49 protein-coding genes and 1 pseudogene (1 of these 50 only partly in view) are annotated in these 51,734 nt (G+C 59.6%); 19 read left to right on the forward strand and 31 right to left on the reverse strand.

What is annotated here, in order from left to right; translation table 11 throughout:
- The 4 genes in view from NK667_RS32275 to NK667_RS32290 are tightly spaced (at most 60 nt apart) and all read right to left on the reverse strand, a layout consistent with a single transcriptional unit that may run on beyond the window.
- Positions 1 to 1,035, reverse strand: partial view of an NAD(P)/FAD-dependent oxidoreductase gene (locus NK667_RS32275; protein ID WP_054051324.1) — the 5' portion only. The gene continues 264 nt to the left of window position 1, outside the view; 1,035 of the gene's 1,299 nt are visible here — the first part of the coding sequence; its start codon is at positions 1,033 to 1,035; its stop codon lies beyond the left edge, outside the window.
- 60 nt (positions 1,036 to 1,095) lie between these two features.
- The gene (locus tag NK667_RS32280; protein ID WP_054051322.1) at positions 1,096 to 1,269 is read right to left on the reverse strand and encodes a DUF3094 family protein; all 174 of its coding nucleotides are present in this window, start codon (positions 1,267 to 1,269) and stop codon (positions 1,096 to 1,098) included.
- Between the two features lie 54 nt (positions 1,270 to 1,323).
- The gene (locus NK667_RS32285; RefSeq protein ID WP_054616654.1) at positions 1,324 to 1,851 is read right to left on the reverse strand and encodes an MOSC domain-containing protein; all 528 of its coding nucleotides are present in this window, start codon (positions 1,849 to 1,851) and stop codon (positions 1,324 to 1,326) included.
- Positions 1,848 to 2,474, reverse strand: coding sequence for a DUF1780 domain-containing protein (locus NK667_RS32290; RefSeq protein ID WP_008154887.1), 627 nt, complete (start codon positions 2,472 to 2,474; stop codon positions 1,848 to 1,850). Before NK667_RS32290 ends, NK667_RS32285 begins: the two co-directional genes overlap by 4 nt.
- A 134-nt stretch (positions 2,475 to 2,608) precedes the next feature.
- On the opposite strand from NK667_RS32290, the gene NK667_RS32295 reads away from it, so the two are divergent.
- Together NK667_RS32295 and NK667_RS32300 are read left to right on the forward strand one after the other, a co-directional pair.
- Complete coding sequence (locus NK667_RS32295; protein ID WP_054051318.1) at positions 2,609 to 3,298, forward strand: energy-coupling factor ABC transporter permease; 690 nt, start codon at positions 2,609 to 2,611, stop codon at positions 3,296 to 3,298.
- 63 nt (positions 3,299 to 3,361) lie between these two features.
- Positions 3,362 to 3,577 (forward strand): hypothetical protein, encoded by a 216-nt coding sequence (locus NK667_RS32300; protein ID WP_008033212.1) that lies wholly within the window; start codon positions 3,362 to 3,364, stop codon positions 3,575 to 3,577.
- Positions 3,578 to 3,599: 22 nt separating this feature from the next.
- Here NK667_RS32300 and yacG read toward each other — a convergent pair whose 3' ends face one another.
- The 5 genes from yacG to pilB are packed head-to-tail and all read right to left on the reverse strand — an operon-like array spanning position 3,600 to position 8,211.
- Entirely contained in the window at positions 3,600 to 3,800 is a 201-nt protein-coding gene (gene yacG, locus NK667_RS32305) for a DNA gyrase inhibitor YacG (RefSeq protein WP_054051315.1), read from the reverse strand.
- On the reverse strand, positions 3,797 to 4,420 hold the full coding sequence (gene coaE, locus NK667_RS32310) for a dephospho-CoA kinase (RefSeq protein ID WP_054616653.1): 624 nt from the start codon (positions 4,418 to 4,420) through the stop codon (positions 3,797 to 3,799). Before coaE ends, yacG begins: the two co-directional genes overlap by 4 nt.
- Entirely contained in the window at positions 4,417 to 5,289 is an 873-nt protein-coding gene (locus NK667_RS32315; protein ID WP_054616652.1) for a prepilin peptidase, read from the reverse strand. Before NK667_RS32315 ends, coaE begins: the two co-directional genes overlap by 4 nt.
- A 1-nt stretch (position 5,290) precedes the next feature.
- Positions 5,291 to 6,508: a type II secretion system F family protein gene (locus NK667_RS32320; protein WP_054616651.1), complete on the reverse strand. Its 1,218-nt coding sequence runs from the start codon at positions 6,506 to 6,508 to the stop codon at positions 5,291 to 5,293.
- Positions 6,509 to 6,510: 2 nt separating this feature from the next.
- A complete protein-coding gene (gene pilB / locus NK667_RS32325) occupies positions 6,511 to 8,211 on the reverse strand; it encodes a type IV-A pilus assembly ATPase PilB (RefSeq protein ID WP_054616650.1) in 1,701 nt (566 codons plus the stop codon).
- A gap of 225 nt (positions 8,212 to 8,436) precedes the next feature.
- On the opposite strand from pilB, the gene NK667_RS32330 reads away from it, so the two are divergent.
- Positions 8,437 to 8,859, forward strand: coding sequence for a pilin (locus tag NK667_RS32330; RefSeq protein WP_054051305.1), 423 nt, complete (start codon positions 8,437 to 8,439; stop codon positions 8,857 to 8,859).
- A gap of 356 nt (positions 8,860 to 9,215) precedes the next feature.
- A complete protein-coding gene (locus NK667_RS32335; protein WP_054616649.1) occupies positions 9,216 to 9,566 on the forward strand; it encodes a BON domain-containing protein in 351 nt (116 codons plus the stop codon).
- 314 nt (positions 9,567 to 9,880) lie between these two features.
- Here the strand turns inward: NK667_RS32335 and NK667_RS32345 are convergent, their stop codons facing one another.
- The 16 genes from NK667_RS32345 to dksA all read right to left on the reverse strand — a co-directional run bounded on the left by NK667_RS32345 (position 9,881) and on the right by dksA (position 31,454).
- Positions 9,881 to 10,177, reverse strand: a complete 297-nt coding sequence (locus NK667_RS32345) for a DUF2845 domain-containing protein (RefSeq protein ID WP_054051301.1) — start codon at positions 10,175 to 10,177, stop codon at positions 9,881 to 9,883.
- Positions 10,177 to 13,119, reverse strand: a complete 2,943-nt coding sequence (locus NK667_RS32350) for a DUF748 domain-containing protein (protein ID WP_054616648.1) — start codon at positions 13,117 to 13,119, stop codon at positions 10,177 to 10,179. Before NK667_RS32350 ends, NK667_RS32345 begins: the two co-directional genes overlap by 1 nt.
- Before the next feature lie 116 nt (positions 13,120 to 13,235).
- Complete coding sequence (locus NK667_RS32355; protein ID WP_054616647.1) at positions 13,236 to 14,252, reverse strand: class I SAM-dependent rRNA methyltransferase; 1,017 nt, start codon at positions 14,250 to 14,252, stop codon at positions 13,236 to 13,238.
- Positions 14,253 to 14,481: 229 nt separating this feature from the next.
- Positions 14,482 to 15,354 (reverse strand): oxygenase MpaB family protein, encoded by an 873-nt coding sequence (locus NK667_RS32360; RefSeq protein ID WP_054616646.1) that lies wholly within the window; start codon positions 15,352 to 15,354, stop codon positions 14,482 to 14,484.
- Positions 15,355 to 15,420: 66 nt separating this feature from the next.
- On the reverse strand, positions 15,421 to 17,358 hold the full coding sequence (gene acs, locus NK667_RS32365; protein ID WP_054616645.1) for an acetate--CoA ligase: 1,938 nt from the start codon (positions 17,356 to 17,358) through the stop codon (positions 15,421 to 15,423).
- A gap of 210 nt (positions 17,359 to 17,568) precedes the next feature.
- Positions 17,569 to 19,233, reverse strand: a complete 1,665-nt coding sequence (gene pgi / locus NK667_RS32370) for a glucose-6-phosphate isomerase (protein WP_054051291.1) — start codon at positions 19,231 to 19,233, stop codon at positions 17,569 to 17,571.
- Between the two features lie 239 nt (positions 19,234 to 19,472).
- Positions 19,473 to 19,853, reverse strand: a complete 381-nt coding sequence (gene panD / locus NK667_RS32375) for an aspartate 1-decarboxylase (protein WP_054616644.1) — start codon at positions 19,851 to 19,853, stop codon at positions 19,473 to 19,475.
- Positions 19,854 to 20,040: 187 nt separating this feature from the next.
- On the reverse strand, positions 20,041 to 20,901 hold the full coding sequence (gene panC, locus NK667_RS32380; protein ID WP_054616643.1) for a pantoate--beta-alanine ligase: 861 nt from the start codon (positions 20,899 to 20,901) through the stop codon (positions 20,041 to 20,043).
- Positions 20,898 to 21,698 (reverse strand): 3-methyl-2-oxobutanoate hydroxymethyltransferase, encoded by an 801-nt coding sequence (gene panB / locus NK667_RS32385; protein WP_054051288.1) that lies wholly within the window; start codon positions 21,696 to 21,698, stop codon positions 20,898 to 20,900. Before panB ends, panC begins: the two co-directional genes overlap by 4 nt.
- Positions 21,699 to 22,053: 355 nt before the next feature.
- A complete protein-coding gene (gene folK / locus NK667_RS32390) occupies positions 22,054 to 22,545 on the reverse strand; it encodes a 2-amino-4-hydroxy-6-hydroxymethyldihydropteridine diphosphokinase (protein WP_054616642.1) in 492 nt (163 codons plus the stop codon).
- Positions 22,546 to 22,548: 3 nt separating this feature from the next.
- Positions 22,549 to 23,949 (reverse strand): polynucleotide adenylyltransferase PcnB, encoded by a 1,401-nt coding sequence (locus tag NK667_RS32395; protein WP_054616641.1) that lies wholly within the window; start codon positions 23,947 to 23,949, stop codon positions 22,549 to 22,551.
- Between the two features lie 1,311 nt (positions 23,950 to 25,260).
- Positions 25,261 to 26,697, reverse strand: coding sequence for a sigma-54-dependent transcriptional regulator (locus NK667_RS32400; protein WP_054616640.1), 1,437 nt, complete (start codon positions 26,695 to 26,697; stop codon positions 25,261 to 25,263).
- A 22-nt stretch (positions 26,698 to 26,719) separates the two neighbouring features.
- Positions 26,720 to 29,674, reverse strand: coding sequence for a sensor histidine kinase (locus tag NK667_RS32405; protein ID WP_161807681.1), 2,955 nt, complete (start codon positions 29,672 to 29,674; stop codon positions 26,720 to 26,722).
- Positions 29,658 to 29,834, reverse strand: coding sequence for a hypothetical protein (locus NK667_RS32410; RefSeq protein WP_003176118.1), 177 nt, complete (start codon positions 29,832 to 29,834; stop codon positions 29,658 to 29,660). Before NK667_RS32410 ends, NK667_RS32405 begins: the two co-directional genes overlap by 17 nt.
- 75 nt (positions 29,835 to 29,909) lie before the next feature.
- Positions 29,910 to 30,800 carry a tRNA glutamyl-Q(34) synthetase GluQRS gene (gene gluQRS, locus NK667_RS32415; RefSeq protein WP_054616639.1) on the reverse strand — a complete coding sequence of 297 codons (891 nt, stop codon included), beginning with the start codon at positions 30,798 to 30,800 and terminating at the stop codon, positions 29,910 to 29,912.
- Positions 30,801 to 31,013: 213 nt separating this feature from the next.
- Complete coding sequence (gene dksA, locus NK667_RS32420) at positions 31,014 to 31,454, reverse strand: RNA polymerase-binding protein DksA (protein WP_007902025.1); 441 nt, start codon at positions 31,452 to 31,454, stop codon at positions 31,014 to 31,016.
- 332 nt (positions 31,455 to 31,786) lie between these two features.
- Here dksA and NK667_RS32425 point away from each other — a divergent pair, with 332 nt between their 5' ends.
- Together NK667_RS32425 and sfsA are read left to right on the forward strand one after the other, a co-directional pair.
- Positions 31,787 to 32,959 carry a pyridoxal phosphate-dependent aminotransferase gene (locus NK667_RS32425; RefSeq protein ID WP_054616638.1) on the forward strand — a complete coding sequence of 391 codons (1,173 nt, stop codon included), beginning with the start codon at positions 31,787 to 31,789 and terminating at the stop codon, positions 32,957 to 32,959.
- The gene (gene sfsA / locus NK667_RS32430; RefSeq protein ID WP_054616637.1) at positions 32,959 to 33,672 is read left to right on the forward strand and encodes a DNA/RNA nuclease SfsA; all 714 of its coding nucleotides are present in this window, start codon (positions 32,959 to 32,961) and stop codon (positions 33,670 to 33,672) included. Before NK667_RS32425 ends, sfsA begins: the two co-directional genes overlap by 1 nt.
- On the opposite strand, the gene NK667_RS32435 is transcribed toward sfsA, so the two are convergent.
- Positions 33,669 to 33,986, reverse strand: a complete 318-nt coding sequence (locus NK667_RS32435) for a Rieske (2Fe-2S) protein (protein WP_054616636.1) — start codon at positions 33,984 to 33,986, stop codon at positions 33,669 to 33,671. The two genes, sfsA and NK667_RS32435, sit on opposite strands and share 4 nt — an antisense overlap.
- 162 nt (positions 33,987 to 34,148) lie before the next feature.
- Here NK667_RS32435 and NK667_RS32440 point away from each other — a divergent pair, with 162 nt between their 5' ends.
- Genes NK667_RS32440 through NK667_RS32455 form a run of 4 tightly spaced genes read left to right on the forward strand, consistent with a single transcriptional unit; the run spans position 34,149 to position 37,695 of the window.
- Positions 34,149 to 35,021 carry a heme/hemin ABC transporter substrate-binding protein gene (locus tag NK667_RS32440; RefSeq protein ID WP_054616635.1) on the forward strand — a complete coding sequence of 291 codons (873 nt, stop codon included), beginning with the start codon at positions 34,149 to 34,151 and terminating at the stop codon, positions 35,019 to 35,021.
- A 50-nt stretch (positions 35,022 to 35,071) separates the two neighbouring features.
- Positions 35,072 to 36,055: a FecCD family ABC transporter permease gene (locus NK667_RS32445; RefSeq protein ID WP_177331482.1), complete on the forward strand. Its 984-nt coding sequence runs from the start codon at positions 35,072 to 35,074 to the stop codon at positions 36,053 to 36,055.
- Positions 36,055 to 36,822 (forward strand): heme ABC transporter ATP-binding protein, encoded by a 768-nt coding sequence (locus NK667_RS32450; RefSeq protein WP_054051265.1) that lies wholly within the window; start codon positions 36,055 to 36,057, stop codon positions 36,820 to 36,822. Before NK667_RS32445 ends, NK667_RS32450 begins: the two co-directional genes overlap by 1 nt.
- Before the next feature lie 21 nt (positions 36,823 to 36,843).
- Entirely contained in the window at positions 36,844 to 37,695 is an 852-nt protein-coding gene (locus NK667_RS32455; RefSeq protein ID WP_054616634.1) for a ChaN family lipoprotein, read from the forward strand.
- A gap of 226 nt (positions 37,696 to 37,921) precedes the next feature.
- Here NK667_RS32455 and NK667_RS32460 read toward each other — a convergent pair whose 3' ends face one another.
- The 4 genes from NK667_RS32460 to NK667_RS32475 all read right to left on the reverse strand — a co-directional run bounded on the left by NK667_RS32460 (position 37,922) and on the right by NK667_RS32475 (position 41,276).
- Positions 37,922 to 38,722, reverse strand: coding sequence for a Crp/Fnr family transcriptional regulator (locus tag NK667_RS32460; protein WP_054616633.1), 801 nt, complete (start codon positions 38,720 to 38,722; stop codon positions 37,922 to 37,924).
- Positions 38,723 to 38,737: 15 nt separating this feature from the next.
- Positions 38,738 to 39,010, reverse strand: a complete 273-nt coding sequence (locus NK667_RS32465; RefSeq protein ID WP_007971093.1) for a TfoX/Sxy family protein — start codon at positions 39,008 to 39,010, stop codon at positions 38,738 to 38,740.
- 273 nt (positions 39,011 to 39,283) lie between these two features.
- Complete coding sequence (locus NK667_RS32470) at positions 39,284 to 39,628, reverse strand: pentapeptide repeat-containing protein (RefSeq protein WP_054055335.1); 345 nt, start codon at positions 39,626 to 39,628, stop codon at positions 39,284 to 39,286.
- A gap of 91 nt (positions 39,629 to 39,719) precedes the next feature.
- On the reverse strand, positions 39,720 to 41,276 hold the full coding sequence (locus tag NK667_RS32475; protein ID WP_054616632.1) for a bifunctional aminoglycoside phosphotransferase/ATP-binding protein: 1,557 nt from the start codon (positions 41,274 to 41,276) through the stop codon (positions 39,720 to 39,722).
- Between the two features lie 117 nt (positions 41,277 to 41,393).
- Here NK667_RS32475 and mrcB point away from each other — a divergent pair.
- From mrcB to NK667_RS32490, 3 genes and pseudogenes are all read left to right on the forward strand, one after another.
- Positions 41,394 to 43,717, forward strand: a pseudogene (mrcB, locus tag NK667_RS32480) (penicillin-binding protein 1B).
- 16 nt (positions 43,718 to 43,733) lie between these two features.
- On the forward strand, positions 43,734 to 44,471 hold the full coding sequence (locus NK667_RS32485) for a tetratricopeptide repeat protein (RefSeq protein WP_054055329.1): 738 nt from the start codon (positions 43,734 to 43,736) through the stop codon (positions 44,469 to 44,471).
- Positions 44,471 to 44,806 (forward strand): YqcC family protein, encoded by a 336-nt coding sequence (locus tag NK667_RS32490; protein ID WP_054055327.1) that lies wholly within the window; start codon positions 44,471 to 44,473, stop codon positions 44,804 to 44,806. The genes NK667_RS32485 and NK667_RS32490 overlap by 1 nt, the downstream gene beginning before the upstream one ends.
- Before the next feature lie 120 nt (positions 44,807 to 44,926).
- Here the strand turns inward: NK667_RS32490 and NK667_RS32495 are convergent, their stop codons facing one another.
- The gene (locus NK667_RS32495) at positions 44,927 to 45,346 is read right to left on the reverse strand and encodes a DUF4124 domain-containing protein (protein WP_054055326.1); all 420 of its coding nucleotides are present in this window, start codon (positions 45,344 to 45,346) and stop codon (positions 44,927 to 44,929) included.
- Positions 45,347 to 45,747: 401 nt separating this feature from the next.
- Between NK667_RS32495 and NK667_RS32500 the strand changes: the two genes are divergently transcribed.
- The 6 genes from NK667_RS32500 to msrQ all read left to right on the forward strand — a co-directional run bounded on the left by NK667_RS32500 (position 45,748) and on the right by msrQ (position 51,730).
- The gene (locus tag NK667_RS32500; RefSeq protein ID WP_054055337.1) at positions 45,748 to 47,472 is read left to right on the forward strand and encodes an acetolactate synthase 3 large subunit; all 1,725 of its coding nucleotides are present in this window, start codon (positions 45,748 to 45,750) and stop codon (positions 47,470 to 47,472) included.
- Between the two features lie 2 nt (positions 47,473 to 47,474).
- Positions 47,475 to 47,966, forward strand: a complete 492-nt coding sequence (gene ilvN / locus NK667_RS32505; protein WP_003176102.1) for an acetolactate synthase small subunit — start codon at positions 47,475 to 47,477, stop codon at positions 47,964 to 47,966.
- Positions 47,967 to 48,014: 48 nt separating this feature from the next.
- Positions 48,015 to 49,031, forward strand: coding sequence for a ketol-acid reductoisomerase (gene ilvC / locus NK667_RS32510; protein ID WP_007948647.1), 1,017 nt, complete (start codon positions 48,015 to 48,017; stop codon positions 49,029 to 49,031).
- 144 nt (positions 49,032 to 49,175) lie between these two features.
- Entirely contained in the window at positions 49,176 to 50,033 is an 858-nt protein-coding gene (gene pssA, locus NK667_RS32515; RefSeq protein WP_054055323.1) for a CDP-diacylglycerol--serine O-phosphatidyltransferase, read from the forward strand.
- Positions 50,034 to 50,096: 63 nt separating this feature from the next.
- Positions 50,097 to 51,110 carry a protein-methionine-sulfoxide reductase catalytic subunit MsrP gene (gene msrP / locus NK667_RS32520; protein ID WP_054616631.1) on the forward strand — a complete coding sequence of 338 codons (1,014 nt, stop codon included), beginning with the start codon at positions 50,097 to 50,099 and terminating at the stop codon, positions 51,108 to 51,110.
- On the forward strand, positions 51,110 to 51,730 hold the full coding sequence (msrQ, locus tag NK667_RS32525) for a protein-methionine-sulfoxide reductase heme-binding subunit MsrQ (RefSeq protein WP_054616630.1): 621 nt from the start codon (positions 51,110 to 51,112) through the stop codon (positions 51,728 to 51,730). Before msrP ends, msrQ begins: the two co-directional genes overlap by 1 nt.
- The last annotated feature ends 4 nt before the right edge of the window (positions 51,731 to 51,734 follow it).

Raw genomic sequence — 51,734 nt, forward strand, 5'->3', positions numbered from 1 at the left:
CTTCAGGGATTTGGCCAGCAACGACGCCTGTTGATGCGCAGCCTGGGCGCGTGGCGGTACATTGCGGTCGGTGCCCGGTTGCGGGCAGGCGGCGCAGTCACCGAAGGCGAAGATGTTCTCGTCGCGGGTGGTTTGCAGGGTTGGCAGCACCTGCAGTTGATTGATGCGGTTGGTTTCCAGGCCATCGATGTCCTTGAGGAAACCCGGTGCACGAATCCCGGCGGCCCAGACTTTCAGGCTGGCGTTGATCACCTTGCCATCGGCGGTGATCAGGCTTTCGGCCGTGACTTCGCTGACCGCCGCGTTGGTCATCACGTTGACCCCGAGTTTCTCCAGGGTTTTATGCACAGGTCCGCCGATGCGTTCCGGCAGGGCTGGCAGCACCCGAGGCCCGGCTTCGATCAGGGTGATGTGCATGTTTTCCGGTTTGATCCGGTCCAGACCGTAAGCCGCCAGTTCATGCGCAGCGTTGTGCAGTTCTGCCGCCAGCTCAACGCCGGTAGCACCAGCGCCGACGATGGCCACGCTGATCTGTTCCACCACATCGGTTTGCCCGGCATGGGCGCGCAGATAGTGGTTGAGCAGTTGTTGATGGAAACGCTCGGCCTGTTTGCGGGTGTCGAGGAACAGGCAGTGTTGCGCCGCGCCCTGGGTGCCGAAATCGTTGGTGGTGCTGCCGACCGCGATCACCAGCGAGTCGTAGCCCACTTCGCGCGCCGGGACCAGTTCAATGCCGGCTTCGTCATACGTGGCGGCCAACTGGATTTTTTTCTGTGCGCGATCAAGCCCGCTCATGCGCCCCAGCTGGAACTCGAAGTGGTTCCATTTCGCCTGGGCAACATAGTTGAGTTCGTCTTCGGAAGAGTTGAGCGACCCGGCCGCCACTTCGTGCAACAGCGGTTTCCAGATGTGGGTAAGGTTCGCGTCGACCAGCATCACACTGGCCGTGCCACGCTTGCCTAGAGTCTTACCCAGACGGGTAGCCAACTCCAGACCGCCGGCGCCGCCGCCAACGATGACAATACGATGAGTCATGGGGATATCTCGCAAGGCTAAAAGAAATCGGTGCGATTACCCGAGCGAGCGCGAGGCAGCTCATAGCGTCAGGTAACCGATAAGGCGGCTCAGCAAGCCCAAACCAATGGTCACTGCCAGCACCAGCACCAAGAGCATCCACGGCCGGAAAGGCCGGCGCTCGACTCGGTGTTGGGACAAGTGCAGGTACTCTTCGACATGCTTCTGGTCGTCTGGGTTCAGGCGGCTGGTCATATTGGGCCTCGTCAGGGGTAGACGTTGCTGAATGTGTAGAAGCTACAGGCTGATTTAACGAACGTTGAACGGAGCATAGCCGCTGTCGGGGACAGGCTCGACGCTCACCGTGTCGTCCAGTCGAATGATTCCACTTTGTAACACCCGGGCAGTGATTCCGCCATGGCCGCGAACCGCTTGAAAAGTCCCGGGGCCGAGGTTGTTTTGCAGGCGTGCGCACGGTTGGCACCAGCCCGTGGTTTCGAAAATCGCCTGGCCAATCTTGAAGCGCCGGCCCTTGAGGCTGAACAAGTTGATCCCGCTGACGACGATGTTGCGCCGCAGGTCATTCGGCAGCACCGGTTGATCGTCCGGGCGACCCATGAGCGAACTGATCACCGCCAGGTGTTCCCACTGAATCAACGTCACCTGCCGGGCATTGCGCACGCCGGGGCGGGCCTTGTCGCCGGTCAAACCGGCTTCAAGTCGAGCTTCCACGACGTCCAGTTCAATCATCGGCACATGCGACGCCGGGCGCACGCCGATCCAACGCACACGGCCGACTTGCGGGACTTCGGCAATCAACTCCTGCAATGGGCTCACAGGCTGATCCCGACATCGAAGACGATGCTGCGTCCCAGGTTGCTGCGCAGGAAGTCCGGCGCGTCGGGATGAGCGAACAGCACCCGGGCGAATGTCGGCCCGACCAGTGACAGCGAGCGCCAACCCTGGCGCAGGTATTCAGTGGGCGGAGGGAAGTGGCTGTTGAGGTCCAGCACTTCGCGCTTGAGGCTGGCGAAGGCAATGATGTCCAGTTCCCCCAGGTCCATGCCGCGTTCTTTGTAGTTGTGGGCTTTTTTGCGCAAAGTCGGCGCCAGTCTCAGCAGGAATTCATTGGCCGGAATGCGCCGGGGCTTGGCCTCGCGGCGCACCAGCGAACTGAGGGAAAACGCGCTGCGCCGGCGTTGTAGTTCGTCGCGCCATTCGTCGTTGAGGCGCCGGCCTTCGTCGAGCACGAAGAACACCTCGAAACTGGCATCGCGAAACAGCACGTCCGGCGGCTCGCCGGCAGGGGCGAATTCGTCGGCGCGATAGGGAATGTTCAGGCCTTGCAGCAGGCGCTGGCAGACCCAACGCTCACGCTCCCATTTGCGGGCATTGGACAGGAACGCGTTGGCTTGCTCGGCCGCGATGGTCAGCAGGCGTAAATAATCTGAGTCATCCATAGGCCCAAGCTTAGCGTTCAAATGCGACAAGCAGAAAGCTTTGCATCCACTGGAGGCACATTTGCGCCGGTGTATGCTGGCATGGAGCCGTAATCCAACAAGGAGTGTGTCGTGGTGTTCAAGGGGATCGCGTCATGATCGGCGCAGAGTTGCTGTCACCGCAAAGCCTGGCGGTCGGCTGGCTGATTTACGTACCCGTGGTGATCTGGGCGATTTGCCGCGCGCCGTGGGTCGAGTTATTCACCGACAGTCGCCGCCAGCATTTGCTGTTCGGCACGGTGTTCGCGCTGTTTATGTTGTGGCTGGTGCGACGGGATTTTGATACGGGCGTGTCGTATCACTTTATCGGCATGACTGCGGTGACGTTGCTGCTGGACTGGCCGCTGGCGATTCTCGGTGGGTTGATCGCGCAACTGGGCTTGGTGGCGCTCGGGCGCCAGGACCTGGCCGCCGTCGGGGTGAATGGCGCGTTGATTATTCTGCTGCCGGTGCTGGTCACCGAGTGCTGCGCGATCCTGGTCGAGCGTGCGCAACCGCGTAATCCATTTGTGTATATCTTCGTTTCCGGTTTCTTTGCAGCAGCGCTGTCGGCGTTGCTGTGCCTGCTGCTGGCGCTGACATGGCTGTGGTTCGACGAACGTTTCGCGATGCCGTACTGGCTGGAAGATTTTGTCGGCTATCTGTGGCTGCTGATTTTTCCCGAAGCGTTTATCAACGGCATGATCATCAGCGCGCTGGTGGTATTCAGTCCCGAGTGGCTGGAGACGTTCAACCGCACTCGCTACCTGTCGGCGCCGTGGAAGGACGACGATCCCAAGTCTTGATCCACATCAAACCGGTTTGACGCTCGCCAACTCATGCTCGGCAAAACCTTCAGGAGCATCGAAATGAGCGTCTACGAATGGGCAAGGCAGGAGTTGCGTCACAGTCTGGATGCGGCGCAGGAAGTGGGGTTTGATCCGGGGTTGAGCCTGCGCGCCTTGCTCAGTGCGGTGGTGCAACAGAGCAAGGCCGTGCGCAGTGTCGAGGATCTGGCGGATGAGTTGCAGTTTCTCGCCGAGAACCTCGATGACGGTCAGGACTACGGTTTTATGCGGCCCTGATGCCTGTGGATAAAGACGGAAGTCAGTGACGCGGTTCGAAGTCTTCGCTGAACAGGTCGTCCTCGGCATCCGGGCTCACCGGGATCTTGTGTTCTTCCGACGCCCAGGCACCCAGGTCGATCAGTTTGCAACGATCCGAACAGAAAGGCCGGTAGGTGTTGGTGGCGCTCCATTCGACAGGGGCGCCACAGGTTGGGCAATTGACGGTTGGGGTCTGGCTCATGACTGGCCTCCACGCAAAGTTAAATAAAAGTGATGCAGGCGCTCGACCTCGCTGTGCAGCCAGGCGAGGTCGCGGTCGTTGACCACCACATCGTCGGCATGGCTTACGCGGTCCTGGCGGCTGGACTGGGCCTTGAGGATCGCCTGGACCTGTTGCTCGCTGATCTGGTCGCGCTGCAGGGTGCGTTCGATCTGCAGTTGTTCCGGGACGTCGATCACCAGCACCCGTTGGGTCATGGCGTATTGGCCGGACTCGATCAACAGCGGCGACACCAGAATCGCATACGGCGATTTTGCCTTGGCCAGATGCTCGACGATTTCCTCGGCGATCAGCGGATGCAGCAGCGCTTCGAGCCAGCGGCGTTCTTCCGGGACTTCGAAGATCAGTTTGCGCAACGCCGCACGATCGAGTTGCCCGTCGGATTGCAGCACGCCAGGGCCGAAGTGCTCGGCAATTTTCGCAAGCGCCGGGCGACCCGGTTCCACCACCCAGCGCGCCGCGTGATCAGCATCGACCACGTGCACACCGAGGTCGATGAAGTGCTGGGCCGCCGCGCTTTTGCCGCTGCCGATGCCGCCGGTCAGGCCGAGAATCCAGGGTTTTTCCACAGGGGTATTCATTTCAAACCGACAAACTGCCAATAGAAGTCGGTTATTTGACCACCCCAGAGCAACGCAATCCAGCCGGCAATTGCCAGATAGGGCCCGAAAGGGATCGGCGTCGAAGTTTTCGCGTCACGCAAGCGCAGCAAAATCACCCCAAGGATGGCCCCCACCAGCGATGACAAGAGCAGGGTCAGCGGCAGCACTTGCCACCCACCCCAGGCCCCGAGCATTGCCAGCAGCTTGAAGTCGCCGTGGCCGATGCCGTCCTTGCCGGTGATCAGTTTGAACAGCCAGAACACCGACCACAGCACCAGGTAACCGGCCACCGCACCCCACAATGCATCGTGCAACGGCACGAACAGCTCGAAGCTGTTGACGATCAGCCCCAGCCACAACAACGGCAGCACCAGGACATCGGGCAACAGTTGATGCTCGGCATCAATCAGGCTCATCGCCAACAGGCCCCACGTCAGCACCAGCAGCAGGCCGGCAGGCCAACCGAAGCCGAACTGCCAGGCAATGAATGCCGAAAGCAGACCGCAGGCCAGTTCGGTCAGCGGATAACGCTTGCTGATCGGTGCCGCGCAGTTCGAGCAGCGCCCGCGCAGCAACACGTAACTGAGCACCGGGATGTTTTCCCAGGCGCGGATCTTCTGGGCGCAGTGCGGGCACTGGGAATGGGGCAGCATCAGGTTGTAGGTCGGCGGAGGTGTTTCGATGGGCAGGCCGAGGACGTCGTGAGCCTGCGTTCGCCATTCCCGTTCGAGCATTTTCGGCAGGCGCCAGATCACTACGTTGAGGAAGCTGCCGACCACCAGGCCGAGCACCAGCGCCGTGATGACAAAGGCCAGCGGATACAGGGTCAGGTATTCATTCAAGGGCATGTCAGATCGCTGAGCCGAGTTGGAAAATAGGCAGGTACATCGCAACTACCAGCCCGCCAACGACAACGCCGAGCACTACCATAATGAACGGCTCCATCAGGCTGGTGAGGTTGTCGACCATGTTGTCCACTTCGTCCTCGTAGAAACTCGCGACTTTGTCGAGCATGTCGTCGAGTGCGCCGGACTCTTCGCCAATGGCGGCCATCTGGATCGCCATGTTCGGGAAGACACCGGAGGTGCGCATGGCGAAATTCAGCTGCATGCCGGTCGAGACGTCCTGCTTGATGCGCAGTACCGCGCGTTTGAACACGATGTTGCCGGTGGCGCCGGCCACTGATTCGAGTGCGTCCACCAACGGCACCCCGGCGGCGAACGTGGTCGACAGCGTGCGCGCGTAACGCGCCACGGCAGACTTGTACATCAGTGCGCCCACCAGCGGCAGTTTCAGCAGCCAGGTGTCCATCCGGTCGCGAAAGGGTTGCGACTTTTTCATTGCACGACGAAAACCGAAGATCGCGGCGATCAGCGCGCCGAGCATCACCCACCACCACTCCTGCATGAACTCCGACAAGTCGATCACCATCAAGGTAAAGGACGGCAACTCGGCGCCAAACCCGGAGAACACAGTCTTGAATTGCGGCACCACTTTGACCAGCAGAATCCCCGTCACGATGATCGCGACGAACACCACGGCCAACGGATACGTCATGGCCTTCTTGATCTTGGCCTTGAGCTGCTCGCTCTTTTCTTTATAGGTGGCCACCCGATCCAGCAGGGTATCGAGTGCGCCGGCCTGTTCACCGGCATCCACCAGGTTGCAGTACAACTCGTCGAAATACTGCGGCTTCTTGCGCAGGGATGCGGCGAAGCTGTTGCCCGCGGCGACTTCCTGTTTCACCTCGTCCACCAGTTTGCGCATGGCCGGGTTGTCGAAGCCTTCGCCGATGATGTCGAACGACTGCAACAGCGGCACACCGGCCTTCATCATGGTCGCCATCTGCCGGGTGAACAGGGAAATGTCCTGGGCCTTGATGCGTTTGCCGAAGCTGAAAATCGACGCGGATTTCTTGCGCACCTTGCCCGGATTGATCCCTTGCTTGCGCAATTGGGCCTTGATCAGCGCCGGGTTCTGACCGCTCAACTCGCCGTTCATTTTCGTGCCTTTCTTGTCCGTGCCTTCCCAGGCGTACACGCTGATTTTTGCTGCCTTGACCGCCATGTTCAGTCCTTGGTGACCCGGTTGATTTCTTCAAGGCTGGTAATGCCTTGCATGGCCTTGATCAGCCCGGAAGTGCGCAGGTCGTTGAAGCCGTCCTTGCGCATCTGGATCTCGATTTCCAGGGAATTGCCTTCGGCCATGATCAGCCGTTGCAGGTCTGGCGTGTTCTTCACCACTTCATAAATCCCGATTCGCCCTTTGTAACCGTGGTTGCAGTGATCGCAACCGACGGGCTCATAGATCGTGAAAGAGCCGATGCGTTCCTCGGGGAAGCCTTCCTTGATCAGCGCTTCACGGGGAATCTCGATCGGCGTCTTGCAGTGGCTGCACAGCTTGCGCGCCAGGCGCTGGGCGATGATCAGGGTGATCGAGGTGGCGATGTTGAACCCCGGGATGCCCATGTTATGCAGGCGGGTCAGGGTTTCCGCGGCGCTGTTGGTGTGCAGGGTCGACAACACCAAGTGCCCGGTCTGGGCGGCCTTGATCGCGATTTCCGCGGTTTCAAGGTCGCGGATCTCGCCGACCATGATCACGTCCGGGTCCTGGCGCAGGAATGAGCGCAGGGCCTGGGAAAAATCCAGCCCTTGCTTGGGATTGACGTTGACCTGGTTGATGCCTTCCATGTTGATCTCCACCGGGTCTTCGGCGGTGGAAATGTTGATGTCCACGGTATTGAGAATATTCAGCCCGGTGTAGAGCGACACGGTTTTGCCCGAGCCGGTGGGGCCGGTGACCAGGATCATGCCTTGTGGCTGCTTGAGGGCGGCCATGAACAAGGCTTTCTGGTCGGGCTCGTAACCGAGGGCGTCGATGCCCATCTGGGCGCTGGACGGGTCGAGGATCCGGATCACCACTTTCTCGCCCCACAGCGTCGGCAAGGTGTTGACCCGAAAGTCGATGGACTTGCTCTTGGACAGGCGCATCTTGATCCGCCCGTCCTGAGGTTTGCGTCTTTCGGAAATGTCGAGGCTGGCCATAACCTTAAGCCGGGCTGCAATTCGCCCAGCCAGTTGAATCGGCGGTTTGGCAACTTCGCGCAGGATGCCGTCGGTGCGCATCCGTACCCGATAGGTTTTTTCGTAGGGTTCGAAGTGCAAGTCGGAAGAGCCGCTCTTGATCGCATCGAGCAGCATCTTGTGGACGAAGCGCACCACGGGCGCGTCATCGGCGTCTTGCCCGGCGATGGAGTCGTGGTTTTTATCGTCGACGGTTTCGATGTCCAGGCCATCGAGGTCCACATCGGCCATCTCTTCCAGGCCGGTGGCGTGGCTGTCGAAGAACTTTTCGATGGCGTCGCTGAGCTTGTCGTCCTCTACCAGGATGGCTTCGGTGCTCAGGCCGGTGCTGAACTGGATGTCGTTGATTGCCTGATGATTGGTCGGGTCGGAAATCCCCACGAACAGTTTATTGCCACGTCGCCAGAGGGGCAGGGCGTGGTGCTGGCGGACCAGTTTTTCGCTGACCAGCCCCTTGGGTTGGGTTTCCTTGTCCAGACAGTGGAGGTCCAGCAGGGCCATGCCGAAATGTTCCGAGGCAATCTCCGCCACTTGCCGGCTCTTCACCAGTTTGTTCTGCACCAGGTAGCTGACCAGGGAAATACGATTGCGTTGGGCTTGCTGAAACGCCTGTTGCGCGCTTTTTTCAGTGAGCAGTTCGGCCAGCACCAATTGCTTGGCCAGACCGCTAAGAGCGATGTCATTCATGGGGATACCGGACGCAGACAGTTCATGACTTATAGCCTAGTCAAGGCGAGGAACCAAACCAGTGGGGTCGAGGTGACAAAAAGTGTCAGATAGTGCGGTTACAGGGGGTAGGAAAAGGCGCTTTCGATACTTCGCGCCCCACAGCCAGGGCAGCGAAGGCCTGGCACGGAGTATGCTGAGGCTTAATCAGATCATGAGATTTCGACTCATGCATGGAGCTTGTCTATGAATACTCAGAAAGGTTTTACGCTGATCGAGCTGTTGATCGTGGTGGCGATCATCGGGATTCTGGCGACGTTTGCGTTGCCGCAATACTCCAAGTATCAGGCGCGGGCGAAAGTGACGGCTGGTATTGCTGAAGTGTCGGCTCTCAAAGTGCCGTATGAAGATGTGATTAATGCGGGTTCGGCTGATCCGACGTTGACCAACGTCAACGCCGGTGTGGCTGCGACTCAGAACTGTACTCTTTCGATGACAGGGACTGTAGCCGCCGGTACGGGCACACTTGTTTGTACACTGATCAATGCCCCGGCGCCTGTATTGGGCAAGACCATCACGCTTTCGCGCAGTGCGACTGCCGGCTGGACTTGCGCAACTACTGTAGCCCCGACTTATGCGCCAACCGGTTGCGCCGCCAGCGGGACTTGATTTTTACCTGAGTCCGAATGCCCTGTCTGTCAAAGACGGGGCATTTTTTTGCCCGGTGAAAAACCTCAAGGGTGAAAAACCGCAGGTTGTTTAGAAAAAAAGGTGCCTACAAAGGTATGCACGATGAAATTCCTCAAAATTCATGGCCTTAGGCCAACGAGAAAACCGGCATCTTGCATGTACATAATTTGATGGTCATGCAATTTGCATGAATCCGGAATTTTAACTAATTCATAACTCGTTGTTTTATAAAGCATTAATGTCAGTCTCAAAGTTGGCACAGCGTTCGCAATATACCCAGTAACCCTGCTGAGAAGACACGCAGCAGACTTTATAGAAAAACAGGAGTTACTCGTATGAAGAAGTTCGCTATCGCTACTGCTGCCGCGCTGACCCTGACCATGGCCGGTGCTGCTTTTGCACAAACCACCACAACTACCCAAGCCCCGATGACTTTGGCGGCTGGTGAGATGACCAAGGCTAAAGAAACCACTTCCGATACCTGGATCACTACCAAAGTGAAAAGCGATCTGGTTACCGAAAAAGGCATTCCAGGCACTGACATCAAAGTAGAAACCAACAAAGGTGTTGTATCCCTGTCGTCGACTGTAGCAATCACCGACGCTCAGAAAGCCACCGCTGTTGCGATCACCAAGAAAATCAAAGGCGTCAAAGCAGTTTCTGCTGACGGCCTGAAAGCCGAGTAAGGCAAGACTTCTCCGCTTGAACCGGGAGAAGGCGTGGCAGACGGGCTAAGCAATACGTCTGCCGCCTCTGGAGAGTTCATGCGAAGGCCACAAGGACGTGGCCATTACAGGCCTCCGACATTCGTGTCGGGGGCCTGTTCTATTGTGGGCGCCGCAAAACCAAATGTAGATTTTGGATACACAAAAACGCCTGTGGGAGCGGGCTTGCTCGCGAAGGCGGTGTGTCAGTCAACTTCAATGCTGAATGACACACCGCCTTCGCGAGCAAGCCCGCTCCCACAGGGGTAGGTGTTTAAGTTGTCAGTTGTGGTGAGTCAGTTCCCACGCTTGCTGGTGATCTGCACCAGTCGGTTACCTTCAAACCGCAGGTACTGATACATCCCGCTATTAGGACCGTAAGTCCATTCCTCGACCGGGAACTCTTCGCGCCGGTTGGCACTGCGCTTATAGCCCAACGCATCCCGGGACACGGGTTGTCCACATTTCTGCAGCACTTCGCTGGACCGGTCGCCCACGCTGATCAACTGACTGCCGCAGCGCAGGGTATCGGCTGCGCTGGCCTGACTGGCGGCCATCGCCAGGGTCAGGCCGATCAGCAATTGTCTGATCATCACTCGGCGTCCAGGTGCAGGGGTGTAATCACCCGACCATCACTTTGCGCTTCGCCCAGGCTGGCGTCGACAAAGTACACGCGGTCATCGGCCATCTGCGTTTTGTCCACCAGGAAGTCCTTGATGCTGCTGGCCCGTTCCTGACCCAGTTGGCGCAACAGCACGTCGCTGGAACTCCAGAACTTGATCACGTCCGCGCGCATTTTGGCGGTGCGTTCTTCCTTGCCCAAGTCCTTCCATTCGGCGGGCGGCTGAGTCTTGAGACGGGTGCGGTAGATGCCTTCCAGCAGCGCACCTTTCTCGCCCTCCGGCACTTGCAGCAGAGACGCCTGAGCCGGAACCTTGTCGCCACGGCGCTGGAGCATTTTGTAGTAGTTGTACTGGTATTCACGCTCCAGACGTTGCTCGGCAATCAACGGCCCGTCGCTGTTTTGCGCGGCGGTGCCTTCGATTTCCAGGCGCAGGGCCGGACGTTCCTTGAGCGCGCTGGAGAGTTTGACCAGCGACGCCTCGGCTTCCTTGCTCAGGTCACTCGAACCCGGTGCAAACGACACGGTGCCGAGATCTTCCGAACCACCGCCGCTGATCAACCCGCCGATCATTTTGAACGGTGCTGCAGCCGCTTTGACGATCAGGTTGCGCAAGGTCTGCCAGACAATCGGCATGATGCTGAACTGCGGGTTGTTCAGGTCGCCGGTCACCGGCAATTCGATGGAAATCTTGCCGTCGACGTCCTTGAGCAGGGCGATCGCCAGTTTCAGCGGCAGGCTGGTGGCGTCCGGGCTATCGACTTTCTCGCCCAGTTGCAGTTGCTCGACCACAACCTTGTTTTCAGCCTTGAGCTGGCCCTTGGTGATCAGGTAATGCAGGTCGAGATTGAGCCGGCCCTTGCGGATGCGGTAGCCGGCGAACTTGCCGGAGTAAGGCGTCAGCGTCGTCAGTTCGACCCGTTTGAAACTGGTGGCGATGTCGAGGCTGGCCATCGGGTCGAACGGGTTGACCGCGCCCTTGATGGTGACCGGCGCATAACGGTCGACCTTGCCCTTGATGTCGACCGTCGCGGGTTTCGCCTGGCGGCTGTCGATGGTGCCGATCGCACCGTTGAGCTGTTGCACCGCCGTCGCGAAGTTTGGCGTGAGGCTGAAGTCGGCGAAGTTCGCCGAACCGTCATTGATCGCAACGCCGCCGACATGGATGGCCAGTGGTTTGTCCTTGCTGGCCGCCGGTTTCGCTGCAGCAGTCTTGGCGCCGGAATCGGGCGGTTGCGGGACCAGCAAGTCATCGACGTTGGTGGTGCGGTCATCGTTGATCATGAAGCGCACGTAGGGCTGGAACAGGTTGACCTTGTCGATCGACAGGCTGTCGCCGTGCTGATAGTTCAGGCCTTCGAGCGTCAGTTGCTGCCACTTGAGGAAGTCGCGGGTTTTCAGGGTGTCGAGGGTGTGCAACTGATCGACCTGGGCGCGGCCGGTTACGCTGAAGGCCAGCGGGTCGGTGCTTTTCAGGTCAACCGCCAGGTCACTGCCGAGCATGCCGCTGCGCAGTTCCAGGCGAATGAACGGGGTGATATAGGACTGGGCGACCCGCAGGTCGATGTCCTTGGTCTGCACTTTCAGCTTGGCACTGACCGGCGCCAGATTGACCTCGCCGTCCGCAGTGATTTTGCCTTGCTTGCCGATACCCGTGTCGAGCTTGAGGGCGAAAGGCGAGCCATTGAGGCTGTCGAAATTCTGCAGGTCTACATTCAATGGGCCCACTTCCAACGCCACAGCCGGCTGCGCCTTGCGGTCGGCCAGATGAACCTGGTAATTGCGCAGTTGCACGTCTTTGAGCAGCACCTGCCAGGGTTTGCTTGGCGGAGTAGGTTCAGGTTTTGGTGAGTCGGCTGCTGCCGGAGTCGTCGCCGGTTCGGCTTTGGCTTTGACGGCTGCTTTGGACGGTTGGCTGGCGAAAAGTTTCTGCCAATCGAGTTGCCCGTCTGCTTCAAGGGCGGCCCAGGTTTCGAGTTTGTTGCTGCGGATCTTGCCGACGACGACTTGCTGCTTGGCCAGGTCGATCGTGGTATCGCTGACGTCCAGGCGTTCGAGTTTCACCAGCGGACGGCCGTCCGGTGCATTGATAGCGAAGGGCGCGACACTGACCGCGACGTTGCTCAGCAGCAGTTCGGTTTCCTTGGCCAGGTTGAGCTTGTAGTCGGTGCTCAAGTTCAGCACGCCGTTTTCCAGGGCCAGAGGCAACGCATCACGCACGTACGGCCACCAGACTTTCATCTGGCCGTCGGTGACTTTCAACTTACCTTCGGAGGCAATCGGTACCAGGCTGAAATTGCCGGTCCAGTCGATCTGCCCGCCTGCGGGGCCGGCCGCGACCAGGGTCATGTCGGCGTTGTCATCGGGCAGCGTGCTGAGGTTCTTCAGCTCGAAATCGAGTTTGTCGTAAAGGAATTCGATCGGCTCGCTGGGGCGCGAATCCTGGAAGTGCACATAACCGCCGGCCAGTCTGATTCGCTCCACGCGCAGCGGGAACGGCTTGGCGTTCGGGTCGGCCGGGGTCGGTTCGCTGGCGGGGATTTTGAACAGGCCGAGCAGGTTGAGTTTGCCGTCCTTGCCGAAAAGGATTTCAGTCTTGGGCTTGTCCAGTTCGATATCGGACAGGTGCAGCGCCTTGGTCCAGAGGCTGTCGATCTGCAGGTTGGCGTAAAGCCGTTCGAAGCCGACCTGTTCCTTGCCCGGCTCACCGATGATCAGGCCCCACAGGGTGACTTCAAGGCTGAAGGGGTTGAGTTCGATGCGCTGGATGTGCGCGGGCGTCGTGGCGTAATTGGCCAACTGCTGGTTGGCGATCCGCAAGGCGATGCCCGGCAAAATCAGAAACCCCAGCAGGCTGTAGAGAGCCAGAGCAGTCAGCAAGGCGCCGATAGCGCGAATCAATCCTTTGGGCATGTGCGGCTTCATTTGTCTGATCGGAGTGCCTTGGAGTATGGCACGCGTTTTCGGTTCCGAAGTACTCGCCCTGTTCAGGATTGTTCAGAAAAAAGTGAATGAAACGTCCTCGCGAGTCAAAGCTGCAGGATCAGGGTTTTCAATGGTGGCTGCTGATCCATCGACGGGAAATCCGCGCCCGGGGTCATCACCGACCACTCGCGCACTGGCCGTCCGGCCTTCTCCGCACAGCGCAAAACCTGCTCGCGCCAGTCGTCCATGCTGACCTTCGCCAGGTTGTTGCAGCAGATCAGCACGCCATTCTCGGCGGTGGTCAGCAACGCGGGTTTGAGCAGGCTTTGATAGTCGCGCAGCAGGTCGACCGTGCCGAATGCGCTCTTGGCCCAGGCCGGCGGATCGAGCAGCACCAGATCGTACTGACGCTGTTCCAGGCGTTGGTAGCTCGGCAGTTTCTGCCCGCGACGTTGACTGATCGGCAGGCCGGCCAGTTGGCGGATCGCCGGGAAGTAATCGGACTGAATGAATTGCATGGCCGGCAACTGCGGGTTGAGCAGGCCGTTTTCGCGGCCAACGGCCAGGTTGCCTTCGGCGAAGTCGAGGTTGCAGACTTCGCGCGCACCACCGGCCGCCGCACTCAGGCCGACGCCGCAGGTGTAGGCGAACAGGTTCAACACACTTTTACCTTTGCTGTGATCCTTGACCCAGCCACGGGTGTTGCGCAGGTCGAGGAACAGCAGCGGGTCTTGCCCGGCGTGACGGCCGCGAACCCGGTAATTGAGGCCCCATTCGTGGCCGATCAGGTCTTGCAGCGCGGCTTCGTCGGCTTGGTAGACGGTGTCTTCGCGGTCGATACGCGAATTGCCCCGGGAGCGGTCGTTGTAGACCAGCAGGGTGTCGAGGCCCAGGTGTTGATTGATGATGTCGTGCAGTTGCAGCAGCGCGTCGCGCTCCAGCGACTGGTGAAAGCTTTGCACCAGCAGTTGCGGGCCGTAACGGTCGATGGTCAGGCCGCCGGCGCCTTCCTGGCTGCCATGGAACAGGCGATAGCAATCGGTGCCCTGCTGATGCAGTTCGGCAAGCAGGTCCTGGCGATGATCGAGGGCGGCGCGCAGCGCCTGATTCAAGGAAGACATGCTGGGCGCCTTGCAGGAGGAGGGAATTTGGCGCGGGAGTTTAACAGCTTGGCATGGGACCGCGGTGTTCTGTGGCGAGGGGGCTTGCCTGTGGCGAGGGAGCTTGCTCCCGCTGGGCTGCGAAGCGGCCCCGAAATCTCGGCCCTTGTCGGGGATTTTTGCGAGCGCTTCGCGCTCGAGCGGGAGCAAGCTCCCTCGCCACGGGGTTATCGGCGTAAGGTGTGGAGCGTCAGGTCAGCAACCCCATCCGCCGCTTGGCCCGTTGCACCGAGCCATTCCTCATCGCCCAGCGCAGCATCGGCGCACTGCGCTTGACGCTGGCGCGGATCAACTGACGTTGCAGCGGGTTCTGATTGACCCCAAGCATGTCACTCGCCCAGTCCGGCAGCAGGTCGATACCGGCCTGCATCATCAAGCCGCCAAACGGTTTGGCCATGCGGCTGGGGGAGGGCGCGTTCAGCAGCAGGCGCAACACCTCGCGACTGCGGTCGTCGCACAGCAGCTGCGGGCGGATTCGCTCCAGATACTCGGCCATTTCCTTGCGGCTATGCGGCACATCGCGGGCGCCCAGGCGCTCGGCGATCACCGCGATTTCGGCGTAGTAGCGGTCTTGATCAGCCAATGACAAATGCGGATTGCGATAACGCAGGTGCGCCGCGAGGAAGTTGCTGACCTCGGCCACATGCACCCAGGTCAGCAAGTCAGGATCACTGGCGGCGTACGGCCGGCCATCCGGCGCGGTGCCGACCACTTGCAGGTGGATGGTGCGCACTTTTTCGATCAGCCAGTCGGCGTCCTTGCGCGAACCGAACGTCGTCCCGGAGATGAACTGGCTGGTACGGCGCAAACGGCCGAGCATGTCTTCGCGAAAATTCGAATGATCCCAGACCCCGGCCAACGCCAGTGGATGCAAGGCTTGCAGCATCAACGCACTGATGCCGCCGATCAGCATGCTGCTGAAATCACCATGCACTTGCCAACTCACCGACTCGGGCCCGAACAGGCCGGGGTCGCCCTTGGGGTTCTCCAGGTCGAGGTTGCCCAAGGACAGACCAGTCAGGCTCATAAGCTGGGTTTCGATGCGGGTGCGGATGAATTCCATGGCGACTCAGTGGCGAAAAAAAGACTGACCTGGAATGCCTCCTACAGGGCATTCCAGGTCCGAGTGTTATTGATTCAGGCGTTTATCGACCAACTCCTGCACCACGCTCGGATCGGCCAGGGTCGAAGTGTCGCCCAGGCTATCCAGTTCATTGCAGGCGATCTTGCGCAGAATCCGCCGCATGATCTTGCCCGAGCGGGTTTTCGGCAAGGCCGGCGCCCATTGAATCAGGTCTGGCTTGGCGAAGCTGCCGATTTCCTTGCTGACGTGCGCCAGCAGTTCTTTCTTCAGTTCATCGTTGGGTTCGGAGCCGTTCATGGGCGTGACGAAGGCGTAGATGCCCTGGCCCTTGACGTCGTGGGGGTAACCGACCACCGCGGCCTCGGCGATGCTGTCGTGCAACACCAAGGCGCTTTCCACTTCCGCGGTGCCGATGCGGTGCCCGGAGACGTTGATCACATCGTCGATACGCCCGGTGATCCAGTAGTCGCCGTCCTCATCGCGCCGGGCGCCGTCGCCGGTGAAGTAGTAGCCGGGGTAGGGTTTGAAGTAGGTTTCGACCATGCGTTGCGGGTCGCCGTAGACGCTGCGGATCTGCGCCGGCCAACTGGATTTGATCGCCAGCACGCCGCTGCCGGCGCCTTTGATTTCCTTGCCCACTTCATCAAGCAATACCGGTTGCACGCCGAACATCGGTTGCGTGGCGCAGCCCGGTTTGATCCGTTGCGCGCTGACCAACGGGCTGAGCATGATGCCGCCGGTTTCGGTCTGCCACCAGGTGTCGACAATCGGGCAGCGTTGCTCGCCGACCACGTTGAAATACCAATCCCATGCTTCCGGGTTGATCGGCTCACCGACACTGCCGAGTAATCTGAGGCTCTCGCGAGACGTTTCCTTCAGCGGCTCGGAGCCTTCACGCATCAGCGAGCGCAGGGCGGTCGGTGCGGTATAGAAGATGTTGACGTGGTGTTTGTCGATCACTTGCCAGAAGCGTGAGCTGGTGGGGTAACTCGGTACGCCTTCGAAGATCAGCGTGGTCGCGCCATTGGCCAGCGGCCCGTAAACGATGTAGCTGTGGCCGGTGACCCAGCCGACGTCGGCGGTGCACCAGAACACTTCTTCGTCGCGGTAATCGAGTACGTACTTGAAGGTCATCGCCGCTTGCAGCAGATAGCCGCCGGTGGTGTGCAGCACGCCTTTGGGTTTGCCGGTGCTGCCGGAGGTGTAGAGGATGAACAACGGATCTTCGGCGTCCATCGGTTCCGGCGGGCAATCGTCGCCGACATCGCGCAAGGCCTGGTGATACCAGATGTCCCGACCTTCGACCCAGTTCACTTCGCCCTGGGTGCGCTCGACCACGATCACCGTGCTGACGTTCGGGCAACTCTCGAGTGCTTTGTCGACCTTCTCCTTGAGCGGCACGAATTTACCTCCGCGCACGCCTTCATCGGCCGTGATCACGGTACGGCAGTCGGCGTCGAGAATCCGGTCGCGCACCGAGTCCGGGGAAAAACCGCCAAACACCACCGAATGCACCGCGCCAATCCGCGTGCAGGCGAGCATCGCGTAGGCGGCTTCGGGGATCATCGGCATGTAGATGCACACCCGATCACCTTTCTTCACGCCACGACTTTTCAGCACGTTGGCCAGGCGACAGACGTTGTGATGGAGTTTTTTGTAGGTGATCTGGGCGGATTCGGCGGGGTCGTCGCCTTCCCAGATGATTGCGATCTGATCGCCACGTTTTTCCAGGTGACGGTCGATGCAGTTGTAACTGACGTTCAGCTTGCCCCCGGCAAACCAGGCGGCTTCGCCGGTTTTCAGGTTATAGCGCTGGACGGTTTGCCACGGAGTGCTCCAGTCAAGGAAGCGCGTGGCCTGTTCAGCCCAGAAGGTGCTGGGGTGTTCGATGGATTGTCGGTAGAGACGCTGGTAGTCGTCCTGACTCAGGTTGGCTGCCCGGCGTACGGCATCGGCTTTGGGGAACGTGCTGATATCGAACATGACGGTTCCTTATTCTTGTTTTGGTAAACAAGTCATAAAGATGCGCCGAGTGCCCAGCGGGTTCAAGTCGTACACAAACCAATGTGGGAGCGGGCTTGCTCGCGAATGCGGTGGATCAGTCAACTTATCTGTTGAATGACACTCCGCCTTCGCGAGCAAGTCGAATCGTCGCACCGCCGCTCCCACAGGGTGTTGCAGTGTGGCGTCAGATCAACCGCGGTGACGGCCGCGGAAGTAGTTGATCAGGCCTTGGGTTGAAGCATCGTCAGCCGGGGTTTCTTCGCTGCCGACCAGGCGGTTGTAGACGCCTTTGCCCAGTTCTTTACCCAGCTCCACGCCCCACTGGTCGAAGGCGTTGATGCCCCAGACCACGCTTTGCACGAAGACTTTGTGTTCGTACAACGCCACGAGTGCGCCGAGGCGGCGCGGGCTGATGCGCTCGACCACGATGGTGTTGCTCGGACGGTTGCCCGGGATCACCTTGTGCGGCGCGAGTTTGTGTACTTCTTCTTCGCTCAGGCCTTTGTCGCGCAGCTCGGTTTCAGCTTCGGGAAGGGTCTTGCCGAGCATCAATGCCTGGCTTTGCGACAAGCAGTTGGCGTACAGCCACTGGTGGTGGTCAGACACCGGGTTGAAGCTGACGATCGGCACGATGAAGTCGGCCGGGATCAGCTGGGTGCCCTGGTGCAGCAACTGGTGGTAAGCGTGCTGACCGTTGCAGCCAACGCCACCCCAGATAACCGGGCCAGTGTCGGTGGACACAGGCGTGCCATCCTGACGCACGCTCTTGCCGTTGGATTCCATGTCCAGCTGTTGCAAGTGCTTGGTGATGTTACGCAGGTAGTGGTCGTACGGCAGGATCGCGTGGCTTTGCGCGCCCCAGAAGTTGCCGTACCAGACGCCAAGCAACGCCAGCAGCACCGGCATGTTCTGTTCGAACGGCGCGCTCTGGAAATGCTGGTCCATGGTGTAGGCACCGGACAGCAGTTCCTTGAAGTTCGACATGCCGATGGCCAGGGCAATCGGCAGACCGATGGCCGACCACAGCGAGTAACGGCCGCCAACCCAGTCCCACATCGGGAAGATGTTCTCTTCGCGGATACCGAAGGCCACTGCTGCGGCGTTGTTGCTCGAGACCGCGATGAAGTGACGATACAGCTCGGCTTCCGAACCGCCCTGGGCCAGGTACCAGGCGCGTGCGGCCTGAGCGTTCTTCAGGGTTTCGAGGGTGTTGAAGGATTTCGACGAGACGATGAACAGCGTGGTCTCGGCGCGCAGCTTCATGGTCAGTTCGTGGAACTCACTGCCATCGATGTTCGCCAGGTAATGGCAACGCACGCCTTTATGGGCGTAGGACAACAGCGCTTCGGACACCAGCTCGGGACCGAGGAACGAGCCACCGATGCCGATGTTCACCACGTCGGTGATCGGCTTCTCGGTGTAACCGCGCCACAGACCATCGTGGATACGGCCCACGAGGTCGGTGATCTGGTTCAGCACTTTGTGCACTTCGGGCATCACGTTGACGCCGTTCACCGACAACTTGTCGCCCACCGGGCGGCGCAGTGCGGTGTGCAGCGCTGGACGGCCTTCGGAAGAGTTGACGATTTCGCCTTCGAACAACGACTTGATCGCGCCTTTGAGGTCGACTTCGTTGGCCAGGCCCACCAGCAGATTGCGGGTCTCGGCGTTGATCAGGTTTTTCGAGTAATCGAGAAATAGACCGCAGCTGCTGAGGGTGAATTGAGTAAAGCGCTGCGGGTCGGCATTGAACGCTTCGCGCATGCTGAAATCCTGCATGGCTTGGCGGTGGTCTTTCAACGCTTGCCAGGCGGGCAGAGCGGTAACGTCATGAGGAGTGCGGTAGTACGCCATCGCTGCGATTTTCCTTTTTACTTGAACTGCCTTTAAGACACTGAAGATCCCGGAACGTCCCGACCGCTGGGTGGGTCATTGCGGGCAATCTGCTTGGAGACGATTAAATAGCGCAGGGCGGTAACAGTAAACCTCGCGTGCGGATCTGTCTTCGCTTTGTATGACTCGTTTTCTGTACTTTTTTAACATTAAAACCAGAAATGCCCCGACAAACGGGCGTTTGCCGGGGCAGGGTGCTATCAGGCCACCTGGACCGGAATGGCATTACTGATGTGGCTCAGCTCATTGCCCGGCGCCATGTAGAGCATGCGCGGCTTGAAGTTCACCAACTCGGCTTCGCTGTAATGAGCGTAAGCGCAGATGATTACCCGATCACCGACCTTGGCCTTGTGCGCCGCAGCACCGTTGACGGAAATCATGCGCGACCCTTCTTCGCCACGAATCGCGTAGGTAGTGAAGCGCTCGCCGTTGTCGACGTTGTAGATCTGGATCTGTTCGTATTCACGGATGCCGGACAAGTCCAGCCACTCGCCGTCAATGGCGCAAGAACCTTCGTAATCGAGTACTGCGTGGGTGACTTCGGCGCGGTGCAGCTTGGCCTTGAGCATGATGGCGTGCATGAGTGTTTCCCCAGGTCGGAATCGAACGGCGGGCATATTGCACGAAGGCTTTGAGGGCGGCAATACGCTCTGGAAGTCACCACAAAACCCACTGTGGGAGCGAGCCTGCTCGCGAATGGGACATTCAACATCAATGCTGAATGTCCCATTCGCGAGCAGGCTCGCTCCCACAGGGGGATTGCGGTGTTTAGGCGGAAGCGTCGAGGTTCAGGTGCAGGTTGTCGATCAATCGCGTCGTCCCGAGGAACGCCGCCATCAGAATCACCAAATCCCGATCCTGCGCAGTGGCCGGACGCAAGGTCACGGCATGGCGGATTTCCAGGTAATCGGTGCGCAATCCAGCCGCTTCGAGCTGTTTGATTTGCGCCTCGATCAGCGCCGGATAGTCGCGATCACCCTGTTTAATCGCATCGGCTATCGACGACAGCGTGCGATACACCACGGGCGCAGTCGCTCGTTGTTCTTCGCTGAGGAAACCGTTGCGCGACGACAGCGCCAGGCCATCGGCGGCGCGGACGGTCGGTTCGCCGATGATCTGGATCGGCATGTTCAGGTCATGCACCAGGGCGCGAATCACTGCCAGTTGCTGGAAGTCTTTCTGACCGAAGATCGCCAGGTCCGGCTGGACCATGTTGAACAGTTTGCTGACCACCGTTGCCACACCTTCGAAATGCCCCGGACGGCTGGCGCCACACAGGCCTTCGGACAGTTGCGGAACGCTGACGCGGGTCTGGCCGGCCATGCCGTCGGGGTACATTTCTTCGACGGTCGGGGCGAACAGCAGATGGCAGCCGCCCTGGAGCAGTTTTTCCTGATCCGCCGCCAACGTGCGCGGGTACTTGTCGAGGTCTTCGCCGGCGCCGAATTGCAGCGGGTTGACGAAAATACTCGCGACCACGAAATCCGCCCGTTGGGAGGCTTTGGCAATCAGCGCGATATGACCGCTGTGCAGGTTGCCCATGGTCGGGACGAAAGCAATGCGTTTGCCTTCACCGCGGGCACGGGCGATGGCAGCCCGCAGTTCGCGGACGGTTTTGACGGTGTTCATGCAGAGAATCCGTGTTCGATACCTGGGAAAGTCGCCGCTTTGACTTCAGAGACGTAAGCGCCGAGTGCAGCCTGGATGCTGACTTGTCCGGCCATGAAGTTCTTCACGAACTTCGGCACGCGACCCGTGATCGACAGGCCGAGCATGTCGTGCAGCACCAATACCTGGCCGTCGGTGCCGCTGCCGGCGCCGATGCCGATCACCGGAATACCCACGGCTTGGGTGATTTCTTCAGCCAATTCGCTCGGTACGCATTCGAGCAGCAACATCGACGCACCGGCCTGTTCCAGGGCGATGGCGTCAGCACGCATCTGCCGCGCCTGGTTCTCGCTGCGGCCCTGGACTTTGTAGCCGCCCAGAATGTTTACCGATTGCGGGGTCAGGCCCATGTGCGCGCACACCGGCACACCGCGTTCGGCCAGCAGGCGGATCGAGTCCGCCAGCCACAAGGCGCCTTCGACCTTGACCATGTGCGCACCGGCCTGCATCAGCAGGGCACTGTTGGTCATGGCTTGTTCGGTGGTGGCGTAGGCCATGAACGGCAGGTCGGCGAGGATCAAGGCGTCGGCATTGCCGCGTTTGACGGCGGCCACGTGGTAGGCCATCTCAGCGGTGGTGACGGGCAGGGTGCTGTCGTGACCTTGCAAAACCATGCCGAGGGAGTCGCCCACCAGCAGCACTTCGACACCGGCCTCATTGCAGGCGTGGGCGAAGGTCGCGTCATAGCAGGTCAGCATGGTGATTTTTTCACCTTTCTGCTTGAGGCTCTGGAGCGTGGTCAGGGTGATGGCTGGCATGTAAAAAATCCTCGTTCAGGCGCTATGGAAACTACTGCGAGTAACGCGCGTGATTCTTCATTTACTCAGGCGCACGGTCTTTTGTCGTGCTTATAAGGCCTGGATTGCGCCCTTTAGCGCCGCGTTGGCGGCAGCGGGACGCCTATAGTCGTGAGGAGGACTCGGGAAGTCAATTGTGTGTGTTACCGCATTGTTACGTGTGGGGTGTTACCGGGGTAACTGATGCGATTCAGCAGATTTTTGTGACACTGCATAAACAATGTGGGAGCGGGCTTGCTCGCGAATGCGGTGTGTCATTCAACAGAGATGTCGACTGATACACCGCATTCGCGAGCAAGCCCGCTCCCACAGGGGGTTAGCGTGAAGCTTGGGGGAGGCGTTCGAGGCCGACGAACGGACATGCCTCAAGCAATTCGTTGAGAGTCCGGCCATCCGCCAATCGCAAATCCGCCGGCGCCAGTTCAGCCAGTGGATACAGGACGAAGGCGCGTTCCTGCATATGGTAGTGCGGGACTTTGAGGCGGGGTTCGTCGATCAGGCGATCGCCGAACAGCACAATGTCGAGATCCAGCGTGCGTGGCCCCCAACGTTCAAGGCGCTCGCGACCATGGCCGTTTTCGATGGCTTGCAGCGCATCGAGCAGGTCCAGCGGCGCGAGGCGGCTGTCGAGGGCGGCAACCGCGTTGGTGTAGCGCGGTTGGCCGGGCAGCAGCGAGTCGCTTTGATAAAACCCGGAAACCCCAACCAGTTCGGTTTGCGGCAACCGCGCCAGCGCCTCGACGGCGCTGCGCAACTGTTCAGCGGGGTCAGCCAGATTGCTGCCCATGCCGATGTAGACGCGTTCCATGACTTACTCGCCCGTGGTGCTCGGTGCGCCGGCGGCGCGTTTGCGCTTGGCGCCACCGCTGCGACGACGTTTGCGCGGAGCGCCAGTGCCGTCATCCTTGCCGCTGAGGTCGCGGATCATGTCGCGACGTTCGCTGTCGTTCGCGTCCTGATAATCCGTCCACCATTCGCCCAGCCCATCGGTCTGCTCGCCGGCGCTTTCGCGCAACAGCAAGAAGTCGTAACCGGCACGGAACCGCGGGTTGTCCAGCAATAGGTCGGCGCGCTTGCCGCTACGGCGTGGCAGGCGTTCCTGCATGTCCCAGATCTCGCGGATCGGCATGGTGAAGCGTTTCGGAATCGCAATGCGCTGGCACTGTTCGGCAATCAGCTCGTGCGCCGCTTCCTGCATCGCCGGAATCGGTGGCATGCCGCGTTCTTGCAGGCGCAACACGCGGGCTGGGAGAGCCGGCCACAACAGTGCAGCAAACAGGAACGCCGGGGTCACCGGTTTGTTCTGCTTGATCCGCAGGTCGGTGTTGATCAGCGCTTCACTGATTAGCGTGTGGGTGTACGTCGGGTTGTATTCCAATGCCTCGGCACTGGCCGGGAACAGTGGATCGAACAACTGCAGGTCGACCAGCATCTCGAAGGTGTCCGCGGCGTGGCCGGAGAGGAACAGCTTGAGTACTTCTTCGAACAGACGTGCCGACGGGATCTCGCGCAGCATCGGTGCCAGGTCGCGGATCGGCGCGGCGCTGTGTTTTTCGATACCGAAATTCAGCTTGGCGGCGAAACGCACGGCCCGCAGCATCCGTACCGGGTCTTCCTGGTAGCGTTGCTTCGGGTCGCCGATCAGGCGGATCAGGTGATTGCGGATGTCGTGTACGCCGTTGGCGTAATCGAGGATGCGCTCGCTGACCGGATCGTAATACAAGGCGTTGATGGTGAAGTCACGGCGTTGCGCGTCTTCTTCCAGGGTGCCATAGACGTTATCGCGCAGGATGCGCCCGCTCTCGTTGCGGGAAGACTGGTTGCTGTCTTCCTCTTCATCGTTTTGCGGGTGGTTAGCGCGGAAGGTCGCGACTTCAATGATTTCGCGACCAAAGTGAATGTGCACCAGTTTGAAACGACGGCCGATGATCCGCGCATTGCGAAATTCTGCCCGTACTTGTTCAGGGGTGGCGCTGGTGGCGACGTCGAAATCTTTCGGCGTGATGCCGAGCATCATGTCGCGCACACAACCGCCGACCAGGTAAGCCTGGTAACCGGCGTTCTGCAGGCGTTCGACGATATTCACCGCGTAGCGGCTGAATTGCCCCTTTTGCAGCGAATGTTGGCCGCTGTTGAGCACTTCAGGCGTGCTGCGGATGTGTTGCGTATGACGCTTGGGAGAACGGAATGACTGGAACAACTTCTTCAGCATGGGATGCACTGTTTGAAGGAATGTTCGGCCATAACGAAGAATGACCGCATGATGGGCCGGGATTCTAGCATTTAGTCGGGGGATGGTGTAGGAAGCTGCGAAACCGCGTGAAGGGCATATCTGGAAGGCACCGTAGCAGCTGACGAGCAGCGCGAGGCAGCGTCCGGCGGCGAAGCCGTCGTAAACCAGATATTGCGGTGGGTCAGGGGAAACGCGGTTGCTTATCTTGCGACGGCTTCGCCGCCGAACGCAGCCTCGCGCTGCTCGACAGCTGCTACGTGCGGTCGATACGCGGTTGGCGGCGAAGCCGTCGTAAACCAGAGATTGCGGTGGGTCAGGGGAAACGCGGTTGCTTATCTTGCGACGGCTTCGCCGCCGAACGCAGCCTCGCGCTGCTCGACAGCTGCTACGTGCGGTCGATACGCGGTTGGCGGCGAAGCCGTCGTAAACCAGAGATTGCGGTGGGTCAGGGGAAACGCGGTTGCTTATTTTGCGACGGCTTCGCCGCCGGACGCAGCCTCGCGCTGCTCGACAGCTGCTACGTGCGGTCGATACGCGGTTGGCGGCGAAGCCGTCGTAAACCAGAGATTGCGGTGGGTCAGGGGGAATGCGGTTGCTTATCTTGCGACGGCTTCGCCGCCGGACGCAGCCTCGCGGTGCTCGACAGCTGCTACGTGCGGGCGAGATACGGACGATACGCGGGTTATATGCAGGCTGCGGGTTATGCGCGGGATCAAACGCCAGAAACTACAAGGGGAGCCGAAGCTCCCCAAGAAGTAGTTGCATGCTCTATTTTTATTATTGGTTTCGGGCTTTTTGTTTTTGTTAAGTGCCCTCGCCATGAAGTTTTTCCTTCATGACCCTCCCAATCGGGAGCCAAGAGCAAACGGATTGCTTTGGTCGCTGTGTTGCAGTGATCTTACGATCCAACCAGTTCAGGCTCTGTCTTAGGACAGTTTTTGTTGTTCTCGGCCTGGTCGTGGGGCAAGCCCCAAATACAACGCCTCTCCAAAAGAATCAGTTAGCTGCGCCTCTCGCCGTCTTGTTTTTATTGTGCGTGAGTCGATTCGTCTTATTTTTATTGTCTTGTGCATTGCTTGTTATTGTTCTTGTACTGAACATATAGCAGGGTGCGTGCCAACTTTTGCGAGGCCCAGCAAAACAAGGGGTTAGCCGGTCTGGCGAGGTTTTTCGAGGCCCAAAAAAACCGGGGCTTCGTTACCGTAAGCCCCGGCTTCTGTTACGTGAAAAGACTGGGGTAACAGTTTTTTCACAGTGTCAGGTGTTACCCGCACACCCTACAGGTGACGTTCAGCTTTCGCTGGCCACCCCGGTCTTGCGCCGTGGAATGCCCAGGCGTTGGCGACGTTCCCACAGGCACTTGCGGCTGACCCCGAGTTTGCGGGCCAGTTCGGTTTCGGTCATGTGGTCCTGATGCTCGAGGACGAAGTGCTGGAAGTAGTCTTCCAGCGACAGGTCTTCGGTCGGCTCATGGCTATTGTTACCGGCGGCGTTGCCCTGTTGCGGTGGCAGGCCGATGAAGTCGTCATCGTCCAGATCGCTCAGTTCGATGTCGATGCCCAGCAGCTCGGCGGAAATTTCCGGACTCTCGCACAGGATCACCGCGCGTTCGACCGCATTTTCCAGTTCACGAACGTTGCCCGGCCAGGTGTAGTGACGAATTGCCTGTTCGGCATCCGGGGCAAACTTCAGGTCGGTGCGGTTGACCCGCGCGCTCTGGCGCACCAGGAACGCATTGGCGATTTCGTTGACGTCGGCACCGCGCTCGCGCAGGGCCGGCAGTTTCAACGCGATTACGTGCAGGCGGTAATAAAGGTCTTCACGGAACTGGCCGATCTTCGCCAGGCTCTTGAGGTCCCGGTGAGTTGCGGCGATCAGGCGTACGTCGACTTTCTGCGACTGCACCGAACCGACCCGGCGAATTTCGCCTTCCTGCAACACGCGCAGCAAGCGAGCCTGAGCTTCGAGTGGCAGTTCGCCGATTTCATCGAGGAACAAGGTGCCGCCGTCCGCTGCTTCAACCAGACCGGCACGCCCAGCGCTGGCGCCAGTGAATGCGCCTTTCTCGTGGCCGAACAGTTCGGACTCGATCAGGCTTTCCGGAATGGCCGCGCAGTTCACCGAAATCATCGGCGCCTTGGCGCGTTTGGAGAGGTTGTGCAGGGCGCGGGCCACCAGTTCTTTACCGGTACCGGACTCGCCCTGGATCAGAACGTTGGAATCGGTGGGCGCGACTTTGCGGATTTTGCTGTACAGGTCCTGCATCGGCGGACAGGAGCCGATGATGCCGATCTCGCCATTGCTGTTATCGACGCCCGGCTTCGCGGCGCCATTGACGGCTTTGCCGACCACTGGCTCACCGGCGGCGGGTGCCGACTGGCGATCACGCAGGATCCGCGCAACAGCCTGAAGCATTTCGTCGTGATCGAAAGGCTTGGCGATGTAATCCACCGCGCCCATCTTCATGGAATCGACGGCCGAACGCAGGCTGGCGTAGCTGGTCATGATCAGCACCGGAGTGCCTTGGCCAAGCTTGATCAGTTCAGTGCCCGGTGCGCCAGGCAGGCGCAGGTCACTGACGATCAGGTCAAACGTGGGAATGCTGAAACGCTCTTGTGCTTCCTGCACGGATCCGGCTTCGCTGACCTGGTACTGATTACGTTCCAGCAGGCGGCGCAAGGCGGAGCGGATAATTGTTTCGTCTTCGACGATCAAAATGTGCGGCATTGATTCGATACTCTCGACGGTCTCAGTTCACAGCGGACGTCGCTTCGACATGACGCGGTAATGTCACCCGGATACGGGTACCGCGTTGGCTTTGAACATCAGCCGGGCTGTCGATGGTGATTTGTCCATAATGCTCTTCAACGATGGAATAGACCAGTGCAAGGCCCAGACCGGTGCCTTCGCCAGGATCCTTGGTGGTGAAGAAAGGTTCGAACAATCTATCCATGATGTTCTTCGGAATACCGCTGCCTTCGTCTTCCACGATCAGATCGACCGTGTGTTCGCCGGCTTCGCTTTTGACCCGCACCGCACTGTGTGGCGGCGAGGCGTCGCGGGCGTTTGAAAGCAGATTGATCAAGACTTGGGCGAGCCGCTGGGGATCGCCTTCGACCCAGTGATCGGGGTCGCACAGGTTATAGAACTGTACTTCGAAATTGCGCCGGTTCAGGGCCAGCAAGCCGATGGCATCCTGGGCCACTTCGGCCAGACAGACGGGCTCGTCGCTGTGCTGGTGACTGCCGGCGTGGGCGAAGCTCATTAATGACTGCACGATGCGCGACACACGTTTGGTCTGCTCGAGAATCTGCCCGCTGATTTCCGTCAGCTCGGCGTCTTCCTCGCGCTCTTCGCGCAGGTTCTGCGCCAGACAGGCGATGCCGGTGATCGGATTGCCGATTTCATGGGCCACGCCTGCCGCCAGTCGGCCAATGCTCGCCAGTCGTTCGGAGTGCACCAGTTTGTCTTCGAGCATCTGCGTTTCGGTCAGGTCTTCCACCAGCAGCACCAGGCCACTGTTGCCTGGCGCGAGCGGTTCATCGATGGCGGCTTTGTGCAGGTTCAGCCAGCGGGTCTGGCCATCGAGGGCCAGGTGCTGTTTGTGCAAGTGTTCGTCCGGCAGATTAATGAAGCCTTGGAGCAATTCTTTCCATGGATCGCCAATGGTGCTGAGGCGCGAACCGACCACGCGTTGCGCGGCGATCCCGGTCAGTTCTTCCATGGCTTTGTTCCACATCAGTATCTCTTGATCCTTGGCCAGGGAGCAGACGCCCATCGGCAGTTCCTGCAAGGTCTGGCGGTGGTAGCGGCGCAAGGCATCGAGCTCGGCGGCGAGGCCGGTGAGGCGCGAATGGTAGTCCTCGAGACGGCTCTCGATGAAGTGAATGTCCTCGGTCACATAGTTTTCGCCGCCGGCCTTATAAGGCAGAAAGGTTTCGACCATGTCCTGGGCGACGCTCGGCCCCATCAGGCCCGAAAGGTTGGCTTCGATGCGGTCACGCAAACGGCGCAACGCGTAAGGCCGGCGCTCGTCGAACGGCAGATAAAGATCGCGCAGGGCCTGCTCGACTTCTTTCTGCGCAGCCTTGGCGCCCAGCGGTTTGGCCAGTTGCGTGGCGAATTCCTGGGGCGAGGCAGCGTGCAATTCCCGGCGTTGCGGGCGGCGCACGTTGTCCACCGCGCAAGCTTCAGCGGCGCTGGCTTCTTCGGGGCTGGCGTTGGTGAACAGCGAGATCAGAGTGAACATCAGTACGTTGGCGGCCAGCGACGCAATCGCCGCCATGTGCCAACTGGTGTCGTCGAGCACGTAGATCATGTTCAACAGCGGAATGTAGAAACCCTGCAGATTGCCCACCAGCGGCATCAGCATGGTCACCATCCACACCAGAATCCCTGCGAGCAGACCGGCAATAAAGCCGCGACGGTTGGCGGTCGGCCAATACAGGACCGACAGAACCCCCGGCAGGAACTGCAACGTGGCGACGAACGCGACGATGCCGAGGTTGGCCAGGTCTTGCTCCGCGCCCAGCAGCAGATAAAAACCGTAACCGGCCATGATGATCGCGACGATCAGCGCCCGGCGGGTCCACTTCAGCCAGCGGTAGATGTTGCCTTCGGCGGGCGGTTGATACAGCGGCAGGACCAAATGGTTAAGCGCCATCCCGGACAGCGCCAGGGTGGTGACGATGATCAAACCGCTGGCCGCCGACAAACCACCGACGTAAGCCAATAGCGCCAAAGCCTTGCTGTTGGCGGCGATGCCGATGCCGAGGGTGAAGTATTCCGGATTGGTGGTCGCGCCGAGTTTCAACCCGGCCCACAGAATCAGCGGCACCGCCAGGCTCATCAGCAGCAGGAACAGCGGCAAGCCCCAACTCGCACTGACCAGCGAGCGCGGGTTGAGGTTTTCGGTAAAGGTCATGTGATACATGTGCGGCATCACAATCGCCGAGGCGAAGAACACCAGCAGCAGCGTACGCCACGGACCTTCCTGCAACGGCGTGTGCAAAGCGGCGAGGGCGGTCTGGTTTTGCAGCAGCCACAGTTCCAGCTGTTGCGGGCCGTCGAACACGCCGTACAACGCATACAGGCCAACGCCGCCGATGGCGATCAGCTTGATCACCGATTCAAAGGCAATCGCGAACACCAGGCCTTCGTGTTTCTCCCGCGTCGCAATGTGGCGCGAGCCGAAGAAAATCGTGAACAGGGTAATCAGTGCACAGAAGCTCAGGGCTACGCGATGCTGCACCGGTTCGCGGGTCAGGATGCCGATGGAGTCGGCCACGGCCTGAATCTGCAACGCCAGCAGCGGCAAAACGCCGATCAACATGAAGATCGTGGTCAGCGCGCCGGCCCAGGTGCTGCGGAAGCGGAAGGCGAACAAATCCGCCAGCGACGACAGTTGATAGGTGCGGGTGATTTTCAGGATCGGGTACAGCAACACCGGCGCCAACAGGAATGCGCCGGACACGCCTAAATAGCTGGACAGAAACCCGTAGCCGTACTGATAGGCCAGGCCGACCGTGCCATAAAACGCCCACGCACTGGCGTAGACCCCCAGCGACAGGGTGTAAGTCAGCGGGTGGCGAATGATCGCCCGGGGGATCATGCCCCGTTCGCTGATCCAGGCGACGCCGAACAGCACCGCCAGGTACGCGGCGCTGATCAGGATCATCTGGGTCAGGCTAAAGCTCATCGGCATCTTTTTGGCTCTGCAGGATGAAGGTCACGACGATCAGAATCAGCCAGAGCAGATAAGGGCGATACCAGGCGCCAGTAGCGTCGATCCACCAATCCATGATGGCCGGGGAGAACAGATAAATCCCCACTACCAAAAGCAGGACCAAGCGATAGATGTACATCCCGGCCTCTCTTTTATGCGCGTGCCCGAAAACGTGCGGCGATGGTAACGGATGGCGGCGCGACTGCAAGTGCCATCACTGCAGTTGCGCCTCGGGCAGCGCCAGTGTGCGCGGGATCAGTGCGGCATCCCAGTGGGCGATGCCCCAATTCAGCACTTCCCGTGGCGTGGCATAAATCAGTTCGCTGCCGGGATTCTGCCCCAGCGCCCGCAGTGCCCGCAGCAACAGCGGCGTGGCCTGATCGTCTGCCAGCGGTGGCGAACGGTAGGATTTGCCGAGTTTGTTACCGTCCGGCTGGGTGATCAGCGGCACATGCAGGTAACGCGGTTGCGGCAGGCCGAGCAGTTCTTGCAGGTAGAGCTGTCGCGGCGTGGAGTCGAGCAGGTCAGCGCCGCGCACGATATCGGTGATGCCTTGCCAGGCGTCATCCAGCACCACGGCCAGTTGATAAGCATAGAGCCCGTCGCGGCGGCGAATCACGAAATCCCCGACTTCCCGGCCCAAGTGCTGGCGGAACTCGCCTTGCACCCGGTCGATGAAGTGATATTCCAGCTCCGGCACACGCAGGCGAATCGCCGCGTCATCAGTGCCATGCCCGACATTGCGGCACAGGCCGGGATAAATGCCGTGATACGGCTCCAGTTGCTTGCGTGAACAGGTGCAAGCGTAGGCCAGGCCATGATTGAACAGGCGATTGAGCACTTCGGCGTAGGCGTCGTGCCGGTCGCTCTGGCGAACCAGTTCTTCATCCCACTCGAAACCGTAGCTTTCCAGCGCTTTAAGAATCGCGGCCTGGGCGCCGGGTTCTTCACGGGGCGGGTCGAGGTCTTCCATGCGCATCAGCCAGCGACCACCCACCGAGCGCGCGTCGAGGTACGAGGCCAGGGCGGCGACCAGCGAACCGAAGTGCAAGTGACCGCTGGGCGTAGGGGCGAAGCGGCCGATGTAGGGTGTAGTGGCAGTCATGGAATGATGTTACGTCGTCGAGTCGTGCGCCGGCCACCCTGTGGGAGCGGGCTTGCTCGCGAATGCGGTGTATCAGTCAACATTTAAGCTGTATGACACACCGCTTTCGCGAGCAAGCCCGCTCCCACAGGGTTTCCACAGGATTTATGCTGGGGCGAATTGCGGAAACAAAAACGGAGCGTTCGCACGCTCCGTTTTTCGTTCAAGTCGAGATTACTTGCCGACTTGCTTTTCCTTGATTTCCGCCAGGGTCTTGCAGTCAACGCACATGTCGGCGGTAGGGCGGGCTTCCAGTCGCTTGACGCCGATCTCGACGCCGCAGGACTCGCACCAGCCATATTCTTCGTCTTCGATCAATTGCAGCGTCTTGTCGATCTTCTTGATCAACTTGCGCTCACGATCGCGGGCGCGCAATTCAAGGCTGAATTCTTCTTCCTGGCTGGCACGATCTGCCGGGTCAGGGAAATTGGCCGCTTCGTCTTTCATGTGATCAACCGTACGGTCGACTTCCTGCATCAAGTCCTGTTTCCACTTATTCAGGATCTTGGTGAAGTGAGCGCGCATGGGCTTGCCCATGTACTCCTCGCCCTTAACTTCTTTGTAGGGTTCGAAGCCGCTGATCGACTGGTTTTGCTGCTTTGCTTGGGTGGGCATGAAATGGACCGCCTCTACTCTTGTAATCCATTGCGCAGGATTGCTCCATCACCGACACCTGCCGGCCCTGCGGCTGCAAGCGGGCGAACTTACCAGATCAAAACGGACCGCGCTACTCCCGGATGTCGCGGTAGTGGCTCACGGTGCTTGCAAATGATTGCAAAGCCTTGTCTGGTGGTGCTGGAGACCTGATCAAATATTGATTTTAGTCAAACCTGAGACACTCGCTCGAGTCGTTTGCAGCCCCGGTTATACGGCTCTGACCGCTTTAGGTTCTCCCTCGTTCCAGTGGATAGGTAGAATCGATTCTTTTCCCCGTTGAAGGAAGGCTAATGGCTCAGCCCTACAGTGCGCGCAGTCGTGCGATCGAACCGTTCCATGTCATGGCGCTGCTGGCGCGGGCCAATGAATTGCAAGCTGCCGGCCACGACGTGATCCATCTGGAAATCGGCGAGCCGGACTTCACCACTGCCGAACCGATCATCCAGGCCGGCCAGGCCGCGCTGACTGCGGGCAAGACCCGTTACACCGCGGCTCGCGGCATTCCCGAACTGCGCGAGGCGATTTCGGGCTTCTATGAGCAGCGCTATGGGCTGAACATCGATCCGCAGCGGATTCTGGTGACACCGGGTGGTTCCGGCGCCTTGCTGCTGGCCAGCGCTTTGCTGGTCGATCCGGGCAAACACTGGCTGTTGGCGGACCCTGGCTACCCGTGCAACCGGCATTTCCTGCGTTTGGTCGAAGGCGCGGCGCAACTTGTGCCTGTTGGCCCCGACGTGCGCTATCAACTGACGCCTGATTTGGTGGCGCGGCATTGGGATCACGACAGCGTCGGCGCCCTGGTGGCTTCGCCGGCCAACCCGACCGGCACGATCCTGACCCGCGATGAGCTGGCCGGATTATCGGCGGCGATCAAGCAGCGCCACGGCCATCTGGTGGTGGACGAGATCTACCACGGCCTGACTTACGGCACCGACGCAGCCAGTGTGCTGGAAGTCGATGACAGCGCCTTCGTCCTGAATAGTTTTTCAAAGTATTTCGGCATGACCGGTTGGCGCCTCGGGTGGCTGGTAGCACCGGAAGCGGCGGTCGGCGAGCTGGAAAAACTCGCCCAGAATCTCTACATCAGCGCCCCGAGCATGGCCCAGCACGCCGCGCTGGCTTGTTTCGAACCGGCAACCATCAGAATTCTGGAAGAGCGTCGTGCCGAATTCGGGCGTCGTCGCGACTTCCTGTTGCCGGCCTTGCGTGAGCTCGGATTTGGCATCGCCGTCGAGCCGGAAGGCGCGTTCTATTTGTACGCTGATATCAGCAAGTTCGGCGGCGATGCCTTCGCGTTCTGCCGACACTTCCTCGAAACCGAGCACGTCGCAATCACCCCTGGTCTGGACTTCGGGCGTTATCAGGCCGGACATCACGTACGGTTTGCCTACACCCAAAGCCTGCCGCGCTTGCAGGAAGCGGTTGAACGGATCGCGCGCGGCTTGAAGAGCTGGCAAGGCTGATGCGCTTTCATCCTCCCCTCGAAGAAGGTCGTTTGATTCGTCGTTACAAGCGTTTTCTCGCTGATATCGAAACCGTTAGCGGCGAGTTACTGACCATTCACTGCCCGAACACCGGCTCGATGCTCAATTGCCAAGTCGAGGGCGGGCAAGTCTGGTTCAGCCGCTCCAACGACCCAAAGCGCAAATTGCCGGGCACCTGGGAAATTGGCGAAACCCCGCAAGGGCGCTTGTTCTGTGTGAACACCGGAAGGGCCAACGGCTTGATCGAAGAAGCACTGCGCGCTGGTGTGATCACCGAGCTCAACGGCTTTACTGAGCTGAAGCGCGAAGTCGCTTATGGTCAGGAAAGCAGTCGCATCGATTTCCGCCTCGATTACCCGAGCGGGCCGGCGTACGTGGAAGTCAAAAGTGTCACGTTGGGTTATGACGGCACGCCCGTGGCAGCGTTTCCCGATGCGGTGACCCAACGCGGGGCCAAGCATTTGCGTGAACTGGCGCATTTGGCCCGGGACGGAATCCGTGCTGTGCAGTTGTATTGCGTCAACCTGACTGGCATCGAGGCCGTACGTCCTGCAGAAGAAATCGATTCGGCCTACGCGGCTGCATTGCGCGAGGCGGTGGCGTGTGGCGTCGAGGTGTTGGCCTATGGCGTGCGCCTGAGTCACGAAGAGATGGTGGTGGAACGGCGCCTGGACGTGTTGCTCGGCGGTTAAAGGCTGACCCAGATTCCCTGCGCATCTTCGCGGCAGGGGATGGCGGTCAGGGATTGCCCGGCGCACGGCCCGGCGACGCATTCGCCGTCTTCGATCAGAAACAGTGCGCCGTGGGTGGCGCACTGGATCAGGCTGTTGCTAGGGTCGAGAAACTGGTCGGGTTTCCATTCAAGGCTTACGCCACGGTGCGGGCAGCGGTTGATATAGACATAAACCTGACCGCCCCGGCGCACGGCGAAGAGCTTCTGGCCGTCGATATCGAAACCGCGGCTGCTGGCATCGGCCAGCTCTGGGCCTGGGCAAAGAAACTTCATGTCTATCCTCAAATGTCGACACGCGTCGTAGGAAACGTCTCTACTTGACGTGCAAATGCAAACAATTATCAAATGGCCGCCCGCCCATGGGGCGCGTGCGGTCTGCCGAGGATACTTGGCCTGTCCGCCGGATGCCCGGGAAACCGTTTAAGGAAGCTGTTTATGCGCCTGAGTCCCCGCGTTGTTGCGTTGTGTGTCGGACTGCTCGTCAGCCATCAGGCCGCAGCGGCCGAACTGCCGCAACGTTGGGTCAGCGCTGGTGGTGCTCTGTCCGAGTGGGTGAGTGCGCTGGGTGGCGAATCGAAACTGGTCGGCGTCGATACCACCAGCCAGCACCCGGAATCCCTCAAGGCGCTGCCGAGCATCGGTTATCAGCGGCAGTTGTCGGCGGAAGGCATCTTGAGCCTGCGCCCGCAGATTCTGGTCGGCACCGAAGAAATGGGTCCGCCGCCGGTGCTGGCGCAGATTCGCACCGCAGGCGTTCAAGTTGAACTGTTCTCGGCCCAGCCGGATTTGCCGGCGCTGCAAAGTAACCTGGAGCATCTGGGCAAGTTGCTTGGCGCTGAGGCGCAGGCGACCCAGGCCTTGCAGGCGTATCAACAGCAACTGGATCAGCAAAAGGCCCAGGTCACCCAGGCCCAGCTCAAGCAAAAAGCACCGGGTGTGCTGTTGTTGCTCGGTCATATGGGCGGCAAGCCGATGATCGCCGGCAAGGACACTGCCGCCGATTGGTTGCTGCAACAGGCCGGCGGCCACAATCTGGCGACGCACACCGGTTACAAACCGTTTTCCAACGAATCCCTGGCCAGCCTGAACCCTGAAGTGCTGGTATTTGCCGATCGCGCTCTGACGGGTGATGCGGCTCGAGCGGCGCTGTTCAAAGAGAATCCAATCCTGTCCTCGACCCGCGCGGCCAAAAATGGGCGAGTGATGGAGCTTGATCCGACCTTGTTGGTGGGCGGATTGGGACCACGTCTGCCCGAAGCTCTGAAAAAGCTGTCTGACGGTTTCTATCCTGGCGCGACCGGCCAATGACAACGCTGGTTAAACCTCGCGCACTGTTTATTGGTTTGAGTGTGCTGTGTTTGCTGGCGATCTGGTTGTCGTTGGCTCTAGGCCCGGTGAGCTTGCCGCTGCTCGACACCTTGCGTGCGGCGCTGCGGCTGCTCGGTGTGCCGATTGCCCCCGATGGACTGGAGCAGGCTGAACTGATCCTTGGGCAAATTCGCCTACCGCGCACCTTGTTGGGTCTGGCGGTCGGTGGCGTGCTGGCGTTGTCTGGCGTGGCGATGCAGGGTTTGTTTCGCAATCCATTGGCCGACCCGGGGCTGGTGGGGGTTTCCAGCGGCGCGGCGTTGGGCGCGGCGATTGCGATTGTCGGTGGCTCGGCGTTTGGCGGTTTGCCTGAAGCCTTCGGGCCCTATCTTTTATCCTTGTGCGCCTTTCTGGGCGGGCTCGGGGTGACGGCGCTGGTGTATCGACTGGGCCGACGTAACGGTCAGACCAACGTCGCAACCATGTTGCTGGCGGGGATCGCGTTGACGGCACTGGCCGGTTCGGCCGTGGGCTTGTTCACCTATCTGGCGGACGATGCGACTTTGCGCACGCTGACCTTCTGGAACCTGGGCAGCCTCAACGGCGCCAGCTATTCGCGGCTCTGGCCGTTGTTGCTGGTGACGGCCGGCGTGGCGCTATGGTTGCCGCGTCGGGCCAAAGCGCTGAACGCGTTATTGCTGGGCGAATCCGAGGCCGGTCACTTGGGCATTGATGTCGAAGGGCTCAAGCGTGAGCTGGTGTTCTGCACCGCGCTGGGTGTCGGCGCGGCGGTGGCGGCGGCTGGCATGATCGGTTTTGTCGGGCTGGTGGTACCGCATCTGGTGCGACTGCTGGCCGGGCCGGATCACAAGGTGTTGTTGCCGGCCTCGGTGCTGGCGGGGGCGAGTCTGTTGTTGTTCGCCGATCTGGTGGCGCGCCTGGCCTTGGCGCCGGCCGAGTTGCCGATCGGCATCGTCACGGCGTTCATTGGTGCGCCGTTCTTCCTGTTTTTGCTGCTCAGGAGGCCTGTCTGATGCTGCGCACGGAAAACCTGTTGATCCGTCGCGGTAGCAAAACCGTGCTGACGGACATCACCCTCGAACTGAAACCGGGCGAAGTCCTCGGCGTGCTGGGACCCAACGGCGCCGGCAAAAGCACCTTGCTCGGCGCGTTGTGCGGTGAGCTGCACCCCGATGAGGGGCGCGTCTGGCTCGATCAGCAGGAGTTGCGGCATTGCACCGGCGCCCAACGTGCGCAACGGCTGGCCGTGTTACCGCAAGTGTCGACCCTGGACTTCGGCTTTCGTGTCGAGGAAGTGGTCGGCATGGGCCGCTTGCCTTATCAGACGGGCAGGGTTCGCGATGATGAAATTGTCGCCGCCGCTTTGGGCGCCGCGGATGCCGGGCATCTGAGCGGTCGCAGTTATTTGGCGCTGTCCGGTGGCGAACGTCAGCGGGTGCATCTGGCGCGGGTCTTGGCGCAACTCTGGCCGGGCGAAGCGGGGCAGACTTTATTGCTGGATGAACCGACGTCGATGCTCGATCCCCTGCATCAGCACACCACACTGCAAGCGGTGCGCGAATTCGCTGATCGCGGTGCGGCGGTGTTGGTGATCCTGCATGATCTGAATCTGGCAGCGCGTTATTGTGATCGCCTGTTGCTGCTCGAAGGCGGGCGTCCGGTAGCGCTGGATACGCCGCAGCAGGTATTGCGCCCGGAACCGCTCAAAGCGGTATTCGGCCTGGAAGTGCTGGTGCAACCGCACCCGGAGCGTGGGCATCCGCTGATCATCGCCCGCTGAGTCATTCATCGAGGTGGGAACATGCGAGGGATTTTGCTGCTGGCTGCGTTGCTACTGAGTGCTTGTCAGCATGTTTCAACGCCGCCACCGCTCACCGGCCAGATTCGCGATTTGCGCAGCGGTCAGTCACTGACGGCAACAGAACTGGTTGCGCGATTGGCCAAGCCTGCACGGCTGATCGTCGGCGAGCAGCACGACAACCGCGATCACCATCAACTGCAATTGTGGTTGCTCCAGGAGTTAGGTCAGCGGCGAGCGCAAGGCAGCTTGTTGCTGGAAATGCTCACGCCGGATCAACAACCGCGCGTCGATGACGTGCACCACGCTGCGTCGCTGCCAACAGATTTGCCCGGCGCATTGGCCTGGCAGTCGGGTTGGGACTGGGATTTGTATGGGCCAATTGTGCGTTTTGCCTTGGGTCAGTCTTATCCGCTGCTGTCGGCCAATCTGGATAACGCCGAAGTGCGTGCTTTCTATGCCCAGTCACCGACAGTGAGCGGTTTGCGCTCCAATGCCCCGTCGGTCAAAAAAGAGTTGCTGGAACAAATCAGCGGTTCCCATTGCGGCCTGCTGCCCCAATCGCAAATGCCGGCCATGCTGGCGGTGCAACAACAACGTGATCGACGCATGGCGCAGCGCCTGATTGCGGCGCCGACGCCGTCAATGCTGTTCGCCGGTGCCTACCATGCGCGCAAGGATGTCGGTGTGCCGCTGCATGTGCTGGATCTGGGCGAGCCCGAAGCCCCCATCGTGTTGATGTTGGCGGAGCAGGGCAGTGAGGTCACGCCGGCCATGGCCGATTACGTCTGGTACACGCCCGCTACGCCGACGCAGGATTACTGTGCAGAGATGCGTAAGCAGATGGGCAAGTAGGCGCAGGCGACTTTTCCACAGGCAAAAAAAGACCCGACAAGAGTCGGGTCAAATAACCGTGATTAGCCTGATGAGGAGATAATCTGAGAGTCCGAACCAAGGGCTTTTCAGAATATCGACCAGTCTCGCGACCAGTTGTGATAATCATAGCGATTCTCATTACCAAGTCAACCGCTGTTTTCTGATTAATTTTGAATTCGTCTGCAAGCCCCGTATTCACTGGGCTTCAGCCTGAAGGCTTGGCTGCGCTCAGTTGGGTGATCTGCTTGTTCAGCAGCCCGATGCGCCGCGCCATACTCTCGATCAGGCTGTGAGCGATCTTCGGATTGTTTTGCGTCAGGCTCAGAAACTGATCCTTGGGGATCACTATCACCGTACTCGGTTCGCTGGTAATGACACTGGCATTGCGCTTCTCGCCAGTGAACACCGCCATGGCGCCGAAAATCTCATCCTTGGGCACATCGCCGACTTTATATCCGTCGACAAACGCTTCGGCGTGGCCTTCGATGATGACGAACACATGGTCCGCCTCATCGCCTTGTTGAATCAGCACTTCGCCTCTGGCTACGCGCTGGAAGCCGTGGGTACTGCGAAACTCGGGTGGTTTCAGGCGCGCGATGGCGTCGGACAACAGGGAGGACTGGCCGGCCAAATACTGTAGGAACAACTCCGAACGGTGTGGATCGGCATAAATATGCTGGAACACTTCGGTGCGCAGGAAAGGAATCAGGGACAACGGGCCGTCGCTGCGCAAGCGGCAAGGGGGCAGTTCAGCGTCCTGACGCAGGCCGACCAAGTCACCTTCATGCAAATAGAACAACGCGCGCTCATCCACACAGCCATGCAGCAAGCCGCTGTCGAGCAAGAACAACTGATCGCCGGGCAATGCCTTCGCGAGGTCGTCAACGGCAGGCAACTCCAGGGGCGGGCCGCAGGGTGATAACCCCTCCAGCAACCGGGCAGGCATATTTTGCAGGCGGTTGATCAGTGCGTCGGCGTAAGCCGGTTGTTCCCCGAGCAGGTACATGGCAATGGCGCCTGTTCAATTCTTGTGACGTGAAGAGATGGCTTCCAGTTGTTTGTTCAAGGCTTCCTTGCGTTCGGCGGGGATGTCGTTCCAGTGCACATCCATCAGCGCGCCTTCGATCGCATACAGCAACACCTTGGACGCCCGGAACCCGCGCGTGCGCACGGCCCGATAAGCGTCCACCGCCCCCAAGCGACGCAAGTCCGAGGCACTGTGGATGCCCACGGCATGCAGCCACTGTGCAGACGTCTTGCCAAGATTCTTCAGGTGTTGCAGTTCATCATTCATCAAGCCTCCTTGCGACGGCCGAACGGTGCGTGGGCGAGCCTTTGAGGAGTGTAGCCATCAGTAGGAAAAGCGTGATTGTTTGGTCGGTTTCGGCGCAAAAGCTTCTAAGAGCGGCGTTCGAACGGGCTGCGAATGCAGTAGAGGAGGGCGGTGCAAACCCTTGTGGGAGCGGGCTTGCTCGCGAAGGCGTAGTGTCAGTCGACAGGGATGTTGGAAGTTAAACCACTTTCGCGAGCAAGCCCGCTCCCACAGGGATTGCGTCGTGTCAGGGGATTAGCGAGTGCGATAACGCAGGCGCGTACCGAAATTCATCGACATCAGAATCTCGTCGGCACTCAGCTCGGGCGGGAAATAGGCGCCGGAGATTTGCGCGTGGGCCAGGCTCGCGCCTTCCAGGGATGCATTGCGAAAGTCGATGCCGCGCAAGTCGGCGGAACGGAAATACGCGTCGGTGAAATCAACGCCATCGGCGTTCAGTTCGCGCAGGTCGAGACCACGGAAGTCGCCACCGACCATGTCGATCGGGCCGTCCGCAGGACGTTCCTTGTTAAAACCTGTGATGTCGTCTTTGTGCAGCAAGGCATAAAGCGGGGTGTCGAGAAGTTTCGGCTGGCTCATGTCACATCACCTGTTGGTTTTATGACGCCAGTATAGTGCCACTATTTGACAGCCGTGAAGCCGGCGAGGGCTCCACGGCTGAAATAGTTTCTTACAGGCCAGGCATGCGTTGGCGAATCTGCGCCACGACGGTGTCGAGGGTCCCGCTTTCATTGGTCTGCACGCGTTTGCTGCACAGAATCTCGGCAGGCGTCAGCGCTTCACGGCTGGCTTGCTGGGCGGCGATAACGGCCAGGTTGGCGTCGGACGGATCGGTTTTCTCTGCCTGACGCAGGGCCAGCCAGCCCTCGATCACGGCTTGCGGCGCGTTGCAGTCCAGGATCAGGAACGGTGCACCAGTGGCTTCGGCAATTTTTGCTGCGCCGTCACGCTGGTCACGCTTGAGGTAGGTGGCATCGATCACGACCGGGAAACCGGCCCGCAGGATCACGCCGGCGATTTCATGCAGGCGGGTGTAGGTCGCAGCACTGGCGTCAGCACTGTAGATGCCGGCCTGTGGATCGTTCGGTACGGTTTGCTCGCCAAACAGACGCTTGCGTTCAACATCCGAGCGCAGACGAATTGCACCGAGCGCTTCCACCAGACGCATGGCCACGCGGCTTTTGCCGACAGCAGAAACGCCGTGGGTAATGGACAGGAAGCGCGAAGGGATGGTGCTGTAGCTTTCAGCCAGGTTCGCATAGTTGCGGTATTGGCGCAGGGTGGTGGCGCGCTGCACCGGATCGGCCTCGGCCGGCATGCTGAACAGGGCAACCTTGGCGCGAACCAGGGCGCGGTAGGCTTTATAGAAGTTCAGCACTTCAAGGCCTTGATAATCGCCGGTCAGTTCCAGGTACTGGCTGATGAAACGACGGGCCATGCTTTTCAGGCCACGGTCTTCCAAGTCCATCGCCAGGAAGCCGGTGTCGGCGTAGACGTCAGTGAAGCGGAACGGTTCGTTGAATTCGATGCAGTCGAAGATCACGACCTTGCCGTCGATCACGGTGGCGTTGCCGAGGTGAATGTCACCGTGGCATTCGCGGGTGAACCCGTCTGCCTTGCGTTGGGCAAACAGCGGCTTGAGGCGTTCGAAGCTGCTTTCGGCCCAGGCTTGCAGGGCTTCCAGTTGCAGCAGATCAGCCTTGTCGCTGAGGAACGGGCGGATCTGCTCAAAGTTCTGGCGCACTGGCGCCATGACGCTGTCCGGGGTGCCGGCGTCGTGTTCAGCCGGTACTTTTGGTGCAGTGAGGTGGAACTGCGCGATTTGCTCGGCCATTTCGTCGATGTGCGCGGTGGTCAATTCACCGTTGGCTTGCAGCGTGCTGAGCAACTGGCTTTGTGGGAATTGACGCATCTTCAATGCGAATTCGATGGCCGGGCCATCGCCGCCAAATTGCGGGGCTTCGGCGCTGCCGGTAATCGGCAACACTTCAAGATACAAATCATTGGTCAGGCGCTGGTTCAGACGCAGCTCTTCAGCGCAGAAATGTTCGCGATCGTCGAGGCTGGTGAAGTCGAGGAAGCCGAAATTCATCGGCTTCTTCACTTTATAAGCAAAGGGACCCGTGAGGATGACCCAGGAGATATGGGTCTCGATGACCTGGAACCCGTCAACGGGATGCGGGTAGAGGGCCGGGTTTTGCAGGGCGGCGATCAGGGACTGGCTCACAGGCGATCCTTCAGAGTCGGAGAAAATTCAAGGTCGCCATTATGGCCGCAAGTCCGCCTGACGCAAACCTCGGCGGGCTCCTGTTGAGTATGAATAAAGTGCGTATAATCCGCCGCCATGACTCGAACTCGATCCCCCCGCAGCAAAAAAAACCACCATCCAAGGGCCTTAGCCCGTGGTTGAGCTGGGCCATTAAACTCAGCCTGGTCGGCCTCGTCGTGCTCGCCGGGTTCGCGGTTTACCTGGACGCCATCGTCCAGGAGAAATTCTCCGGCAAGCGCTGGACCATCCCGGCCAAGGTGTACGCGCGTCCGCTGGAGCTGTTTACCGGCCAGAAGCTGAGCAAGGAAGACTTCCTCACCGAGCTCGACGCCTTGGGCTACCGCCGCGAAGCTGTGAGCAACGGCCCCGGCGCTGCGGCGGTCAACGGCAATACCGTTGACCTGAATACCCGTGGCTTCCAGTTCTATGAAGGCCTGGAAAAAGCCCAGCCTGTGCGCGTGCGGTTCTCCGGCGACTATGTGGCCGAACTTTCGGCGACCAACGGTTCGAAGTTGTCCGTGGTGCGCCTGGAGCCGTTGATGATCGGCGGCATTTATCCGAAAAACCTTGAAGACCGGATCCTGATCAAAATCGATCAGGTCCCTCCGTATCTGCTGGAAACCCTGGTCGCCGTGGAAGACCGGGATTTCTATCACCACTGGGGCGTGTCGCCGAAGTCGATTGCCCGGGCCGTTTACGTCAACACCTCGGGCGGCAAGATGACCCAGGGTGGCAGTACGCTGACGCAACAATTGGTCAAGAACTTCTACCTGACCAGCGAACGCAGCCTGACCCGCAAACTCACCGAAGCCATGATGGCGATGCTGCTTGAGCTGCATTACGACAAACGCGAGATTCTTGAGGCTTACCTCAATGAAGTGTTCGTCGGTCAGGACGGTCAGCGCGCGGTGCACGGTTTCGGCCTGGCCAGTCAGTTCTTCTTCGGCCAGCCGTTGTCCGAACTGAAACTGCATCAGGTCGCGTTGCTGGTGGGCATGGTCAAGGGCCCGTCCTATTACAACCCGCGTCGCAACCCGGAGCGGGCGCTGGAGCGACGCAATCTGGTGCTCGACGTACTTGAGCAACAAGGCGTTGCCACAGCCGAACAGGTTGCGGCGGCCAAGGCCATGCCGCTGGGCGTGACCACGCGTGGCAAATTGGCCGACAGCTCGTTCCCGGGCTTTATCGACCTGGTCAAACGCCAACTGCGTGAAGACTATCGCGACGAAGACTTGACCGAAGAAGGCCTGCGGATTTTCACCAGTTTCGATCCGATTCTGCAGATGAAAGCCGAAGCCTCGGTCAATGACACCTTTAAACGACTGGCCGGGCGCAAAGGTTCGGATGACGTTGAAGCGGCGATGGTCGTGACCAACCCGGAAACCGGTGAAGTCCAGGCCATGATCGGTAGTCGCCAGGCAAGCTTTGCCGGTTTCAACCGCGCGCTGGATGCGGTGCGACCAATCGGTTCGTTGATCAAGCCGGCGGTGTATCTGACTGCGCTTGAGAAACCCAGCCAGTACAGCTTGACCAGTTGGCTGTCCGACGATGCCTTCTCGGTGAAGGGCGCGGACGGTCAGGTCTGGAAACCACAGAACTACGATCGCCGCTCCCACGGCACAGTGTTCCTGTATCAGGGGCTGGCGCATTCCTACAACCTGTCGACCGCGCGTCTCGGGCTGGAGCTGGGCGTGCCGAATGTCCTCAAGACTTTGGCACGACTGGGTGTGACTCGTGAATTCCCGGCGTTCCCATCGATGCTGTTGGGCGCAGGTGGCTTGACCCCGATGGAAGTCGCGACCATGTACCAGACCCTGGCCAACGGCGGTTTCAACACGCCGATGCGCGGGATCCGCAGCGTACTGACCGCCGAGGGCGAGCCGCTCAAGCGCTATCCGTTCCAGATCCAGCAGCGGTTTGATCCGGCGTCGATCTTCCTGATCCAGAGCGCCATGCAGCGGGTGATGCGTGAAGGCACCGGCAGTTCGGTTTATAACGTGCTGCCCAAGACCCTGACGCTGGCGGGCAAGACCGGCACCAGTAACGATTCGCGGGACAGCTGGTTTGCCGGTTTCAGCCAGGATCTGCTGGCAGTGGTCTGGCTGGGGCGCGACGATAACGGCAAGACGCCGTTCACCGGCGCCACCGGTGCGTTGCAGGTCTGGACCAGTTTCATGCGCAAGGCCGACCCGCTGCCGCTGGACATGCCGCAGCCGGACAACATCGTTCAGGCGTGGGTAGATTCGCGCACCGGGCAAGGCTCTGATGCCAACTGCCCAGGTGCGGTGCAGATGCCGTATATTCGCGGCAGCGAACCGCCTCCCGGCGCCGCTTGTGGTGGGGAAACCCCTGCTTCCGGCGAAACGGTGATGGATTGGGTCAAGGGCTGGATGAATTAAGCAAAGAGGGTTTCAAGTGAACAAGTGGTTGATTCCAGCGGTTACCGCCGTGGCTTTGCTCAGCGGTTGCTCCAGCGTACAGCGCGGTTCGATCCCGGTTGTGGATTCCGGCAGCGCAGTGTCGAACAGTGAGCGGATTTCGGCGAATGGCGGTTTCCGTCAGACCACCGTGAAACGTCCTGCACAAGCCCAGACCCAGGCGATCCCGCAAGGCGATACCGGTGTGGTGGTGATGGTTCCAGGGGGTGGCGCGGTTTCCTCGGCACCGATCAGCACGTCGCCGATCACGCCGGGCCCGATTACCCCAGGTCCGATCGATACGTCGCCGGTGCAGTCCGCGCCGGTCAATCAGGGCAGCTACAGCATGCCATCGACGCCGAGCGGGATTCCGTCGGCCAGTACCGGTGGCGGTTTGTCTGCCGATGAACAGCTCGATGGCCCAGTGTTGGCGCTGCTGACCACCGCTCAACAGCAACAGGCCACTGGCGACCTCAACGGCGCATCCTCCAGCCTGGAGCGCGCCCAGCGTGTGGCCCCGCGTGAGCCGCAAGTGCTTTATCGCCTGGCGCAAGTACGCATGGCCCAGGGCGATGCGCCGCAAGCCGAGCAGTTTGCTCGTCGTGGTCTGACATTTGCCAATGGCCGCCCGGATCTTCAAGCCAGCCTGTGGGAATTGATCGCTCAGGCGCGTGAGAAACAGGGCGATTCCGCGGGTGCTTCGCAGGCACGTCAGAAGGCCAAGGTTTCGCTGTGATGGATGCACGTTTCCCAAAGATTGCCGAGCAGTTGCTGCTGATCGAGCGTGAGCTGCGGATTCAGGGCTGGTGGGACGAAGTCGCGCCGAGTGCTGAAGCGTTGTCGAGTGTCGAGCCGTTTTCGGTCGACACCCTGGACTTCGAGCAATGGCTGCAATGGATCTTCCTGCCGCGCATGAAGGCGATTCTCGAACAGGATCTGCCGTTGCCCAATGCGTCGGGCATTCAGGAGATGGCCGAAATGGTCTTTGCCGCCCGCAACGTTCAGGGCAAGGACCGGCAGCTTCAGGTTCTGCTCAAAGAGTTTGACCTGCTGATCACCGCATCTCGCTAACGCGCTGCGCAGGAGCACGTAGGAGCTGTCGAGTGAAACGAGGCTGCGATCTTTTGACTTTGATTTTTTAAGATCAAAAGATCGCAGCCTCGTTTCACTCGACAGCTCCTACAGAGAGCGTTATTGGCAGTTATCTGCAATCTGTTTCTGTGCCTCGGTAATGCGCTCCTGACGTGTCTGGTCGTTCAGGCGGCGCATTTCCCCGTCAATCTCTTCCCGTAGTCGCGGATTGTTCTGCAGTTGAGCAAGGTTCGTCCGCGCCTGCTCGCAGAACACCTTGAGCTGGGCTTGCTGCTCGGCCACCTGCTTTTTAACCGTCTTATCGATGGCCTGCTGATCGCCGAGCACATTGCTGCGCTCTGCGGGCGGTTTGCCGGCGGGCGAGGCGGGCGTGACCACCGTGGTGGTCTGCTGGCCTTGGGGCGGCTGGGCATCGAAGTGAGTCACGCCTTGGGCATCCACCCACTTGTAGATCTGCGCGGCCATGCACAAAGGGCTCAGGCTGATCAGCAGACCGGCGGTGAAGAAGAACGTACGCATGCCATTTCCTTGTCATAAGTTGCGCAATTGAAGCTAACACACGCGCGGTTTACGGGTTTTTTCTTGCGTTCTCATGTGCTTACTCACAATAAAGCACATAGACGACTTGACTTGGAGGGGACGAAACAGAAGAATCCAAAGTCCGCTGTAGAGGGACTGCCAGAAGCAGGCCCACTCGGCAGATCATGAGGCGCATACCCGCGCCGACCTGTAACACCCGCAACGCGTTACCTCGCGCTGGGTGGGAAAGCCCCGCAACACTTGGGACGATCCCAATACTTGCTCAGTCAGTGCTGACGTAGTCGGCGACCACCGTCGCTCATGCTCTGCCGAGAAGTAAACCTATTAAGACCCGTCCTCTTGTGAGTGGACGGTATTCTGGCGTTTTAGAGGTGAACAACGTGGAGCTTTTATCTGGCGGTGAGATGCTCGTCCGCTTTTTGCGTGACGAAGGCGTCAAATATATTTACGGGTACCCGGGTGGTGCTCTTCTTCATGTCTACGATGCCCTGTTCAAAGAACCGGAAGTGACCCACATCCTGGTTCGTCACGAACAAGCGGCTACCCATATGGCTGACGGCTATGCCCGTGCCACCGGTAAAGCCGGCGTGGTACTGGTGACTTCCGGTCCTGGCGCAACAAACGCCATCACCGGGATCGCCACCGCTTATATGGACTCCATTCCAATGGTGGTCATTTCCGGCCAGGTGCCTAGCACCATGGTAGGTACCGACGCGTTCCAGGAAACCGACATGATCGGTATCTCCCGGCCGATCGTGAAGCACAGCTTCATGATCAAGCACGCCTCGGAAATCCCGGAAGTCATGAAGAAAGCGTTCTACCTGGCGCAATCCGGTCGTCCTGGTCCGGTCGTTGTTGATATTCCGAAAGACATGACCAACCCGGCCGAGAAGTTCGAATACATCTTCCCGAAAAAAGCCAAGCTGCGTTCCTACAGTCCGGCCGTTCGCGGTCACTCCGGGCAAATCCGCAAGGCAGCAGAAATGCTCCTGGCGGCCAAGCGTCCTGTGATGTACGCAGGTGGCGGCGTGATCCTCGGTGGTGGCTCCGCGCCGCTGACCGAATTGGCGAAGATGCTCAACCTGCCAGTGACCAATACCCTGATGGGTCTGGGTGCCTACCCTGGCACCGACCGTCAGTTCATCGGCATGCTCGGCATGCACGGCAGCTACACCGCTAACCTGGCGATGCACCATGCCGACGTGATCCTGGCAGTCGGTGCGCGTTTCGATGACCGTGTGATCAATGGCCCGGCGAAGTTCTGCCCGAATGCCAAGATCATTCACATCGACATCGACCCGGCTTCGATCTCCAAGACCATCAAGGCTGACGTGCCTATCGTCGGTCCGGTCGAAAGTGTCCTGACCGAAATGGTCGCGATCCTCAAGGAAATCGGCGAGACCCCGAACAAGGAGTCCGTGGCTAGTTGGTGGAAGCAGGTTGATGAGTGGCGCGGTGATCGCGGCCTGTTCCCTTACGACAAGGGCGACGGCAGCGTCATCAAGCCGCAGACCGTGGTCGAAACCCTGTGCGAAGTGACCAAGGGCGATGCCTATGTGGCGTCCGACGTGGGCCAGCACCAGATGTTCGCGGCGCAGTACTACAAGTTCAACAAGCCGAACCGCTGGATCAACTCCGGCGGCCTGGGCACCATGGGCTTCGGTTTCCCGGCGGCCATGGGCATCAAGTTGAGCTTTCCGGATGCCGACGTCGTCTGCGTGACGGGCGAGGGCAGCATCCAGATGAACATCCAGGAGCTGTCCACCTGTCTGCAATATGGCTTGCCGGTCAAAATCGTCATCCTGAACAACGGTGTTCTGGGTATGGTTCGCCAGTGGCAAGACATGAGTTACGGCAGCCGTCACTCGCACTCCTACATGGAATCGTTGCCTGACTTCGTCAAGCTGGCCGAGGCCTATGGTCACGTCGGCGTACGCATCACCGAATCGAAAGATTTGAAGTCGAAGATGGAAGAAGCGTTTGCCATGAAGGATCGCCTGGTGATCATCGATGTTTCGGTCGACACCAGTGAGCACGTCTACCCGATGCAGATCAAAGACGGCTCCATGCGCGATATGTGGCTGAGCAAGACGGAGCGTACTTAATCATGCGGCACATTATTTCCTTGCTTCTGGAAAACGAACCTGGCGCTCTGTCTCGTGTAGTCGGCCTGTTCTCGCAGCGCAACTACAACATCGAAAGCCTGACCGTGGCACCGACCGAAGACCCGACCCTGTCGCGCCTGACGTTGACCACTGTCGGCCATGATGAAGTGATCGAGCAGATCACCAAGAACCTGAACAAGCTGATCGAAGTGGTCAAATTGGTCGACCTGTCGGAAAGTGCTCACATCGAGCGCGAACTGATGCTGGTCAAGGTCAAGGCTACTGGCGCCCAGCGCGCCGAGATCAAGCGCACTACCGATATTTACCGTGGGCAGATCGTCGATGTCAGCGCCAGCGTGTATACCGTTCAACTGACCGGTACCAGCGACAAGCTCGACAGCTTCATTCAGTCCATCGGCACCGCCTCGATTCTGGAAACCGTCCGTAGCGGCGTAACCGGCATTGCTCGCGGCGACAAAGTACTCAGCATCTAAACCAAATTAGCGAATGGCCTGAACGGCCTGGATATATAGGGGAATTTCATGAAAGTTTATTACGAAAAAGACTGCGACCTGTCGATCATCCAGGGCAAGAAAGTTGCCATCATCGGTTACGGTTCCCAGGGCCACGCTCAAGCGTGCAACCTGAAAGATTCCGGCGTTGACGTTACTGTTGGTCTGCGTAAAGGTTCGGCCACTGTTGCCAAAGCCGAAGCTCACGGCCTGAAAGTGACTGACGTTGCTTCCGCTGTTGCTGCTGCCGACCTGGTCATGATCCTGACCCCGGACGAGTTCCAGTCTGCTTTGTACAAGAACGAAATCGAGCCGAACATCAAGAAAGGCGCCACCCTGGCCTTCTCCCACGGCTTCGCGATCCACTACAACCAGGTTGTTCCGCGCGCTGACCTCGACGTGATCATGATCGCGCCGAAAGCACCGGGCCACACTGTGCGTTCCGAGTTCGTCAAAGGCGGCGGTATCCCTGACCTGATCGCTATCTACCAGGATGCTTCCGGCAACGCCAAAAACGTTGCGCTGTCCTACGCCGCTGGCGTTGGTGGCGGTCGTACCGGCATCATCGAAACCACCTTCAAGGACGAGACCGAAACCGACCTGTTCGGCGAACAAGCCGTTCTGTGCGGCGGTACCGTTGAACTGGTAAAAGCCGGTTTCGAAACCCTGGTTGAAGCTGGCTACGCGCCGGAAATGGCCTACTTCGAATGCCTGCACGAACTGAAACTGATCGTTGACCTCATGTACGAAGGCGGTATCGCCAACATGAACTACTCGATCTCCAACAACGCTGAGTACGGCGAGTACGTGACCGGTCCGGAAGTGATCAACGCCGAATCCCGTCAGGCCATGCGCAACGCCCTGAAACGTATTCAGGACGGCGAATACGCCAAGATGTTCATCAGCGAAGGCGCAACCGGCTATCCTTCGATGACCGCCAAGCGTCGTAACAACGCCGCTCACGGTATCGAAATCATCGGCGAGCAACTGCGCTCCATGATGCCGTGGATCGGTGCCAACAAGATCGTCGACAAAGCCAAAAACTAAGTCGCACGCTTGTACGGAAAACGCGGCCTAGGCCGCGTTTTTTCGTTTGGATCGCCGGTTCTGGTATAAAGCTGCATCGTTTGCGGCCGAACCGTCGTCCCAGACACCTGTCGAAACTTTCCATCCTGTTGCAAGGTAATGTCCATGAGCGAACGTCCCGAAGAGCCAAACCAGGCTCCTGACGCCGAAAGTCTGCTGCCCATCGATGAACACATCGAGGAAGGGCATGACGCTGAAGGTCGTAAAGTCCGGCATCGTGGTATCTATCTTCTGCCGAATCTCTTTACCACTGCGAATCTGTTCGCAGGGTTCTACTCCATAATCAATTCGATGAGCGCGCAGGCCGCCTTGAGCGCCGGTGACTCGGTGAATGCGAGCAAGTATTTTGCATTCGCCGCCATAGCGATTTTCGTCGCCATGGTGCTCGACGGCCTGGATGGCCGGGTTGCGCGCATGACCAATACCCAAAGCGCATTCGGTGCCGAGTACGACTCGCTGTCGGACATGGTTGCCTTTGGTGTTGCGCCGGCGTTGCTGGCCTTCGGCTGGGCCCTGGGTGATATGGGCAAGGTCGGCTGGATGGTTGCCTTCATTTATGTGGCCGGCGCGGCGTTGCGTCTGGCTCGGTTCAACACTCAGGTTGGCACCGCAGACAAGCGCTACTTCATTGGCCTGGCCAGCCCGGCAGCCGCCGGTGTGGTGGCGGGGATTGTCTGGGCATTCAGTGATTACGGGATCCAGGGTTCCAAGATGTCATTCCTGGTGGCTTTGATGGTGGCGGCTGCCGGCATGCTGATGGTCAGTAACATCAAGTACAACAGCTTCAAGGAGCTGGACTTGAAGGGGCGGGTGCCTTTCGTAGCGATCCTTGCCGTAGTGCTGGTGTTTGCCGTGGTCTTCAGTGATCCGCCGCGCATTCTGCTGCTGGTATTCCTCGGGTATGCAGCCTCTGGCCCGGTTCAATATCTGCTACGTCTTCGTCGTCACAAAAACGCCGAATGATGTAATTTCCCTCATACTCCGCAGTCTATTGGTGCATCTGTCCTCCAATGCTGCGGAGTAGCCATGCTGATCAAAGTCCCCAAAGCGTCCGACTGTCATGAGTCGGACGTCACGCCTGAATCCTTCTATCTATCTCGTCGTAAAGTGCTCGGTGCTGCCGTGGTCGGTTTGGCCGTGAGCAGTCTTCCTCGTTGGGCGAATGCCGACGATGCTGCGCGTTATGCCGATGTCGAGCCTGGCAAGGCGCCTTCCTGGTTTGCCGAAAAGCTGCCTTCTACCAAATGGGGGGCGGTTAACGTCAAGGATGAGGCGATCACCCCGTTCAAGGACGCGACCCACTACAACAACTTCTACGAGTTCGGCACGGATAAAGGTGATCCGGCGGCCAATGCCGGTGTGCTGAAGACCGAGCCGTGGAGCGTGGTCGTGGACGGGGAGGTGGGCAAGCCGGGAAGGTATGCACTGGAAGACTTCATGAAGCCTTATCAGTTGGAGGAGCGGATTTACCGTCTTCGCTGTGTGGAGGCGTGGTCGATGGTCATTCCCTGGATAGGCTTTCCCATCTCGGCGCTAATCAAGCAGGTCGAGCCTACTTCCAACGCCAAATACATTCGCTTCGAAACCCTGGAGGATCCCAAGGTCATGCCCGGGCAGCGCTCCGGTTTTGCCTTGATCGACTGGCCTTATGTGGAAGGGCTGCGCCTGGATGAGGCGATGAATCCGTTGGCGATTCTTGCGGTGGGCATGTATGGCCGGGAATTGCCGAATCAGAATGGCGCGCCACTGCGTTTGGTGGTGCCGTGGAAGTACGGCTTCAAGAGCGTTAAATCAATCGTGCGGATCAGTCTGGTCAGTGAGCAGCCGAAGACAACCTGGCAGAGCATTGCTGCGGACGAGTATGGGTTCTATGCGAACGTGAACCCTACGGTCGATCACCCGCGCTGGACCCAGGCGCGGGAGCGGCGTTTGCCGAGTGGTCTGTTCAAACCCAATGTGCGGGACACGCAGATGTTCAATGGTTACTCGGATGAAGTCGCCTCTCTCTATACAGGGCTCGATTTGCGGAAGAACTACTGATGCGTTTTCCGTTTTGGCGAATAGGCGTCTTTATAGCTGCAGCGGTATGGCCGTTGATTTGGTTGTATCAGGCTTGGGCGGATGTGCTGGGGCCTGATCCGGGCAAAGTGCTGGTTGATCGGCTGGGGTTCGGGACGCTTGTCCTTCTGCTTATTACATTGAGCATGACGCCCCTGCAGAAGTTGACCGGTTGGGCGGGGTGGGTGGCGGTTCGGCGGCAGCTAGGGCTGTGGTGCTTTGCCTATGTCGTCCTGCATATGAGTGGGTATACGGCGTTCATTCTTGGTTTTGACTGGTCGCAGCTGGGCGTCGAGTTGCGCAAGCGGCCTTACATTATTGTCGGGACGCTAGGGTTTCTTTGTTTGCTGGCGCTGGCCGTGACATCCAATCGTTACAGTCAGCGACGTTTGGGGGCTCGCTGGAAGAAGCTGCATCGACTGGTTTATGTGATTCTCGGTCTCGGGCTGCTGCATATGTTGTGGATCGTTCGTGCGGATCTGAAGGAGTGGGCTGTCTATGCTTCTATAGGTGCGTTGCTGATAATGCTGCGTCTGCCTCCTGTAGCCCGTCGAATCCCGCGTTTAATGGCCAAAAAGACACCTTCTGCAAGAAAGGCGTAATTAA

Origin of the sequence: Pseudomonas nunensis (genome assembly GCF_024296925.1) — a bacterium.
Classification (GTDB): Bacteria; Pseudomonadota; Gammaproteobacteria; order Pseudomonadales; family Pseudomonadaceae; genus Aquipseudomonas; species Aquipseudomonas nunensis.

Excerpts from the sequence above, each read along its gene's own strand:
- panC (WP_054616643.1), bottom strand. The coding sequence starts at position 20,901 with ATGAACACCGTCAAAACCGTCCGCGAACTGCGGGCTGCCATCGCCCGT.
- NK667_RS32425 (WP_054616638.1), top strand. The coding sequence starts at position 31,787 with ATGGCTCAGCCCTACAGTGCGCGCAGTCGTGCGATCGAACCGTTCCAT.
- pilB (WP_054616650.1), bottom strand. The coding sequence starts at position 8,211 with ATGAATGACATCGCTCTTAGCGGTCTGGCCAAGCAATTGGTGCTGGCC.
- gluQRS (WP_054616639.1), bottom strand. The coding sequence starts at position 30,800 with ATGACTGCCACTACACCCTACATCGGCCGCTTCGCCCCTACGCCCAGC.
- NK667_RS32410 (WP_003176118.1), bottom strand. The coding sequence starts at position 29,834 with ATGTACATCTATCGCTTGGTCCTGCTTTTGGTAGTGGGGATTTATCTG.
- msrQ (WP_054616630.1), top strand. The coding sequence starts at position 51,110 with ATGCGTTTTCCGTTTTGGCGAATAGGCGTCTTTATAGCTGCAGCGGTA.
- NK667_RS32440 (WP_054616635.1), top strand. The coding sequence starts at position 34,149 with ATGCGCCTGAGTCCCCGCGTTGTTGCGTTGTGTGTCGGACTGCTCGTC.
- panD (WP_054616644.1), bottom strand. The coding sequence starts at position 19,853 with ATGCACGCCATCATGCTCAAGGCCAAGCTGCACCGCGCCGAAGTCACC.
- NK667_RS32345 (WP_054051301.1), bottom strand. The coding sequence starts at position 10,177 with ATGATCAGACAATTGCTGATCGGCCTGACCCTGGCGATGGCCGCCAGT.
- NK667_RS32315 (WP_054616652.1), bottom strand. The coding sequence starts at position 5,289 with ATGCCCTTGAATGAATACCTGACCCTGTATCCGCTGGCCTTTGTCATC.
- NK667_RS32460 (WP_054616633.1), bottom strand. The coding sequence starts at position 38,722 with ATGTACCTGCTCGGGGAACAACCGGCTTACGCCGACGCACTGATCAAC.
- NK667_RS32335 (WP_054616649.1), top strand. The coding sequence starts at position 9,216 with ATGAAGAAGTTCGCTATCGCTACTGCTGCCGCGCTGACCCTGACCATG.
- NK667_RS32290 (WP_008154887.1), bottom strand. The coding sequence starts at position 2,474 with ATGGATGACTCAGATTATTTACGCCTGCTGACCATCGCGGCCGAGCAA.
- NK667_RS32465 (WP_007971093.1), bottom strand. The coding sequence starts at position 39,010 with ATGAATGATGAACTGCAACACCTGAAGAATCTTGGCAAGACGTCTGCA.
- msrP (WP_054616631.1), top strand. The coding sequence starts at position 50,097 with ATGCTGATCAAAGTCCCCAAAGCGTCCGACTGTCATGAGTCGGACGTC.
- NK667_RS32320 (WP_054616651.1), bottom strand. The coding sequence starts at position 6,508 with ATGGCGGTCAAGGCAGCAAAAATCAGCGTGTACGCCTGGGAAGGCACG.
- NK667_RS32280 (WP_054051322.1), bottom strand. The coding sequence starts at position 1,269 with ATGACCAGCCGCCTGAACCCAGACGACCAGAAGCATGTCGAAGAGTAC.
- ilvC (WP_007948647.1), top strand. The coding sequence starts at position 48,015 with ATGAAAGTTTATTACGAAAAAGACTGCGACCTGTCGATCATCCAGGGC.
- NK667_RS32470 (WP_054055335.1), bottom strand. The coding sequence starts at position 39,628 with ATGAGCCAGCCGAAACTTCTCGACACCCCGCTTTATGCCTTGCTGCAC.
- NK667_RS32405 (WP_161807681.1), bottom strand. The coding sequence starts at position 29,674 with ATGCCGATGAGCTTTAGCCTGACCCAGATGATCCTGATCAGCGCCGCG.
- NK667_RS32295 (WP_054051318.1), top strand. The coding sequence starts at position 2,609 with ATGATCGGCGCAGAGTTGCTGTCACCGCAAAGCCTGGCGGTCGGCTGG.
- NK667_RS32490 (WP_054055327.1), top strand. The coding sequence starts at position 44,471 with ATGGATGCACGTTTCCCAAAGATTGCCGAGCAGTTGCTGCTGATCGAG.
- NK667_RS32360 (WP_054616646.1), bottom strand. The coding sequence starts at position 15,354 with ATGGAATTCATCCGCACCCGCATCGAAACCCAGCTTATGAGCCTGACT.
- NK667_RS32300 (WP_008033212.1), top strand. The coding sequence starts at position 3,362 with ATGAGCGTCTACGAATGGGCAAGGCAGGAGTTGCGTCACAGTCTGGAT.
- NK667_RS32495 (WP_054055326.1), bottom strand. The coding sequence starts at position 45,346 with ATGCGTACGTTCTTCTTCACCGCCGGTCTGCTGATCAGCCTGAGCCCT.
- NK667_RS32400 (WP_054616640.1), bottom strand. The coding sequence starts at position 26,697 with ATGCCGCACATTTTGATCGTCGAAGACGAAACAATTATCCGCTCCGCC.
- coaE (WP_054616653.1), bottom strand. The coding sequence starts at position 4,420 with ATGAATACCCCTGTGGAAAAACCCTGGATTCTCGGCCTGACCGGCGGC.
- dksA (WP_007902025.1), bottom strand. The coding sequence starts at position 31,454 with ATGCCCACCCAAGCAAAGCAGCAAAACCAGTCGATCAGCGGCTTCGAA.
- yacG (WP_054051315.1), bottom strand. The coding sequence starts at position 3,800 with ATGAGCCAGACCCCAACCGTCAATTGCCCAACCTGTGGCGCCCCTGTC.
- NK667_RS32350 (WP_054616648.1), bottom strand. The coding sequence starts at position 13,119 with ATGCCCAAAGGATTGATTCGCGCTATCGGCGCCTTGCTGACTGCTCTG.
- ilvN (WP_003176102.1), top strand. The coding sequence starts at position 47,475 with ATGCGGCACATTATTTCCTTGCTTCTGGAAAACGAACCTGGCGCTCTG.
- NK667_RS32450 (WP_054051265.1), top strand. The coding sequence starts at position 36,055 with ATGCTGCGCACGGAAAACCTGTTGATCCGTCGCGGTAGCAAAACCGTG.
- NK667_RS32395 (WP_054616641.1), bottom strand. The coding sequence starts at position 23,949 with ATGCTGAAGAAGTTGTTCCAGTCATTCCGTTCTCCCAAGCGTCATACG.
- pgi (WP_054051291.1), bottom strand. The coding sequence starts at position 19,233 with ATGGCGTACTACCGCACTCCTCATGACGTTACCGCTCTGCCCGCCTGG.
- sfsA (WP_054616637.1), top strand. The coding sequence starts at position 32,959 with ATGCGCTTTCATCCTCCCCTCGAAGAAGGTCGTTTGATTCGTCGTTAC.
- panB (WP_054051288.1), bottom strand. The coding sequence starts at position 21,698 with ATGCCAGCCATCACCCTGACCACGCTCCAGAGCCTCAAGCAGAAAGGT.
- NK667_RS32435 (WP_054616636.1), bottom strand. The coding sequence starts at position 33,986 with ATGAAGTTTCTTTGCCCAGGCCCAGAGCTGGCCGATGCCAGCAGCCGC.
- NK667_RS32355 (WP_054616647.1), bottom strand. The coding sequence starts at position 14,252 with ATGTCTTCCTTGAATCAGGCGCTGCGCGCCGCCCTCGATCATCGCCAG.
- acs (WP_054616645.1), bottom strand. The coding sequence starts at position 17,358 with ATGTTCGATATCAGCACGTTCCCCAAAGCCGATGCCGTACGCCGGGCA.
- pssA (WP_054055323.1), top strand. The coding sequence starts at position 49,176 with ATGAGCGAACGTCCCGAAGAGCCAAACCAGGCTCCTGACGCCGAAAGT.
- folK (WP_054616642.1), bottom strand. The coding sequence starts at position 22,545 with ATGGAACGCGTCTACATCGGCATGGGCAGCAATCTGGCTGACCCCGCT.
- NK667_RS32330 (WP_054051305.1), top strand. The coding sequence starts at position 8,437 with ATGAATACTCAGAAAGGTTTTACGCTGATCGAGCTGTTGATCGTGGTG.
- NK667_RS32455 (WP_054616634.1), top strand. The coding sequence starts at position 36,844 with ATGCGAGGGATTTTGCTGCTGGCTGCGTTGCTACTGAGTGCTTGTCAG.